Source organism: Brevibacillus sp. MER 51, from assembly GCF_023714195.1.
GTDB lineage: Bacteria > Bacillota > Bacilli > Brevibacillales > Brevibacillaceae > Brevibacillus.
In genome coordinates, this window is the sequence record NZ_JAMAUS010000003.1 from 230,687 (window position 1) to 287,124 (window position 56,438).

At 47.3% G+C, this 56,438-nt stretch carries 66 protein-coding genes (2 of these 66 running past the window's edge); 55 read left to right on the top strand and 11 right to left on the bottom strand.

Annotated features, from left to right (window positions below; translation table 11 throughout):
* The 3 genes in view from M3630_RS08185 to M3630_RS08195 are tightly spaced (at most 13 nt apart) and all read left to right on the top strand, a layout consistent with a single transcriptional unit that may run on beyond the window.
* Positions 1-549 carry the 3' end of a molecular chaperone HscC gene (locus M3630_RS08185; RefSeq protein ID WP_251251798.1) on the top strand. 1,149 nt of this gene lie to the left of the window's left edge, so the window shows 549 of its 1,698 coding nt (coding positions 1,150-1,698); its start codon lies off the left edge, out of view; its stop codon occupies positions 547-549.
* On the top strand, positions 549-2,405 hold the full coding sequence (locus tag M3630_RS08190; protein ID WP_251251799.1) for a J domain-containing protein: 1,857 nt from the start codon (positions 549-551) through the stop codon (positions 2,403-2,405). The genes M3630_RS08185 and M3630_RS08190 overlap by 1 nt, the downstream gene beginning before the upstream one ends.
* Before the next feature lie 13 nt (positions 2,406-2,418).
* On the top strand, positions 2,419-3,084 hold the full coding sequence (locus tag M3630_RS08195) for a DUF1266 domain-containing protein (RefSeq protein WP_251251800.1): 666 nt from the start codon (positions 2,419-2,421) through the stop codon (positions 3,082-3,084).
* A gap of 306 nt (positions 3,085-3,390) precedes the next feature.
* Here M3630_RS08195 and dat read toward each other — a convergent pair whose 3' ends face one another.
* Positions 3,391-4,242: a D-amino-acid transaminase gene (dat, locus tag M3630_RS08200; protein WP_251251801.1), complete on the bottom strand. Its 852-nt coding sequence runs from the start codon at positions 4,240-4,242 to the stop codon at positions 3,391-3,393.
* A gap of 318 nt (positions 4,243-4,560) precedes the next feature.
* Here dat and M3630_RS08205 point away from each other — a divergent pair, with 318 nt between their 5' ends.
* Positions 4,561-5,898, top strand: a complete 1,338-nt coding sequence (locus tag M3630_RS08205; RefSeq protein WP_251251802.1) for a M28 family peptidase — start codon at positions 4,561-4,563, stop codon at positions 5,896-5,898.
* A gap of 222 nt (positions 5,899-6,120) precedes the next feature.
* Here M3630_RS08205 and M3630_RS08210 read toward each other — a convergent pair whose 3' ends face one another.
* The gene (locus M3630_RS08210; RefSeq protein WP_251251803.1) at positions 6,121-7,128 is read right to left on the bottom strand and encodes a hypothetical protein; all 1,008 of its coding nucleotides are present in this window, start codon (positions 7,126-7,128) and stop codon (positions 6,121-6,123) included.
* A 156-nt stretch (positions 7,129-7,284) separates the two neighbouring features.
* Here M3630_RS08210 and M3630_RS08215 point away from each other — a divergent pair, with 156 nt between their 5' ends.
* The 3 genes from M3630_RS08215 (at position 7,285) to M3630_RS08225 (ending at position 9,428) form a co-directional block, all read left to right on the top strand.
* Positions 7,285-7,848, top strand: coding sequence for an NADPH-dependent FMN reductase (locus tag M3630_RS08215; RefSeq protein ID WP_017247978.1), 564 nt, complete (start codon positions 7,285-7,287; stop codon positions 7,846-7,848).
* A gap of 99 nt (positions 7,849-7,947) precedes the next feature.
* Positions 7,948-8,379 (top strand): transcriptional regulator MntR, encoded by a 432-nt coding sequence (mntR, locus tag M3630_RS08220; RefSeq protein WP_173609623.1) that lies wholly within the window; start codon positions 7,948-7,950, stop codon positions 8,377-8,379.
* A 119-nt stretch (positions 8,380-8,498) separates the two neighbouring features.
* A complete protein-coding gene (locus M3630_RS08225; RefSeq protein ID WP_251251804.1) occupies positions 8,499-9,428 on the top strand; it encodes a patatin-like phospholipase family protein in 930 nt (309 codons plus the stop codon).
* 41 nt (positions 9,429-9,469) lie between these two features.
* On the opposite strand, the gene M3630_RS08230 is transcribed toward M3630_RS08225, so the two are convergent.
* Complete coding sequence (locus tag M3630_RS08230) at positions 9,470-9,829, bottom strand: ABC transporter C family protein (RefSeq protein ID WP_173609621.1); 360 nt, start codon at positions 9,827-9,829, stop codon at positions 9,470-9,472.
* Positions 9,830-9,865: 36 nt separating this feature from the next.
* The gene (locus M3630_RS08235; RefSeq protein ID WP_173609620.1) at positions 9,866-10,813 is read right to left on the bottom strand and encodes a DUF1385 domain-containing protein; all 948 of its coding nucleotides are present in this window, start codon (positions 10,811-10,813) and stop codon (positions 9,866-9,868) included.
* Between the two features lie 124 nt (positions 10,814-10,937).
* On the opposite strand from M3630_RS08235, the gene M3630_RS08240 reads away from it, so the two are divergent.
* The 7 genes from M3630_RS08240 to M3630_RS08270 all read left to right on the top strand — a co-directional run bounded on the left by M3630_RS08240 (position 10,938) and on the right by M3630_RS08270 (position 17,252).
* Positions 10,938-11,450 (top strand): YqhR family membrane protein, encoded by a 513-nt coding sequence (locus M3630_RS08240; protein ID WP_251251805.1) that lies wholly within the window; start codon positions 10,938-10,940, stop codon positions 11,448-11,450.
* Between the two features lie 140 nt (positions 11,451-11,590).
* The gene (gene aroQ / locus M3630_RS08245) at positions 11,591-12,031 is read left to right on the top strand and encodes a type II 3-dehydroquinate dehydratase (RefSeq protein ID WP_251251806.1); all 441 of its coding nucleotides are present in this window, start codon (positions 11,591-11,593) and stop codon (positions 12,029-12,031) included.
* Positions 12,032-12,060: 29 nt separating this feature from the next.
* Positions 12,061-13,131: a M24 family metallopeptidase gene (locus M3630_RS08250; RefSeq protein ID WP_251251807.1), complete on the top strand. Its 1,071-nt coding sequence runs from the start codon at positions 12,061-12,063 to the stop codon at positions 13,129-13,131.
* Between the two features lie 41 nt (positions 13,132-13,172).
* Complete coding sequence (gene efp / locus M3630_RS08255; protein WP_047068830.1) at positions 13,173-13,730, top strand: elongation factor P; 558 nt, start codon at positions 13,173-13,175, stop codon at positions 13,728-13,730.
* Between the two features lie 141 nt (positions 13,731-13,871).
* The gene (gene ant(6), locus M3630_RS08260; protein ID WP_251251808.1) at positions 13,872-14,726 is read left to right on the top strand and encodes an aminoglycoside 6-adenylyltransferase; all 855 of its coding nucleotides are present in this window, start codon (positions 13,872-13,874) and stop codon (positions 14,724-14,726) included.
* Positions 14,727-15,010: 284 nt separating this feature from the next.
* On the top strand, positions 15,011-15,580 hold the full coding sequence (locus tag M3630_RS08265; protein WP_251251809.1) for an RNA polymerase sigma factor: 570 nt from the start codon (positions 15,011-15,013) through the stop codon (positions 15,578-15,580).
* Positions 15,561-17,252 (top strand): DUF4179 domain-containing protein, encoded by a 1,692-nt coding sequence (locus tag M3630_RS08270; protein ID WP_251251810.1) that lies wholly within the window; start codon positions 15,561-15,563, stop codon positions 17,250-17,252. Before M3630_RS08265 ends, M3630_RS08270 begins: the two co-directional genes overlap by 20 nt.
* Before the next feature lie 50 nt (positions 17,253-17,302).
* On the opposite strand, the gene M3630_RS08275 is transcribed toward M3630_RS08270, so the two are convergent.
* Genes M3630_RS08275 through comA form a run of 3 tightly spaced genes read right to left on the bottom strand, consistent with a single transcriptional unit; the run spans position 17,303 to position 19,329 of the window.
* Positions 17,303-17,764 (bottom strand): DUF441 domain-containing protein, encoded by a 462-nt coding sequence (locus tag M3630_RS08275; protein WP_047068835.1) that lies wholly within the window; start codon positions 17,762-17,764, stop codon positions 17,303-17,305.
* Between the two features lie 36 nt (positions 17,765-17,800).
* Positions 17,801-18,517, bottom strand: a complete 717-nt coding sequence (locus M3630_RS08280; protein WP_251251811.1) for a 2-phosphosulfolactate phosphatase — start codon at positions 18,515-18,517, stop codon at positions 17,801-17,803.
* Positions 18,508-19,329, bottom strand: coding sequence for a phosphosulfolactate synthase (comA, locus tag M3630_RS08285; protein ID WP_221867154.1), 822 nt, complete (start codon positions 19,327-19,329; stop codon positions 18,508-18,510). Before comA ends, M3630_RS08280 begins: the two co-directional genes overlap by 10 nt.
* A 150-nt stretch (positions 19,330-19,479) precedes the next feature.
* Between comA and M3630_RS08290 the strand changes: the two genes are divergently transcribed.
* The 21 genes from M3630_RS08290 (at position 19,480) to M3630_RS08390 (ending at position 34,341) form a co-directional block, all read left to right on the top strand.
* Entirely contained in the window at positions 19,480-19,743 is a 264-nt protein-coding gene (locus tag M3630_RS08290) for a YqhV family protein (protein WP_007725730.1), read from the top strand.
* A gap of 78 nt (positions 19,744-19,821) precedes the next feature.
* The gene (locus tag M3630_RS08295; RefSeq protein WP_251251812.1) at positions 19,822-20,301 is read left to right on the top strand and encodes a CD1247 N-terminal domain-containing protein; all 480 of its coding nucleotides are present in this window, start codon (positions 19,822-19,824) and stop codon (positions 20,299-20,301) included.
* 138 nt (positions 20,302-20,439) lie between these two features.
* Entirely contained in the window at positions 20,440-21,402 is a 963-nt protein-coding gene (gene spoIIIAA / locus M3630_RS08300) for a stage III sporulation protein AA (RefSeq protein ID WP_251251813.1), read from the top strand.
* Complete coding sequence (gene spoIIIAB, locus M3630_RS08305) at positions 21,390-21,908, top strand: stage III sporulation protein SpoIIIAB (protein WP_012686020.1); 519 nt, start codon at positions 21,390-21,392, stop codon at positions 21,906-21,908. Before spoIIIAA ends, spoIIIAB begins: the two co-directional genes overlap by 13 nt.
* A 16-nt stretch (positions 21,909-21,924) precedes the next feature.
* The gene (spoIIIAC, locus tag M3630_RS08310) at positions 21,925-22,128 is read left to right on the top strand and encodes a stage III sporulation protein AC (RefSeq protein WP_007725726.1); all 204 of its coding nucleotides are present in this window, start codon (positions 21,925-21,927) and stop codon (positions 22,126-22,128) included.
* A 13-nt stretch (positions 22,129-22,141) separates the two neighbouring features.
* The gene (gene spoIIIAD / locus M3630_RS08315) at positions 22,142-22,531 is read left to right on the top strand and encodes a stage III sporulation protein AD (protein ID WP_005827266.1); all 390 of its coding nucleotides are present in this window, start codon (positions 22,142-22,144) and stop codon (positions 22,529-22,531) included.
* A 16-nt stretch (positions 22,532-22,547) separates the two neighbouring features.
* Complete coding sequence (gene spoIIIAE / locus M3630_RS08320) at positions 22,548-23,744, top strand: stage III sporulation protein AE (protein WP_221867147.1); 1,197 nt, start codon at positions 22,548-22,550, stop codon at positions 23,742-23,744.
* Between the two features lie 8 nt (positions 23,745-23,752).
* Positions 23,753-24,430 (top strand): stage III sporulation protein AF, encoded by a 678-nt coding sequence (gene spoIIIAF, locus M3630_RS08325; RefSeq protein ID WP_251251814.1) that lies wholly within the window; start codon positions 23,753-23,755, stop codon positions 24,428-24,430.
* 30 nt (positions 24,431-24,460) lie between these two features.
* Positions 24,461-25,156, top strand: a complete 696-nt coding sequence (gene spoIIIAG, locus M3630_RS08330) for a stage III sporulation protein AG (protein ID WP_173609608.1) — start codon at positions 24,461-24,463, stop codon at positions 25,154-25,156.
* Positions 25,157-25,169: 13 nt separating this feature from the next.
* Positions 25,170-25,844 (top strand): SpoIIIAH-like family protein, encoded by a 675-nt coding sequence (locus M3630_RS08335; protein ID WP_251251815.1) that lies wholly within the window; start codon positions 25,170-25,172, stop codon positions 25,842-25,844.
* 207 nt (positions 25,845-26,051) lie between these two features.
* Positions 26,052-26,552, top strand: coding sequence for an acetyl-CoA carboxylase biotin carboxyl carrier protein (gene accB / locus M3630_RS08340; RefSeq protein WP_173609839.1), 501 nt, complete (start codon positions 26,052-26,054; stop codon positions 26,550-26,552).
* 16 nt (positions 26,553-26,568) lie between these two features.
* Positions 26,569-27,924, top strand: a complete 1,356-nt coding sequence (accC, locus tag M3630_RS08345; protein ID WP_173609606.1) for an acetyl-CoA carboxylase biotin carboxylase subunit — start codon at positions 26,569-26,571, stop codon at positions 27,922-27,924.
* A gap of 69 nt (positions 27,925-27,993) precedes the next feature.
* Entirely contained in the window at positions 27,994-28,410 is a 417-nt protein-coding gene (locus tag M3630_RS08350; RefSeq protein WP_012686027.1) for an Asp23/Gls24 family envelope stress response protein, read from the top strand.
* A gap of 153 nt (positions 28,411-28,563) precedes the next feature.
* Positions 28,564-29,121: an alkaline shock response membrane anchor protein AmaP gene (gene amaP, locus M3630_RS08355; protein ID WP_173609605.1), complete on the top strand. Its 558-nt coding sequence runs from the start codon at positions 28,564-28,566 to the stop codon at positions 29,119-29,121.
* Between the two features lie 12 nt (positions 29,122-29,133).
* Positions 29,134-29,346, top strand: a complete 213-nt coding sequence (locus M3630_RS08360; RefSeq protein ID WP_012686029.1) for a DUF2273 domain-containing protein — start codon at positions 29,134-29,136, stop codon at positions 29,344-29,346.
* A gap of 47 nt (positions 29,347-29,393) precedes the next feature.
* On the top strand, positions 29,394-29,798 hold the full coding sequence (nusB, locus tag M3630_RS08365; RefSeq protein WP_088907127.1) for a transcription antitermination factor NusB: 405 nt from the start codon (positions 29,394-29,396) through the stop codon (positions 29,796-29,798).
* Positions 29,799-29,816: 18 nt separating this feature from the next.
* Entirely contained in the window at positions 29,817-30,779 is a 963-nt protein-coding gene (locus M3630_RS08370; RefSeq protein ID WP_173609604.1) for a tRNA (adenosine(37)-N6)-threonylcarbamoyltransferase complex transferase subunit TsaD, read from the top strand.
* An 88-nt stretch (positions 30,780-30,867) separates the two neighbouring features.
* The gene (gene folD, locus M3630_RS08375; RefSeq protein WP_173609603.1) at positions 30,868-31,722 is read left to right on the top strand and encodes a bifunctional methylenetetrahydrofolate dehydrogenase/methenyltetrahydrofolate cyclohydrolase FolD; all 855 of its coding nucleotides are present in this window, start codon (positions 30,868-30,870) and stop codon (positions 31,720-31,722) included.
* A gap of 114 nt (positions 31,723-31,836) precedes the next feature.
* On the top strand, positions 31,837-33,219 hold the full coding sequence (xseA, locus tag M3630_RS08380; RefSeq protein WP_251251816.1) for an exodeoxyribonuclease VII large subunit: 1,383 nt from the start codon (positions 31,837-31,839) through the stop codon (positions 33,217-33,219).
* The gene (xseB, locus tag M3630_RS08385) at positions 33,188-33,442 is read left to right on the top strand and encodes an exodeoxyribonuclease VII small subunit (protein ID WP_048032540.1); all 255 of its coding nucleotides are present in this window, start codon (positions 33,188-33,190) and stop codon (positions 33,440-33,442) included. Before xseA ends, xseB begins: the two co-directional genes overlap by 32 nt.
* Positions 33,439-34,341 carry a polyprenyl synthetase family protein gene (locus tag M3630_RS08390; protein ID WP_251251817.1) on the top strand — a complete coding sequence of 301 codons (903 nt, stop codon included), beginning with the start codon at positions 33,439-33,441 and terminating at the stop codon, positions 34,339-34,341. Before xseB ends, M3630_RS08390 begins: the two co-directional genes overlap by 4 nt.
* A gap of 52 nt (positions 34,342-34,393) precedes the next feature.
* Here the strand turns inward: M3630_RS08390 and M3630_RS08395 are convergent, their stop codons facing one another.
* The gene (locus M3630_RS08395; protein ID WP_173609600.1) at positions 34,394-36,088 is read right to left on the bottom strand and encodes a M3 family oligoendopeptidase; all 1,695 of its coding nucleotides are present in this window, start codon (positions 36,086-36,088) and stop codon (positions 34,394-34,396) included.
* A gap of 248 nt (positions 36,089-36,336) precedes the next feature.
* On the opposite strand from M3630_RS08395, the gene dxs reads away from it, so the two are divergent.
* The 8 genes from dxs to M3630_RS08435 all read left to right on the top strand — a co-directional run bounded on the left by dxs (position 36,337) and on the right by M3630_RS08435 (position 45,419).
* Positions 36,337-38,223, top strand: coding sequence for a 1-deoxy-D-xylulose-5-phosphate synthase (dxs, locus tag M3630_RS08400; RefSeq protein ID WP_173609599.1), 1,887 nt, complete (start codon positions 36,337-36,339; stop codon positions 38,221-38,223).
* Positions 38,220-39,038: a TlyA family RNA methyltransferase gene (locus M3630_RS08405; RefSeq protein ID WP_173609598.1), complete on the top strand. Its 819-nt coding sequence runs from the start codon at positions 38,220-38,222 to the stop codon at positions 39,036-39,038. Before dxs ends, M3630_RS08405 begins: the two co-directional genes overlap by 4 nt.
* Before the next feature lie 128 nt (positions 39,039-39,166).
* On the top strand, positions 39,167-40,024 hold the full coding sequence (locus tag M3630_RS08410; protein ID WP_173609597.1) for an NAD(+)/NADH kinase: 858 nt from the start codon (positions 39,167-39,169) through the stop codon (positions 40,022-40,024).
* A gap of 5 nt (positions 40,025-40,029) precedes the next feature.
* The gene (ahrC, locus tag M3630_RS08415) at positions 40,030-40,479 is read left to right on the top strand and encodes a transcriptional regulator AhrC/ArgR (protein WP_007720787.1); all 450 of its coding nucleotides are present in this window, start codon (positions 40,030-40,032) and stop codon (positions 40,477-40,479) included.
* A gap of 16 nt (positions 40,480-40,495) precedes the next feature.
* On the top strand, positions 40,496-42,220 hold the full coding sequence (gene recN, locus M3630_RS08420; protein ID WP_173609596.1) for a DNA repair protein RecN: 1,725 nt from the start codon (positions 40,496-40,498) through the stop codon (positions 42,218-42,220).
* Between the two features lie 241 nt (positions 42,221-42,461).
* A complete protein-coding gene (gene spoIVB, locus M3630_RS08425) occupies positions 42,462-43,796 on the top strand; it encodes a SpoIVB peptidase (protein WP_251251818.1) in 1,335 nt (444 codons plus the stop codon).
* A 260-nt stretch (positions 43,797-44,056) separates the two neighbouring features.
* Positions 44,057-44,845 carry a sporulation transcription factor Spo0A gene (gene spo0A, locus M3630_RS08430; RefSeq protein ID WP_007720793.1) on the top strand — a complete coding sequence of 263 codons (789 nt, stop codon included), beginning with the start codon at positions 44,057-44,059 and terminating at the stop codon, positions 44,843-44,845.
* A gap of 313 nt (positions 44,846-45,158) precedes the next feature.
* On the top strand, positions 45,159-45,419 hold the full coding sequence (locus M3630_RS08435; RefSeq protein WP_251251819.1) for a hypothetical protein: 261 nt from the start codon (positions 45,159-45,161) through the stop codon (positions 45,417-45,419).
* 65 nt (positions 45,420-45,484) lie between these two features.
* Here M3630_RS08435 and M3630_RS08440 read toward each other — a convergent pair whose 3' ends face one another.
* On the bottom strand, positions 45,485-45,922 hold the full coding sequence (locus M3630_RS08440; protein WP_251251820.1) for a hypothetical protein: 438 nt from the start codon (positions 45,920-45,922) through the stop codon (positions 45,485-45,487).
* A 95-nt stretch (positions 45,923-46,017) separates the two neighbouring features.
* Here M3630_RS08440 and M3630_RS08445 point away from each other — a divergent pair, with 95 nt between their 5' ends.
* The 3 genes from M3630_RS08445 (at position 46,018) to M3630_RS08455 (ending at position 48,031) form a co-directional block, all read left to right on the top strand.
* A complete protein-coding gene (locus M3630_RS08445; RefSeq protein WP_251251821.1) occupies positions 46,018-46,488 on the top strand; it encodes a hypothetical protein in 471 nt (156 codons plus the stop codon).
* A 114-nt stretch (positions 46,489-46,602) separates the two neighbouring features.
* Complete coding sequence (locus tag M3630_RS08450; protein ID WP_173609838.1) at positions 46,603-47,181, top strand: beta-class carbonic anhydrase; 579 nt, start codon at positions 46,603-46,605, stop codon at positions 47,179-47,181.
* Positions 47,156-48,031: a metallophosphoesterase gene (locus M3630_RS08455; RefSeq protein ID WP_251251822.1), complete on the top strand. Its 876-nt coding sequence runs from the start codon at positions 47,156-47,158 to the stop codon at positions 48,029-48,031. The genes M3630_RS08450 and M3630_RS08455 overlap by 26 nt, the downstream gene beginning before the upstream one ends.
* Positions 48,032-48,037: 6 nt before the next feature.
* Here M3630_RS08455 and M3630_RS08460 read toward each other — a convergent pair whose 3' ends face one another.
* Complete coding sequence (locus M3630_RS08460) at positions 48,038-48,904, bottom strand: LysR family transcriptional regulator (RefSeq protein ID WP_251251823.1); 867 nt, start codon at positions 48,902-48,904, stop codon at positions 48,038-48,040.
* A 100-nt stretch (positions 48,905-49,004) separates the two neighbouring features.
* Here M3630_RS08460 and M3630_RS08465 point away from each other — a divergent pair, with 100 nt between their 5' ends.
* The 8 genes from M3630_RS08465 to M3630_RS08500 all read left to right on the top strand — a co-directional run bounded on the left by M3630_RS08465 (position 49,005) and on the right by M3630_RS08500 (position 54,712).
* Positions 49,005-49,781 carry a class I SAM-dependent methyltransferase gene (locus M3630_RS08465; protein WP_173609590.1) on the top strand — a complete coding sequence of 259 codons (777 nt, stop codon included), beginning with the start codon at positions 49,005-49,007 and terminating at the stop codon, positions 49,779-49,781.
* A gap of 16 nt (positions 49,782-49,797) precedes the next feature.
* Positions 49,798-50,181 carry a VOC family protein gene (locus M3630_RS08470; protein ID WP_173609589.1) on the top strand — a complete coding sequence of 128 codons (384 nt, stop codon included), beginning with the start codon at positions 49,798-49,800 and terminating at the stop codon, positions 50,179-50,181.
* Positions 50,178-50,987, top strand: coding sequence for a class I SAM-dependent methyltransferase (locus M3630_RS08475; protein ID WP_251251824.1), 810 nt, complete (start codon positions 50,178-50,180; stop codon positions 50,985-50,987). Before M3630_RS08470 ends, M3630_RS08475 begins: the two co-directional genes overlap by 4 nt.
* 109 nt (positions 50,988-51,096) lie before the next feature.
* Entirely contained in the window at positions 51,097-51,273 is a 177-nt protein-coding gene (locus tag M3630_RS08480) for a DUF2759 family protein (protein ID WP_173609587.1), read from the top strand.
* Positions 51,274-51,383: 110 nt separating this feature from the next.
* Entirely contained in the window at positions 51,384-52,550 is a 1,167-nt protein-coding gene (steA, locus tag M3630_RS08485; RefSeq protein ID WP_251251825.1) for a putative cytokinetic ring protein SteA, read from the top strand.
* Positions 52,551-52,576: 26 nt separating this feature from the next.
* A complete protein-coding gene (locus tag M3630_RS08490; RefSeq protein WP_251251826.1) occupies positions 52,577-53,131 on the top strand; it encodes a copper transporter in 555 nt (184 codons plus the stop codon).
* Positions 53,118-53,810 (top strand): glycosyltransferase family 2 protein, encoded by a 693-nt coding sequence (locus tag M3630_RS08495; RefSeq protein ID WP_251251827.1) that lies wholly within the window; start codon positions 53,118-53,120, stop codon positions 53,808-53,810. The genes M3630_RS08490 and M3630_RS08495 overlap by 14 nt, the downstream gene beginning before the upstream one ends.
* Positions 53,792-54,712 (top strand): MraY family glycosyltransferase, encoded by a 921-nt coding sequence (locus M3630_RS08500; RefSeq protein ID WP_251251828.1) that lies wholly within the window; start codon positions 53,792-53,794, stop codon positions 54,710-54,712. The genes M3630_RS08495 and M3630_RS08500 overlap by 19 nt, the downstream gene beginning before the upstream one ends.
* Here M3630_RS08500 and M3630_RS08505 read toward each other — a convergent pair.
* Positions 54,709-54,969: a DUF2627 domain-containing protein gene (locus tag M3630_RS08505; RefSeq protein WP_007720834.1), complete on the bottom strand. Its 261-nt coding sequence runs from the start codon at positions 54,967-54,969 to the stop codon at positions 54,709-54,711. The two genes, M3630_RS08500 and M3630_RS08505, sit on opposite strands and share 4 nt — an antisense overlap.
* Before the next feature lie 215 nt (positions 54,970-55,184).
* Between M3630_RS08505 and M3630_RS08510 the strand changes: the two genes are divergently transcribed.
* Positions 55,185-56,438, top strand: partial view of a sigma 54-interacting transcriptional regulator gene (locus M3630_RS08510; protein ID WP_173609582.1) — the 5' portion only. Its footprint extends 816 nt past the window's final position; the window shows 1,254 of its 2,070 coding nt (coding positions 1-1,254); the start codon lies at positions 55,185-55,187; its stop codon lies off the right edge, out of view.

Below are 56,438 nucleotides of genomic sequence, written 5' to 3' on the forward strand. Positions count from 1 at the left end.
ATTGAACGTAACACGCCCATACCAGTGAGCAAAGTAAAGCGTCTGTATACAGTCAATGATGATCAGACTGCGATTCTCACCGAAATATACCAGGGGGAGAGCCGCCGTGTCGAGAACAACATCAAACTGGGGGAACTCAAAGTAGAGGTGCCAAAAGGTCCCGCAGGCCAGCAGTCTATAGATATACGCTATACCTATGATATTAATGGGATTTTGGAGGTTGAAGTTACTATAGTCAGTACTGGCTTGAAAAAGAACATGATTATTGAGAAAAACCCAGGAAGCCTGTCACCTGAGGAGATCGAAGCTCGTCTTAACGAATTGAGAGATATCAAAATCCATCCGCGTGACAGGGCCGAAAATAGACTGTTGCTTGCTCGGGGTGAACGGATGTATGAAGAATCCCTTGGGGACAAACGCACAGAAATTGCATATTTACTGGAAAAGTTCGAAGCTGTGTTAGCCACACAAGATCAGCAACTGATAAAAAAGGCAACTTTAGCGTTTAAAAAACAACTGGATCATTTAGAAGGGGGGTTCGACTACTAATGGGTGTGTGGGAGGTACTGGGGATTGAACCCACAGAAGATATTCAATCGATTAAAAAAGCCTACTCCCAAAAACTGAAGGTTCACCACCCAGAGGATGATCCGGAAGGCTATCAAAGGCTAAGAGAAGCATATGACTATGCAGTGAAGGCTGCGAAAAAGGGTGCCATCAAAGAAACTGGCCCATCGTTCACCGATGAAAACAACATCCATATCTGGCCCAATCCTCCCAACACGGTCGAGCTAACAGTTGAAACTATAGACCGACCAGAAGAGATTGACCCAGTAGATGAATTCATGGAACAAGTTGAAGAGGTGTATTCTGATTTCCCTTCTCGTATCAGCCATGAACAATGGTCAAAGCTATTAAATAACGATATTGTCTGGAATGTAAGGCTCACAGAAATAGTAGAAGTAACCTTATTGGATTTCTTGCATGAACATCGGTTTCTCCCTAAAAGAGTTTGGGAATCCATCGAATACTGTTTTCGTTGGCGTGAACTAGCAACAGAAGATCCGGATGATCGAATGGAGCATTTCACCGAAGAGTTTTACCATTTTTATTGTAGACAATTGGATGAACCTGCTCTTCGTTATACCTTTATACAGCATGCAGCCGATTTAGACTACGATGTGTTTCTGAACAAGCGGGAGACGGCATATCAGGCACTTAAGGAAAACAATCTGGAACTGGCAGGTCAATCGCTTGATGAAGCATATGCGATGTATTCAGATGATCCTGACTTGCTTCGGCTACGGGGTGAATACTTCCTTCGAATGGGTGAAAAGGAGTCTGCTCTTGCTGCAATGGAACACGGAATCCTTATTGATCCAGATGACATCGATTGGTATCTGATTCGATCTCGGATATGGTATGAAACCCATCAATTCGTAGAAGCAAAAGACGAATGTCTGTACATCCTCTCACGTATGCCTGCCAATATGGGTAACCTGCGTCTGTTGGGGAAATGCCTCATTCAGCTTGGTGAGTTAGAGAAGGCAGAGGAGAACTACTTGAAGATATTGGAGAGTTTTCCGAATGATATCGATGCCATAACCAGCCTTGCACAAATCCGTTCTGAGATGGTGGAGCGGGCCAAGCGGATGCCCATTTTCACCAGAAGATCAGTCATAAAGAGATTGTATAAAAAGCTTGGGAAGCCAAATTTTTTTGGCAGTGTGAAACTGTTTTGGATGCAGTTGCCCAAAGCAGGTGTCGTATTCATTCTATCCTTCATTCTTTTTCTACATGTTTTGTTATCTGATTCTTTCATCAATGATACCGGATTAACACCTATCTCCTATCTAAAAAATAGGATTCATCCTGTAGAACTATCTTCCACTGAGGTGCTGAATCAACTGGATTATTCTGATGTCGCCCAAATAAAGCTTCCCAGTGTTCAGTTTCTAGGAATAACAGAGTATCAATTAAAAGCCCAAACGGGTGCTATCAGTACTCGATATAATTCTTCCTACAGTAAGAAACGTAATTGGGCTCGAAGCATTCTCCCCACAGGATGGTTTTATGTTGCTAAGCTTGATAACTCATCAATCGTTTTATTGGTCTCAGATGCCAATCAAGCAGTGCAGTTACAAAAAAGTAATTTCATTGATTCGCCAGGAACAATCGTGAAAATGCCGCAAGAGTTACCTGACTATGTATGGGAAGTTTTGCAGATTACAGACTTTGGATCCAAATACAAAGATTCCAAATTTGTTGTCGATAAACTAATTGTTGTACATAATGTCACGAATGAAGTTCCCGTCAAAGCAGTGATTTATTCCGTATTGTTACTAGTTCTCTATGCATTTTTGCTTCGACTGTTTGTCAGAACCTACAAAACGGTCCGATTCTAATAAGGAGGAACCGATGGCACCCACCGTTCTTACCTATAATCAGAAGGGTCACAGATTATTTCTGCGAGCTCTTTCGTCTGTTTGCTTTAGCAAAAGTGGAGCCTACTATTATGCGTTATATCATGAAAATTTAAGTAGACGAACGTGCCTATTTCTTCTTAAGGAAAAACAGATTACAGATAAGACCGCACTAATTGATACAATAAAATGGCTCATATCGGAAGGGAAGAGGGAAGAATTCAATCGTCTCCGTCATTTCTTATTTACTTTTTCCGAATCAGAACGAACGGCATACATTCAAGCGTTGCCCGAGGACCATCAATCGAAATCTCAGTTGATTCTTGTCGATTACTATTCGAGATTTCTGCCTTCAGAGGGGATTGCTGCTCATGACTATGCTTGGTGTGTCCTTTTATCCAGAGCTGGTTTGAAACTGGGTTACTTGCAAAAGGATCAGGCAATCGAATATATGTTGTGTGCTGCAAGACAGGCACAACAAGCGTATTCCGGATGGAGTGAATATATTGCCGGTTTTGTGGCAGGAATTGATTTTTTAATTCCGGATACGTCTTTCCAAACTGCTAAAGAAAATCGAGGTTTCTACACCAAGCTGCTCGCCTCTAGGCACAGTCCCATGCGTCAAGTTGATTGGAATGTAGCTCTCAACAGTAATAAATGATCTGACCTTCGTGAAATATCAGTCCTCAATCGTACCAAAAAGATGTAGGGCTGGCTTGATTTTGAGTAAACCAAACGAACTTAAAGGCTAAGAGATGGCCTTTGCCAAAAAAAGAAGAACTAACGAAGACGTTAGTTCATTCATAGGCCGAAACAGCAGCGGTAGTCTAAGACTTTATTTTTCACATCTTAGTCCGCCGCTGTTTCTTTTATTGAACCGGTTTTAAACTTATTTTGCGAAGGCTGCCGAATATATATTTGAAAAACCGCGTTAGATCAATAACTCCAGACTAAAACGTTATTTTCATTACACGAGTACACTTGTGTTGATATGCTGTTCAAACAAGTCTTGTAGCGTAAGTGCGACGGGTCCTGGCTGTCCGTTTCCGACAGCGACGCTATCTACCGAGATGAGCGGCATGATTTCCGCTGTCGTGCTGGTGAGGAATATTTCATCGGCTTGCTTCAAGAAAGCAATGTCGAATGCTTCTTCATGGACAGTGATGCCATTGTCTCGAGCCAAATCAATGACCACTTGCCGAGTAATTCCGTGCAGGATCAGATTGTCAGCCGGATGTGTATACAGCTCGCCATTTTTCACGACGAACAAATTGGAAGAGCTGCACTCTGTGATGATGCCGTTGCGGTGCAAAATCGATTCTTGGGCACCTGCATCCTTTGCGTATTGTTTGACCAGAACAGCTCCCAGCAAATTGAGCGTTTTGATATCGCAACGCAGCCAGCGAATATCTTCGACGAGCTGAGCTGTCCAGCCTTTCTTCATTTCGGCAACAGGGCGGTCCTTGCGACGGACAAAGCCCATAATCACAGGCTGGATTCCAGACGGAATATCGTGTACACGCGGAGCGGTGCCACGGGATACTTGCAAGTAAAGACTGGCGTCGCCATTCTCCGTGATGTTGTTCTTGGCAATTAGCTGATTCGCTAAGTCTGTCAGCTCTTCTGCGTTCCATGGGAGCTCCATTTTTATTTCTTTGGCACTCCGAAATAATCGGGTAAGATGTCCATCCCATTGGTACATGCGCCCCTTATAAATGCGTACTACTTCATAGATGCCATCCCCAAAGTTATAACCGCGGTCTTCTGGATGAACTGCGACTTGGCCTTCTTCTACCCATTTTCCATCTACATATAGCATGGTGCTTCCCCCTCAATGGATTCCAATCCGTTTCTTTCAAACGGTTTTTTGTTGATTCAACCTTAGCAAAAGGCAAGGACATCGGTCAATTTGAAAGTCGCCTTTTCTTTATCAATAATTTTACGAAGTAAAGCCTCTTTCTATTAAGAATTCATATGGAAGGAAGTCATGCGAAAAATCGACGTTTTGGGCAGAAGAAAGCGAAAGCTGTCCAGGGATGGCGCAGGATGAAGTTATTTGACTAACTATTCTGACTAGACTCGGTTTGTCGTAAACACCCATAATAAATAGTAAAGAGCGAAGGAAAGGGAGAATGCCATGCGATCTGTCCGTCATTATGCGCTATGTGCCCTGCTTGTCTGTGGAACAATATTGCCGATACCTTTCCTTTCCCATCGTGTTCATGCAGAAGAAGCTCAAGAGTGGATTGATCGTGAACGCTTGTACACCCATGTCGAGCAATTGGCGAGAACAGCCCGTCCACCTGCTACTGAAACGGAATTTGCGGCAGCTGTCTATGTGGAAAATACACTTCGATCTTACGGCTACAAGACCAAGCTCGATCCATTTTCTTATTATACGTACCGAAAGCCTACTACTCTATCACTGACAATGGAAGAATGGCCGGATCAAAAATGGACAGTAAGTGTATTTACTTTTGGGATCAATGGAACCGTAACAGCACAAGTGGTGGATGCAGGATTGGGAAGGGCGGTTGATTTTGCGAATGATGCCTCCCGGGGAAAAATTGCCTTGGTCAAGCGAGGCGAGATTTCGTTTGGAGAAAAAGTACGCCAAGCAGCGGCTGCGGGAGCCGTTGGTCTGATTATCTGGAATGATCGGGAGGAAGTCTGGAATGCTTCACTGGGCGACCCCTTGGATATTGCTGTTCCTGTAATCGCTTTGTCCAAAGCGGATGGTACGAAGCTCCAAAAACGCATCTTGGACAAGCAGCCCGTGAAGGGAACCGTCAAGGTAGAAGGAGCCGTAACGACCAAGCAAACCTCGTATAATATCGTGGCAAGCCGAAAGCCTAATCAAAATGACACCGGGCAGGTCGTTATGGTATCCGCTCACCATGATTCCGCCGGGTTATCAGCCGGGGCAAATCACAATGGCTCTGGTGTAGCTGCCTTACTTGAGATAGCGCGTAATATGGCTGACAAGCCGATCGATACGGAAGTGAGGTTCGTCAGTTTTGGCGCGGCTACTTCGGGAAGCAGAGGTCCGATTGCTTATGCAAATGCCTTATCAGCCAAAGACCGACAAGCGATGATTGCAGCCTTCTATATCGAAGGGGTGGGCAGTCAAAAGGCGGAACTCGTTGCAACCAATTCGCAGGGAAACGAAAATCTGCCAACCCAACTCCTGAGAGCAGCAGGGGTGTCTCCAACAGATAAGGACGGGAAACGTGAACGAAACGGTGCAGCGGACTCTTTAGCCGCCGCGGGTATTCCTACGGCACTTGTGACGAGTGCAGGGATGGGACAAACAACAGATGACTCCATCGCGCAGATTGATTGGGCACAAATCGCAACGGCGACAAAGGCGGTTCTTTCAGCGATTGACAAAATTACAGAGCAAACAACGCCAGCTTATCCGATCGGTTCTCCAAATGGGGGACAACTGAGAGCGGAAAGTGAGTCTTTGCTGTAAACAGTAAACGTCTCCTTCGGGGGACGTTTTTCGTTTGTGGTAAAATGAGGGAGAGTAACCTTGTATAGAGGAGGCCTACATGACGATGAGTCCTTTAAATATTTTGGTGTTTATCTTTTTTTTCTTGGTAGTGGTCGGAATATTGAATTGGCTCCTATAATGGCGAAAAAAAGTGGCCAAGATTCTGTCTTGACCACAGGAGCTACGAGTAAACAATCCATGTCAATTCTGGTGCTTCCAAACGTACCAGCCCATTAAGAACATGCCGCAATAGGTCGCTGCACTGGCAATTGCAGACATACTCCACGGAACAACGAGTGTGAGGACAGAGAATACAAAGACGGTAAGCAGCATGACGACAATGAGTGGCAGCATTTGTAGATGTTGACGTGTCGCAATTGGATGTGTCAACGAATAGAGGAGGGCTGCGACAATGACTCCACCATGCACGAGTGAGAGGATAGCGAGAAGCCAATCGCCACCCGGTATCATTTGCACCAATATTTGTTTGATAGGCAATACAGAGGCGTGGGCATCATGCCAGTGGGCAAGAAGGATAGCTTGACCTGACATCGTGAACAAAAGAAAGATTCCAGCTCCGATCATTGCGCCCATCCGAACAGATTGCTCATGGGACGCATGTACTGCCAATGGTAGGGTCGCGGCCAAGCCGATGAGAAAATGCAAGGCAAGGAAAAATACGGCGTGAATCAGCCAGTTCACGTTCATTTGATAACCCAAGCTCGGTAGAGGCACATGGGATTGTGCACTGAAAATCAATCCGAATAATACTAAACTGATGGATAGAGATACGGCTGTTGCAGTGACAATCCATCTCCGACGATTTATGATAAAGAAGATGGCTGCAATGGTGAGAAGGATGAACCAAAGAGGAGAGACCCCATCCAAGAGGAAATCTGCCTGTTGGCCAAGCATGACTCCTGTATACCCCAATAGCAGAATGTGGGTGATGACAGATAGGCTAGAAGCGAACGCTTCGCCACACAATACGTAGTACAGCTCGTACAGGGAGCGAATTTGCTTGCGATGGCAAAAGGTCAACAGCTGGACGCCGAACCAGCCGAGGCCAAGAGCCGCAAGTGCAATGCCTATTGTCCCCCAGGAACCGAAATAAGTAAAAAAGCGTAACCATTCATATCCACCCAAGTAGAATCCGCCTAACGCAGACCCTCCAAAAAGCACGGCGATACGCCAAGCGACTTTGTCCATAGGCATCATCCTCACTTGCAACTTGGTACAAGTGTATGAGACAAACAGGTCCGTTCAGAACAGATGATATTAAATAAACATAAATGTTTACAAATTATACTTAATGGAATATAATGAGGAACATACCAGTATTTAGATTATCGATGGGGTGAAACCATGAAAATTGTAGGAATAGCCGGAAGCATGAATGCCAATTCTACGACAAAACAAGCGATTCATATTGTACTTGAAGCCGCGAAGGCTGCAGGTGCCGATGTTGAAATGATTCATCTGGCGGACTGGAAGCTGCCACTGTATGATGACCGTGATGATACCAGTACGTATCCTGAAATTGTCCATCAATTTGTCAAAGCGGTTTCTGAAGCAGATGGATTGGTAATCGGTTCGCCTGAATACCATGGCACGATGACAGGTGCTTTGAAAAATGCCATTGACTTCCTGGAAGGGCGCATTTTGCGTGATAAGCAAGTTGCCATCATTGGTGTCGCTGGCGGAAGTATGGGTGCTACGAACACGGTCAACACCTTGCAATTAATCATGCGCAACCTGCATGCATGGCCGTTGCCATCTAGCCCTTCCATCCCAAGTGCTTACAATGCCTTTACACCAGAAGGCAAGCTGAAGGATGAGCGATTGCAGGCGCGCATGGAGCAATTGGGTCAACAACTCGTACAATATGTCCAAATGATGAACCCAACACCAGAAAAACAGCTACGATAGGTACTTTTCTCTTGCAAATGCTTCTCATTACACGGTATCATATTTCTACGTGCCTTTTTTGGCTAGATGAAATAACGGTTTGGAAATGAGGGGTTCACAATGCCGCCGACGCCGAGTATGGAAGACTATTTGGAACGCATTTACAACTTAATTGAAGAAAAGGGCTATGCTCGTGTCTCCGATATTGCTGAAGCGTTGGAAGTACATCCCTCTTCGGTCACGAAAATGGTTCAAAAACTAGACAAAGACAAGTATCTCGTTTATGAAAAATACCGTGGGCTTGTCTTGACGGCAAAAGGGAAGAAAATCGGAAAACGCCTAGTGGACCGTCACAGTCTTCTGGAAGAATTTATGCGGATCATTGGCTTGGATGAAGAGCACATTTATCAGGATGTGGAAGGAATCGAGCACCACCTGAGCTGGGAATCGATTACATGTCTGGAGTATCTGGTTCAGTACTTCGAGGCAGATCCAAAGCGTATAGAAGAGCTTCGTAACATTCGTTTGTTAGATGAGCAAAAAGAGGAATAGTCCATATCGTTATCGTATTATAGCGCAAGCCGACCAGGCTTGCGTTTTTCTTTGTGGTAAAGGAAAAGCTGTCGTCTTATACATGGAAAAGGGGAGGAATTTTAGGGAGGGGAAACAACGTGAAAGCGGATGCAGTCTTTGAAGGTGGCGGTGTAAAAGGAATCGCTTTTATCGGTGCCTTGCGAGTCATGGAGGAGAATGGATACACATGGGAAAGGCTCGCTGGTACCTCGGCAGGGTCCATTGTTGCGGCTTTGCTCGCCGCAGGCTATTCCAGCCATGAGTTGAAACCGATCTTTGAAGAGCTGGATTACCTTCACTTTCTCAAGCGCTCAGGGCTAGGCAAGCTCCCTCTCATCGGACCAATCTATGAACTCGTCGTGCGAGAAGGGATTTATCGAGCAGATCGAATTGAGTTGTTCATAGAGGAGTTGTTATTACGAAAAGGAGTACGAACATTCGGAGATCTTCCACCTGGTAAGCTGAAGATTGTCGCATCTGATGTCACTGACGGAAAAATGCTTATCTTTCCCGACGATTTGGTACGGTATGGTGTAGAGCCCGATCAATTCCCTGTGGCACGAGCCGTTCGTATGTCTTCCTCCATTCCGTTCTTTTTTCAGCCAGCAAAGCTGACAAATGCTGGACATGTACATTACATCGTCGATGGCGCATTATTGAGCAACTACCCCGTTTGGTTGTTTGATGTACCGGGGACTCCGCGGTGGCCTACGATTGGTTTTCGTCTAAGTGATGATCAAGACAAGAGAGAAGCGACCAGCATCAAAGGTCTTTTTTCCTTCTCCCGGGGATTGCTGGCGACTATGCTTGATGCTCATGACCGTCTCTATGTGGAAAAGGCAAAAGCCGTCCGGACGATTTTTATCCATACATTAGGGGTGAGAACCACTCAATTTCAGCTGTCAAATGAAATCAGGCAACAATTGTTTGAATCAGGGGAGGGAGCGGCTCACAAATTTTTGGCACAATGGGATTTTGAAGATTACGTCAAAGTGTTTCGCAATCGTTCTCCGAAAATGCTGGTCTAATAAAAAAACAGGTCGCCGATTCAGGCAACCTGTTCTTCTTTTTAGTGGGAGATATTATTTTGGGATTTTTCGTCTTGCTTCTCTTTTTGCTTCCCTTTGCTGCCTTCGATCACACGAAACGGATGATCTTTTCTAGGGGTAGTCGACTGCTTTTTCACTGCTTGCCGAGCGATGGAGGGCTTTTGCTTCACCTTGACCTTTGGCTGTCTAGGTTTGCCTGCTCCTGCGCCTTGTGAAAAGAAAGAGCCGGTTTGTAAATAATTGCGCACGACCAAGAAAAGTACAACGGATAATCCCAAGATGACAATCGTACTGACAGGATCATTGATGAGAGTGATCAAAAATCCGTAAATCGCCAATACGATCACTATCAGAATCACTGGTGGAATGCGGCGTAACATAGGGCTTCACCTCTATGGGAATAAAAATGCCTCACGTTATCCGGTCGTAATCATTCTTTCCTGCACGTGCTTCTGATCAAGCTCCCGCATCTTCTGGAAGGAAGCGATGGCTACCTCGACTTGGCTGTCATCTGGTTCACGAGTTGTGATCTTTTGCAGCCACAATCCTGGATAACCAAGATAACGTAGGACGGGTACATCACGGAGCTTGTTTGTCCACTGCAAAACCTCATAAGAGACGCCGATTACCAGTGGCAAAAGAACAATGCGTTGTACGACCCTCTCCGTCAGGGAGTCATAACTGAACAGTGAGTAAATCACTACACCGACGAACACTGAGAAAATGAGAAAACTGCTCCCGCAACGATAATGCAGAGCGGAAAATTTTTGTACATTGGCTACTGTTAATTCTACCCCGGATTCGAATGCGTTAATCACTTTATGCTCGGCTCCGTGGTATTGAAAAAGCCTTTTAATCAACGGAGTTTGTGCAATCGCTGTAATGTAGCCGAGGAGGAGCAAAATTTTAAATCCGCCTTCAGCCAACGTTTGAGGAACGCCATCCGGTACCCATTTTCCGAGTAAAAAGTCTGCCAGGAAAACGGGAACGAGTGTGAATACGAATTTCCCGAACAAGAAGGAAAGTACCCCGACGACAGCAACACCCAGAATCATGGTGAGCTTCGATGGACTTTCAGAAACTTCTTCTCCAGACTCCATACTGTATTGTTCAGAGGCGAAGTTGAGATGTTTGGCCCCATTGGCGCTGGCTTCGACCAAACCAACAATCCCACGCAAAAACGGAATCTTTTTCAGCGTAGTAATCCATTTATATTCGGACCTTGGGGATTCAAAATACTCAATTTCATGATTTTTTTTGCGAACAGCCGTAACAGTCGTGGTTTTGCCACCGAACATAACTCCTTCGATGACGGCCTGACCGCCGTAGCTAGGTACGTTTTGTTGCGCCAACACAATCACCATCCTTACCACTATATTAACGGAAATGGCGACTTGAAGCTACAAGGAGTTCGCACTTTTCCAACAAATGTAAAGTAAAAGTGAAAAGCTTGGAGGAAGAGCATACTAGAGAACAGAGGTGATGGAAATGGAAATAAGCAAAACAGGACGGAGGCACAAGCAAGCACGTGTATCCCATACAGAGGAAGGCAGGAAAGGGAGTAAAAGAATCTCCGCTTCGAAGATTTTGGAGGTCGCATTCTGGGGAACGATCATTTGGGGGCTCGTTCGATTGATGGCTCACTTTTTGAACATGACCCCGTACGGAGTGGGGGCGTTTGCACGTCCTTTTATCAGCATCGAGGACGAAAATACGTTTGCGAGCGTGTGCCTTGGTGGTATTGTGCTGTTTGTTGAAACAGTCGTTGCTTCCTTTGTGTTTAGCCTGCTATTTAGCCGGATACGTGCGTGGTGGTTGGGACTCGTATACGGGGCGGTCATGTTAGTGATAGCGGGTTTCTTCTTTCATATCGGAAATTGGGAAATAGCCACCTTAAGTACGGAAGGCGCTTGGTACTTGACATTTGGTTTATTCATTGGGATGACAATTATCCTTGAACAATCAGACGAGAATCATGCATGGAATGAGTCCACAAGGTAGGAGGATTTCTCCCTTCCTTGTCAAAATGGATGTAACAATGTTCGAAATGTTGCTTTGGCGATTGTCTGCTTTGGATTCGGAACGGCTTGTGGTAAAATGTTTCATTAATAAAAAAACTTTTATGGGAAGAGGGATGGTCGATGACTTCCGTCTTGTTACTGAACGGGCCCAACCTGAATTTATTGGGGACAAGGGAACCGGATGTTTACGGAAGGGAAACGCTGGAGGATGTGGTGACAAACTTGACGGGTGTCATGGATGGGTTGGGCGGAAAGCTTGAGCATCTCCAATCGAATCACGAAGGTGTCCTCATCGACGCGATTCATCAGGCGAGAGGTGTCCATGACGGCATCTTGATCAATCCAGGGGCATTCACCCATTACAGCTATGCGATTCGAGACGCATTGGCTAGCGTGGCTCTGCCGACGATTGAAGTACATATTTCCAATATTCATGCACGGGAACCATTTCGACATCACTCAGTCATCGCACCAATCGCGATTGGACAAGTTGTCGGGTTGGGGATCGATGGATATGAATGGGCGTTACGAGCGCTCGTCCGTAAAATTGAAAAAAAATAAAAGCTTTCAAAAAGGGGAAAAAGGCTGCCATGAAACAACGTCTGGATAAATTGCGCGAAGCACTTGCACAAGTGGGAGCAGAGGCGTTTATTACCGAAAAAGCAGAGAATCGCTTCTACTTGAGTGGTTTCACAGGATCAACGGGATGGGTAATTGTCACTGAAACAGAGGCGTTTCTCGTCACTGACTTCCGCTATGTGGAACAAGCGCAAGAACAAGCACCTGATTTTACGGTGGTAAATAACGAGAGAAAAGCTGTTGAAGCGATGGCAAAGCTCCTGCAAGAAAAAGGGATCAAGCGTTTGGCATTCGAGAGCAGCGTGTCCTTTGGCACCTATCAGGAATGGAACCAAGGATTTGACGGAGTAGAGCTGGTGTCAACAAGCGGTCTGCTTGAAAAAATCCGCATGTTTAAAGACGAATCCGAGATGGTTATCATTCGTGAAGCAGTTCGTATCGCGGAAGCAGCATTTACGCATATTCAAGGGTACATCAAGCCAGGTGTGCGTGAATCCGATGTTGCCTTGGAATTGGAATACTTCATGCGCAAGCAAGGAGCGTCAGGCTCTGCATTTGATATGATCGTAGCCTCAGGTGTGCGCGGTGCTCTGCCACATGGACGTGCGTCCGAGAAAGTGATTCAGGCAGGGGAAATGGTTACGCTCGACTTTGGTGCTGCATATCAGGGCTATCATTCTGATATCACACGCACGTTGTCTGTGGGAGAGCCAGACCCGAAAATGCGTGAAATCTACGAAATCGTTTTGCGAGCCCAGCTCGCAGGTTTAGAAGCACTGAAGCCAGGTGTCTTTGCAAAAGACGCTGACGCAGCAACAAGAAATATCATCACAGCAGCAGGCTATGGTGACGCATATGGACATAGCGCGGGTCATGGTCTCGGACTGGAAGTTCACGAGCTGCCAGGGCTGTCGACTGTAAGTACGTTCGTATTGGAGCCAGGTATGCTCGTAACGATGGAGCCAGGCATTTACGTCACAGGACTAGGTGGCGTTCGGATCGAAGACGATGTGTGGATTACAGCTGACGGTCATGAGAACCTGAACAAGTCCACGAAAGAGTTGCTCATTTTGCCTGTGTAATTTATACTTATTCTGTTATTGATTGATTTGGGAGGACTACCATGATCTCTGTAAACGATTTTCGTACCGGTTTGACAATCGAAGTGGATGGCAATATTTATACCGTGCTAGAATTCCAACACGTAAAACCAGGTAAAGGTGCGGCTTTCGTTCGCTCCAAACTGCGCAACCTGCGTAACGGCAACACGACGGAAATGACTTTCCGTGGCGGTGAAAAAGTTAACCCTGCCCGCATCGAATCCAGCACCATGCAATACCTGTATGCGAGCGGAGACGAGTACACTTTCATGAATACCGAGACTTATGAGCAAATGACGTTCACCCGCAACCAAATCGAGCGTGAACTGCGTTTCCTCAAGGAAAACATGAACGTGCAAATCATGCAGTACAACGGCGAAACAATCGGTATTCAATTGCCAAATACGGTTGAACTCGTTGTAACGGAATGTGAGCCAGGTGTAAAAGGTGACACTGCTTCCAACGTAACAAAGAAAGCAACCTTGGAAACTGGTTTCGTAGTAAACGTTCCTCTCTTCGTAGAAGAAGGAGAGCGTCTGATTATCGATACTCGTACGGAAGCATACGTTTCCCGCGCGTAAAAGTACAGATTACAAGAAAAAGCTGTGCCCATATGGGTGCAGCTTTTTTTATTTCCTTCTCCGATTGAAGTGGTATTGTAAAAATTATGCAATTGCACTACATTAATTGTAAGAAGAAATAGAAAGTGGAGGGGGATGGCCTTGAGAACGGAACAAGAAATGATGAGCATGCTGATTGATTTCGCTAAAAAGGATGATCGAATCCGCTTGGTAACATTGGAAGGGTCACGCACGAACAGAAATATACCCGCTGATCCATTCCAAGATTATGATATTTCATATTTTGTAACAGAAATGGATTCATTCAAGGAAAATGATGAATGGCTCGATGCTTTTGGGAATCGGATTATGATGCAAAAACCAGAGGATATGGAGCTTTTTCCGTCCGAGCTAGGGAATTGGTTTTCCTATCTGATGCTATTTGAGGATGGGAATAAAGTAGATCTCACACTGATTCCGATAGATGAGACGGAGCAGTATTTCGCAGATAGCGACGGCCTGATTGAGGTTTTGCTGGATAAGGACGAGCATATCCAACACGATGTGCTCCCTTCCGATCACCAATATTGGATCAAGAAACCAACTGCTAGAGAGTTTGACGACTGCTGCAACGAATTTTGGATGGTCTCTACTTACGTTGTCAAAGGTTTGGCGAGAAAAGAAATCCTGTTTGCGATTGACCATCTCAACGAAATCGCCCGACCGAATTTGCTCCGCATGATGGCTTGGCAAATCGGATGTGAGAAAGGGTTTACCTTTAGTGTCGGGAAAAACTACAAATTTATCGATCGCTATCTTCCAAAAGAAGATTGGGAAGCGCTACTATCCAGCTATAACGAAAGCGGCTACCCGCAGATGTGGGCATCGTTGTTCACTTGCTACGCGCTATTTCGAAAGTACTCCAAAGCCGTGGCAGATAGTCTCGGATATCCGTATCCAGATTACGATGAAGCCATTACCAAGTATGCGGATAATATCTACCATTCGTGGAAGTGATGGATGGAACTCAACCGCCTTTTATCAAGGGCGGTTTTCTTATGTTGTGTAGATCGCTCGACGGTCCCCTTTTTGAGGTGTAGCCGGCCAGTGAATCCCCCAGGTATGGCGTGTCAGAGTCGAAGAGAACTGTGCTTTTTCTTCTCCTCCACTATGTTGACTCAAACTTTTTTAAAAAATGTAATCATTTTTGGAAAGAAAATACAAAATGATCCGTTAATCCATATGAAGCCTGCCAAAACGAACGCTGCGCAGCGAACTTTTTTGAAATGGGAGGATTTCCTTTGCAGGATGATTGGTTGCTCATACAACAGGTACAAAAAGGGAATCGGGATGCCTACGCGCACCTGGTCGACAAGTACAAAGAACGATTATACAGCTATCTTTATCGAATGACAGGACAGAAGCAGGATGCTCAAGACCTGACGCAAGAGGCTTTCATCAAAGCGTACTGTCAGCTGGATAAGTATAAGCCGACAGATGCTTTTTTGGCCTGGCTGTATCGGATTGCGTCCAACTTGTGTATAGACGCGTGGCGCAAGAACAAGCACTACGCCAAAACACCTTTGGAAGAGACAAGACTGATTGAATCTGATACACCCGAAAAAGCGTATTTGGAAAAAGAAAAGCAAGATACTTTGCAGCAGCAAATCATGGCGTTGGGGGAAGAATACCGCGTTGTGTTTATGCTGAAATACTTGGAACAGATGAGCTACAAAGAGATTAGCGAAATTTTGCATGTTCCGGTTACAACTGTACAAATGCGTATCCATCACGCCAAGAAAAAGCTCCGGGCTAGTATCGCGCAAGAAATGTCAGGAGGTGCTGCTATCTATGAATTGCTCCAAAACTGAAGAGTTGCGCAAGTATTTGACTGGTGAGCTATCTGCAGGTGAAGCTAGACTGCTGGAAGGACATGTCGAAGAGTGCCTGCTCTGTCAGCGGCAGATGATGGAGGAAGAAGATAGCAGCGAGGAATTTCCCAGCCTGCACGTTCCAAGCGCGTTACCCGCAGATTTTACTGCCCAGGTGATGTCGGCGTTGGAGCACGTCAAGTTGCCGAAACCAAAACCAAATTGGAAAAAAAGGAGTGTAAACATTTTGAAGAAAACCGCGTTAGCAGTAGCGAGTGTCACGGCAATCATTACGTTTGGGTCCATGGTGTCTCCGACTTTTGCGAGCTACGTAAACAGTGTCATCCAATCCATACAAGGCATCGACCAAGGAATGAAGCAGGCAGCAGAGAAGGGTTATGTCCAGGAGATCAATAAAAAGGTGACGGATCAAGGAATTACACTGGTTGTAAAAGAAGTGGTTGCGGATCCGGCTCGGATGGCGATCATTGCAAATATCGTGGATCAAAATGGCAAGCGTATCCCGTTTGATATGGAAAAAAACGCATTGTCCCTTACTTACAAAACCAAGTCAGGTGAAGACCTGAATCCTGGTGGAGGGGGTTATTCCTACGGTGAAGAAGGAGAGTATCTTGTCGTCAACCATGATATTTTCCGATTCCTGAAAGATAGCAAGTCATTACCGGATGAGATGGTCGTCGGTGTCGAAGCAACCATGTTAGGTGGGAAAGAAGGTAGCTGGAAGGTAGAGTTTCCAGTTGATATGAAAAAGGCAAGGGCAGTGGCAAGCTACACCGAGATAGGTCAAAAATATATGACTCCGCATGGAATCGAGATCATGTTGCAAAACATTATGACGGTACCGAGCACAAGTATGATCGAGTTGGAAATAGACTGGACAAAAGAAAGAGAAGAACAAATCCAAAAATGGAAAGAGCAAAACGGCTGGGTTGTAAAAGAGCCAAAAACAGGTGCATTCACAGAAGCCGAGAGGATGGAGAGGTATTTCATCGACCTGGGAGTAGCATTCCAAATAATTGATGAAAAAGGGAATGTGGTAGCAGGATGGGACGATGCGTTGCATGAAGAGCTTAACCAAATTCGAAAGAACAACGTAGAGCACTCGTACCGTGGAAAAGTGCATGATGACGGCAAAGGAGTTACGAAATGGAATGGGATAACTCCACTGGAAAAGAATCAAACGTACAAATTAAAAATGCACTCTCTGTACCTGTATGAGCCAGCGAAGTTTCAGGCAACCATCCCGGTGGATACCCTGTTAAAGGATAAGGTGACAGTGACGAACAGTGACAGTACCTATACCTTTACGGGCTTTACCTTAAAAACGACGGAGGGAGAAGAAAAAATCGGGAATGAGACCTATTTTGGAAAAGGTGCACTGATCTCGTTCTCGGCCATCCTTCCAGAAGGGATTGTTGACACGAGCGAATGGTCAGCGAAGGATGAATCTAAACAAAATTACAAGGTATCCCGCAGCGCAATCTATAAGCGAGATAAGGATGGGCGCGTGCACGTAGAAGGAACATTCTTCATCCGCGACCTTGAAAAACAACCGAAAGAATTAAAGCTGTCCCACGCTATTCAGCAGCGGCAATACCAAGACCTCAACTGGGAAGTTCCGTTTGAGACGTCCGATAACGCCAAACACTAAAAAAATAGACAAATCCCCCTCCTGGATGTATAAGAGGGGGATTTCGTTTTTTATTTGCTTCCAAACCACTCCCACAGCTTCAACACAAACGCTGTAATACCAGCAGCCATCAAAGGCCCGACGGGAATGCCCCGAAAAAACACAATGCCAATAATCGAGCCAATGACGAGTCCGACAATCATATGTGGCTCTGAGCGCAGTAAATCGAGTCCTTTTCCATTCATCCAGGTAGCAATGGCCCCACCAGCCAGTGCGGTTAAGCCGACGACCGTAGTGAAAAGAGGCGTGACGTCTTTCCATGATATTTTTTCGCTGGCGAATGGAACCAGTACGGAAATGGTCAAAAAGAGCAGTCCGAGCTCCAATCCGCGCCGTTCTACTGTTGGGAAAAAACGCTCCAGTGCCGTTAGCTTCAACACCAACAATATACTTGCGGCAGTCGCAATAATCGGTGAGCGCCCAATAAGACCGATAACGATTAGGATGACCAGCATCACTTCTCCAGACATCATTGGCATCAAAACCCCTGTCCCTGTTCTCCTTTCACATTATGAGACAAGGTGTGGGAGTATGCGTTTCTCCTTGATATAAGGAACGATTTGATACTGATCCACTTGAGCGCAGTACCGTATATCGCTTGCGAGATGGTGCTGAATGAGCCTTTTTCCTGTTGTTGTGTGGGGTAACAGCTCGCTCAGTTTTCCAGCGTAATAAAGATAGCTTGCTTTGAGTACTTCACCCAGATCACAAATTTGGATGCTCGGCAACGATTGTTGTGCCTGTGCAATCATCAAGCCGGCAGCTAGACCGTCTTCCAGAGCGAATTCCGACCGGGTGCCGGCACAGTACAGCGTAATATCGAGATGATACGAAAGAGCGTGCCGCATGCATGCAGTGGCATTCAAGAAGCAGCCAATCAAGAGAGCAGAGGCGCGTTCTGCTTTTTGGATCGCGCGAGTCCCGTTCGTCGTGGTGAGAATAAGCTGGCTCCCCGTTTTCCCTAGTGCTGCGATTTCAGTTGGCGAGTTGTTGCAATCGAATTCGGGGATTTTTTTACAGTGACGTTCACCGGCCAAAATACAGTCGCTAGTGCGGAGGGAGTTCGCTTGCCCAATGGTTTCGACCGGGACGACGCTGCGAAATCCATTACCTAATGCGGTGACAATCGTACTGGAGGCACGAAGCACATCAATGACGATGACTACATGATTGCTGATCTGTTCAAAACGTATTTCTTCCACGGTCGGCACCACTTCTATTCGCACGGATAACACCTCCCTCTGTCCATGATTAGGGCTGTATCGCCGCGCAATCCTCGCCGTAGCGTCTCCAAAGAGAATACATCTGTATAGGCAATGTTTCCGAGATTCACGTCGCTGCCAATGGCCTTGATGAAGCTGACCTGTTGATCTTTTTGTGGTGCTTCCCAGATCAGGCGAGTTGCCTTTTCTTTGGCCGCGGTGACAATGTCCAAAACGAAGGAATCGTCAATCTTGCCATCTCCGTCACACACACCGACAGTCCCGCTTTCTCTCGCTTCCACAATAACGTGACTGGCACCATTGTGCAGGTCAAAGCTCAGGGTCTCCAGCAACTCTTCTCGACATGCGCGATACTCGGCCGTTTTTTTTCCGACCTCTGTATAGACCACCAGATCATTGTCTAAGGCGTAATTGATGGCTTCCTGACGCTGTGCAAAGGATAGAGGGAATGTTCCATCGGATATTTCTACCGCAGAAAAACCGAGTGAGCGAATCAGCTTCATATAATCTGCAATTGTATTGTGGCGAATGGCGATTTCAAAAAAAGTTCCTCCTGGCATGATGTGTACGCCATATTGTTTTGCAAGCATCAATTTTTGGCTGAGTATTTCGAGGGGGTACAGAGCGATGGTGCCAAAACCGAGTTTGTATAGATCGATATAGGGAGCAGCCAGCGCTAACAAGTCGGAATAAGCGGTAAGTCCAAGGCCTTTGTCAATGACCATGGTTAAGCCCTTCACACGAGGCTTCTCTCGTATTTGCCCGGACGGGTTTGCCCAGCTATCAGGTAAAAAAGATTGATCACACTCTACCATCGGCAAGTTCCTCATTTCTTCTAGGCGTATGGTTCAGTGTATGCCCAGTGAAGGGGAGGAGTGAGGGCAAAAGCCTATAGAGATGATTCGAAAAGTGCTGAAATGATGTGGTACAGGCATAGAGTGAAACGGAGGGGAGGACGAGACGGTATGTTGGAAAAAGCAATTATGGGTATGGCGGCACTTCGGGTCTTTTCAGGCAGTATCGAGATCATTGCAGCTTTGCTCATTTTGAAAGTGAACCAGGTCGAAAAAGCTCTGCTTATTAATTCAGGTCTGGCGATTGTCGGACCAATTATCTTGATCACCACCACGACTATCGGTTTATTAGGGATGTCGGACCGGGTTAGCTTTGCCAAAATAGCTTGGATTCTGGTGGGAATCTCCTGCATTTTGATTGGCGTCCGCAAATAGCTACCATTTCCTTCCACTGGTAAATGCCATCACCATGGGGAATTATATGTGGGAGAGATTGGATGGGAGGGAATGTGGATGCCAGAATCATTGGCGAATCGAATCGCATACTTGCAAGGGTTGGCAGATGGGCTGGATGTAGGTGAGAAAAGCTCCGAAGGAAAAATTATGGTAGAGATGATTGAGATTCTAAATGAGGTGGAAGGCCAACTGCGAGAGCTTCACGCGCGAGTGGAAGAGGCAGAGGATTATGTGGAGGCCTTGGATGAAGACTTGGAGGACATTGAGCTCTACCTATTTGAAGATGATGATGACCTCTACGAAACCGTTGTCGATTGTGAGGATGATGACGACGAGTATGCGACCTTCTACGATTTGGATGATGATGAAGACGCACAACTGTACGAAGGACAAGTAGATCCCCATCTCGATACGACTTATGAGTTCGCATGCCCTAGTTGCCAAAAAGAAATCTACCTGCACGAGGGCAAAGATGAGGAAGGTTTCAGACACTATGTAATAGAGCCGGTGGATAACAAGAACACGGATAATCGATGATTCCAATAGGAAAAGCTTGCACTCGCGTTCTAGCACGAGAGCAAGCTATTTTTTTTGCATAAATCTCGTCCACCTCTGCATAGGATGGAGGTAAGTCAAAGTGGACAAAGGCAGAATGCTGCAAAAGGAGGGTACCTGATGAATGAGATCTTGGCGATTTTGCCAGCAACTTTACGCACGATTTTGACGGCCCTTCCTATCGCTGTAAGAGAGAATCTGGAAGAGATTCGGCTTCGGCAAAACCAGCCGCTGGAAGTCCGGTTTGGCCAGCAATCCAGCTATGTGACATCGTCGGGACAAATCACCTCGATACCCGCACAAGGATGGCTGTTTTCGGCAGAAGAGGCAGGAAAGCTCTTAAACCAGGTCAGCCAGCATTCTCTCTATGCCTTGGAAGAAGAGTTGAAAAGGGGTTACATCACGGTGGTTGGCGGTCATCGCATTGGCATTGCGGGGAAAGTGGTGCTGGACAAAGGTGAAGTGAAGGGAATCAGAGATGTGACCAGCTTCAACATCCGGATTGCCCGCGAGAAAAAAGGCGCGGCCAAGAAGGTCATGCCGTATTTGTTTGAGGATGGCAAATTGCAAAACACGCTGCTCATCTCCCCACCCCAATGCGGGAAGACAACCTTGTTGCGTGATATCGCACGAACCATCAGCTACGGGAGTGAGTGGTCTTCAAGTCGCAAGGTAGGAATTGTGGACGAGCGTTCCGAGTTGGCGGGATGCTTGCAAGGAGTTCCTCAGAGGGACGTCGGTCCACGAACGGATGTGCTGGACGCTTGCCCAAAGGCAGTAGGGATGATGATGCTGATTCGCTCCATGTCTCCTGATGTTCTGATTGTGGACGAGGTGGGAAGAGCGGAGGATGGTGATGCAGTCTGGGAAGCGATTCATGCAGGTGTAGCCGTCATTTGCTCGGCGCATGGAGCGAGCGTAAAGGAAGTGGCTGAACGTCCCATGCTGGGCAAGCTGATTCGATATGGAGCCTTTTCCCGCTACATCGTACTCAGCCGGGCAAAAGGTGTCGGAACGATCCAGGCCATCTACGATCAAAGCATGAACCTGGTTGAAAGGGAGAAGGTTGTATGGTCAAGCTGATGGGAGCCGTACTCATCCTGTTCTCGGCGTCGATGGTTGGTTGGCAGATCGGCAAGTATTACGCGAATCGTCCCGTTCAGCTTCGGGCTCTGCTCGTTGCTCTGCAAATGCTTGAAACGGAAATCGTGTTCGGGATGACTCCATTACAGCGAGCGTTTGTGAAGGTCGGTCATCGCGTTTCCGAAGAGGTGGGGAAAGTATTTCTTCTAGCAGCTGAATTCCTGCAGACAGAAAAGGCGCATTCGGCTGAGGAAGCGTTGCAACAAGCCATGAACAGACTCTGGACCCAAACCGCCTTGCGTAGACAAGAGCGAGAGGTGCTTGAGAGTCTAGGTCAGGTACTCGGATCATCCGATCGGGAAGACCAGCAAAAGCATTTGCGCCTGGCTGTCACCCACCTGCGAGGGTTGGAAGAGGAGGCTCGTGCAGAACAGGAAAAGTACGAAAAAATGTACAAGAGTTTGGGCTTTTTAGGTGGACTCTTGGTCGTCATCCTGATGTTCTAAAGGCGAGGTGTTCACAGTGGATTTTGATTTGACACCTGTTTTCCAGATAGGAGCAGTAGGGTTCATTACAGCCATCCTGCATACGGTCCTGAAGCAGGCGGGCAAGGAAGATATTGCGCATTGGGCAACTCTGGTTGGATTCATCATTGTCCTTTACATGGTGTCCCATTACATCGGCGATTTGTTCTCCGAAGTAAAACGCGTCTTCCTGTTCAACTGAGGAGGGGCTCCAGATGGAGATTGTACAAATTGTCGGACTAGGACTGGTGGCTACGATTCTCGCGCTAGTCATTAAGGAGCAGAAGCCGATGTTCGCCTTTTTGCTGGCGATCGCGAGCGGAGTCATCATCTTTTACTTTCTCGTCGGAAAAATAGCAGAGGTCATTCGGATTTTGGAAAGATTGGCGGTTCAAGCAGATTTGAACCTTGTGTTTCTGGAAACGATTCTAAAAATCATCGGAATTGCCTACATTGCTGAATTCGGTGCGCAGATGACCCGAGATGCTGGACAAGGTGCGATTGCTTCGAAAATCGAGCTCGCTGGAAAAGTTCTCATACTGGTTATGGCTGTACCGATCATCCAAATCATTATCGAAACAGTGATCGACTTGTTGCCGGCATAAGGGAGGTGGGATGTCCATGGCACATACTTGCAAGCTGATCCTGTTCTGGTTCCTGCTATTTGCCTTGTTTCCAGTAGCGGTGTCAGCTACAACGACACCCGCTGTGGCACCCGGAGCCGGTCCGATCAATCAAATCGTGCAGCAACAGGTCGATCACTTGCAGCTAGACCGAGTCGAACAGTATTGGAAACAGTTGCAGCGCGACTATAAAGGGTACTTGCCTGATTTGAAATCGGAAGGCTTTATCCAAATCCTCATGCAGCAAGGTGACTTTAGTATTTCAGGAGTCCTGCAAGGAATGGGCAAGTTCATCTTTCATGAGATTTTGATGAATGGCAAGCTGCTCAGCTCCATCATTATCATTACAGTCTTCGCGATGATTCTCGAAACGATGCAGAACGCCTTTGAACGCAATGCGGTATCGACAGTGGCGTACTCGATTACGTATCTCGTCTTGATGGTACTTGCGATCAACAGCTTTCATGTCGCCATTACCTATGCAAAAGACGCAATCGCGAACATGTCTGATTTCATGCTGGCCATGATCCCGCTCGTCATCGCGCTGCTCGCTTCGGTAGGCAATCTGGCATCCGCCACAATGTTTCACCCGTTGATTATCTTCATGATCAACACCAGCGGCATGATGATCTCTTATGTCGTATTCCCGCTTCTGTTTCTCTCGGCGATGCTCTCTATCGTCAGCCTGTTTTCAGAGAGGTACAAAGTCACGCAGTTAGCGACCTTGCTGCGCAATATTGCAATGGGTGTCCTTGGCTCGTTTCTGACGATCTTTCTCGCCATCATTTCCATACAAGGAGCCACTTCAGCCGTTGCGGACGGGGTCACGCTCCGAACAGCGAAATACATCACGGGCAATTTCATCCCGATAGTAGGTCGTGTGTTCTCCGATGCGGCAGATACTGTACTCAATGCCTCGCTACTGGTGAAAAATGCCGTGGGCTTGGCGGGAGTTTTGATCCTGATCATGCTATGCGCGTTTCCGGCTTTGAAGATACTGGTACTGGCTCTGATCTACAATCTGTCATCTGCCGTACTCCAACCGCTTGGAAACAGCCCAATCATCAGTGCGTTAGGTACGATTGGGAAAAGTCTTTTGTTCGTCTTCGCTGCTTTGGCAACGGTCGGCCTGATGTTCTTTCTGGCGATTACGATCATTATTGCGGCGGGCAACATCTCCATGATGGTTCGGTAGGTGATGAGATGACGTGGTTAACCCTGTGGTTGAAAAAAATTATCCTGCTCGTCCTTTTGGCTGCCTTCCTCGATCTGATCTTGCCCAATACGACACTGCAACGCTACGTAAAAATGGTGATGGGCTTGATTCTCTTGCTGACAATCATTTCTCCTGTGTTCAGTCTGTTCAGCCTCTCGCAGGAAGATTTGGCCTTTCGTCTGGATCGATACCAGCAAGAGCTGAACAAGCCTGCTTCGGCAGAGTGGAAACGCATCACTGACAAGCTGCTCGGTCAACAAAACCAACAGATGACCGCTTACGTCCAGTCACAGGTAGCGTCCTCAGTAAAAGCGAGTGTCAAAGAGCAGTACGGCGTAACTGTCGAAGATGTCACGATTACCGTCAATCAGCAAAATCCAGAACAGCCAACCCTTGAGCGAATCGAGCTGGTAGTCGGTGACGCAAACAAGGAAGAGCAAAAAGGGCAGAGCACGATTGAGCCGATTAAACCTGTCCAACCTGTTGAGATTACGATTGGCAAACCCATTGAAATACAACCGGATCCCAAACCAGATATTGCAGCAACAGCTCATCATGACAACCCACTTTATGCGCAAATCACAAACGACGTCGCCAAAGAGTGGGGGCTCTCGAGAAGTCAGGTCGTCATCAAAGACGAATCGAGAGAAAGAGAGAAACGGTAGCGGATACAGTCAGGAAGCGAGGTGAAAACAATGAACCAATTGTGGGAAAAGCTGAAAAGTCTGTTTATGAAGCAGCAAGGCGAGACGATGCAGGAAGAAAAGAAAATCGTAGTAGGAAGCAAGGGGAAAAACCAAAAACTAAAGCCGCTGCACTATTTCATCGTCATATTGGGAATTGGCGTAGCCATCATGATTCTGACGGATTTCCTCAGAGTGGAAAAAGACCAGCCACTCGGATTTGGAGATATAGGGAGTGAGGCGCCAGGTCCTTCTGGAGGCGATACAACTTCCCAGGTGTTGGGGGGATCACCGACTACCGATGTCATTGCCGAATATGAAAACATTTACGAGACACAGCTTCGCGATATCCTAGCTTCTGTTGTCGGCGTCGGTGAAGTAGAGGTCATGGTCAATCTGGAATCAACACCAGAGCTGGTTGTGGAAAAAAACCGCAACATTCGTTCCTCAACCAATCAGGAAATGGACAAAGAAAAGGCAACCCGCAATCAAAATGATCAGTCACGAGATGAGCAGGTCGTCATTGTGCAAGGCGGCAAGCAAGATGCCCCCGTTATTGTGAAGACGCTGAAGCCGAAAGTCCGCGGGGTCCTGGTAGTTGCAAAAGGGGCCGATAACATCCAGGTTAAAGCGTGGATCACTGAAGCCGTTCAAAAGGTTTTGGATGTTCCCGCTTATAAAATATCCATTTTGCCCAAAAAAGGGTAGGAGGTAATGGCGAATGATTCTGCGAAAGCAAACGGTTTGGTTGTTGACAATGCTTGCTGTCATGGTTGTGCTCTCTGGATATTACTTGGTAAAGGGACCGCAAGAACAGGTCCCAACATCAGGACAAGAGCAAGCCGTTCAGAAGCAAGAGCAAATTTCCGGAGTGGTTGTTGAATCCAAGCAAGTAGATCACGCCCCACAAGCAACCCCTGTCGATCAAGCTCCAAAGACAACTCCGGCAGACGAAAAAACTGGCACGAAGGAAGCGAAAACGCCTGCTTCGCCAGATGCAAAACCAGCAGCATCGAACACAGTCGTCCCGGTAGCAGAAACGGCAAGTGAAATTTTCCAAGGCTACAAGATGAAACGCGAAGCCATGCTGGCGCAACAAAAAGACGAACAGCTAGCGATCGTAAACAGCACGGATTCCTCTCCACAGGCAGTAGCTGAAGCGATGGCCAAGTTTGAAGAACTATCCAATATGGAAAGTGCTACCATGACTGCAGAAGAAATGCTCAAGGCGAGTGGTTATCAGGATGCGGTCGTTACTGTCCAAAATGAAAAGGCGACAGTCATAGTACAAAAAGATAAATTGAGCGCAACCGAGGTTGTGGAAATCATTGCAAACGTGAAGCAGCACTTGAACATTCCGGCAACAAACATTAACGTACAATACAAGTCTTCCTAATCAAACTACGGTACTTTCCCGTTATAAGGGACAGGAGAAACGGGCATGATGGTAAGGATTTTCTCGCTTCTGTTGGAAAAGAAGCGGGGAAATCCTTTCTTGACGTGGTTTAGGCAACAGGCTACCATGGATTTATGGTTTGCCAAAAGGATACATAATGGACTCCACGAACCTCTATTGAAAGAAAAGAAGGAGTGCTTGTTCGTAATGAAAATGCATGAGATCCGTGAAATTATTAAGTTAATTGATCAATCATCCATTCAAGAATTTAACTTGGAAACAGAAGGTGCCAAGGTGTCTCTGAAAAAATCCAATGGTACGGAAACGATTGTCGTCACGCAACCAGCGGTTCAAGCTCCTGTTGCAGCACCAGTAGCACATATCCCGGCTCAGCCAGTTGTCGCAGCAGCACCAGTCGCAGCAGAAGCTCCGAAAGCAGCAGCTGTACAAGCATCGGATGACGCAAATCTCCACAAGATTGTATCTCCAATGGTAGGGACTTTCTATAGCGCACCAGAACCAGGCAAGCCGCCTTACGTACAAGCTGGTGACAAAGTGACAGCGAGCAAAGTCGTTTGCATCGTGGAAGCAATGAAACTCTTTAACGAAATCGAAGCAGAAGTAAGCGGAGAAATCGTGAAAGTGCTCGTAGAAGACGGCCAATTGGTTGAGTATGGCCAAGCATTGTTTTTGGTGAAGCCAGAATAAGGTGGGGGAGAGCGGAATGTTTCAAAAAGTATTGATTGCCAATCGCGGGGAGATTGCCGTGCGTATTATCCGGGCATGCCGCGAGCTGGGCATTCGTACGGTCGCCGTCTACTCCGAAGCGGATCGTGAAGCGCTTCATGTGAAGCTGGCCGACGAAGCCTACTGTATTGGTCCCAAGGCATCCAAGGAAAGCTATTTGAATATAGCAAACATCATGAGTGTAGCGACCAAGGTAGGGGCAGACGCCATCCATCCTGGTTATGGCTTCTTGGCAGAAAACGCCGATTTTGCCGAGATTTGTGCCGCATGCAACATTACCTTTATCGGTCCAGACCCAGAAGCAATTGTGAAGATGGGGGACAAGTCCACAGCGAAGGATACGATGAAAACCGCAGGTGTGCCTACTGTACCAGGTACGGAAGGGCTGATCGAAGATGTGGCTGACGCTGTCGTCACCGCAAACGAGATTGGCTATCCTGTCATGGTCAAAGCGACAGCGGGTGGCGGCGGACGCGGAATGCGCGTAGCTGTAGACGACGAGGATTTGGAAAAAGCCATCCGTCAGGCGCAAAATGAAGCAAAAACGGCTTTTGGCAATCCAGGTGTTTACTTGGAGAAGTTCGTGGAAGGCCCACGCCATGTGGAAATTCAAATCATGGCAGACAAGCATGGCAATGCCGTATACCTGGGTGAGCGCGACTGCTCTATCCAACGTCGTCACCAAAAGCTGATCGAGGAAGCGCCATCGCCAGCACTGAGCGAAGAGCTGCGCCGTCAAATGGGTGAAGCTGCTGTTGCGGCGGCAAAAGCCGTTTCCTATCACGGCGCGGGCACTGTCGAGTTTTTGCTGGACAAACACGGAAAGTTCTACTTCATGGAAATGAATACACGTATTCAGGTAGAACATCCGGTAACCGAGCTGGTGACTGGCTTTGACCTGATCAAAGAGCAGCTGACCGTAGCGGCAGGCCAACCATTGTCCTTTACGCAAGAGGATATCAAAATGGATGGTTGGGCTATTGAATGCCGTATTAATGCCGAGAATCCTGCGAAAAACTTCATGCCTTCGCCAGGTCGTATCACGGAATATTTGGCGCCAGGCGGATTTGGTGTGCGCGTAGACAGTGCAGCGTATGCGGGATATTCCATTCCGCCATACTACGACTCTATGATCGCCAAGCTGATTGTGTGGGGCAAGGATCGTAACGAAGCCATTGACCGTATGAAGCGCGCTTTGGACGAATTCGTCGTAGAGGGTATTACGACAACGATTCCGTTCCATTTGAAGGTATTGGATCATGAGGTATTTGTCAGCGGGCATTTCGATACGAAGTTCTTGGAAACCTACGACTTGAAACTGGATGAAGAGTAAGTAGGGCTGATTTGTAAAAATACGGTGTGCTTGGTATAATGAATTACAAATTAGAGGGAGGTGCGAAGCATGGAAGAGTTTACTCCAGACTTAGATAGAACAGAACTTGGTAAGGTCCAGATCGCTCCCGAAGTGTTGGAAGTGATCGCCGGCATGGCTGCGTCCGAAGTAGAAGGTGTGGCACAAATGAGCGGCGGTTTCGTAGGAGAAATAGCTGAACGTTTAGGCCGTAAAAATATAGCACGTGGTGTGCGTGTAGAGGTTGGCTCCCGCGAAGCGGCGGTGGATGTTTCGATTATTGTCAAATACGGACATCGCATCCCGGAAGTCGCTCGAAATATTCAAGATAGTGTACGCAATGCGATTGAGAGCATGACAGGTCTTTCTGTAGTGGAAGTAAACGTACATATCGTTGATGTTGAGTTGAAAGCAGAAGAAAAAGTACCGGCACCAGTACCGGTTGAAGAACACCAGCGCGTGCGCTAACAAGCAGCGGATGGATGCCCCCTACGAACAGGGGGCATTTTCCTCATTTGAAAACATTGATTTTGTTTAGGTTTTGAGCGTAAATTCATGGAGTTTTCCGGAGCGTGCCGTGTTTGTCTCCTTTTTCAAACATGGCTGAAAGGAGAGGTGCTTGTGAACTTGTTTGACCGCTTTATCTTGACGATTTACAGCTTTGCGCTCATTGTTTTGTCCTGCATCGCGATAGCAGCTACCAGCGGGTTGATCCCGCAAGATTTTTTCCGTCCATATGTGGATCAGATGCTGGCGGGTACGAACATCACCTATCTCATTGTCGCGATCATTTTCCTCGTAGTCAGCCTTCGCTTCTTTTTCAGTTCTTTCCGCTCTAACAAGCCTAAAGTAGAACGGGGAATCCGTCAGCGCAGTGATTTGGGTGAGGTCAACATTACGATTCAGACGATCCAGACCATTGCGGAGCGTGCAGCCCGCCGAGTGAAAGGCGTGCGCGATATGAAAACGACAGTAAAAGCACTCGAGAGCGGCAATATTATCACCCTGCGTGTTTCGGTAGATGGAGAAACGCCATTGCCCGAACTGACACAGAAGCTACAGGCGGACGTGAAGGAGCAAGTCGAGGGGATTGCTGGTGTTGTCATTTCTGAGGTGGCCATTGTCGTGACGGAAGTAGCTCAGCAGGAAAACTACGCGGCTCGTAAACGTGTGGAATAGAAGGTGAAGTAAATGATGCGGGAGTTAATGTGGGAACACAAGGGGAAGCTAATGGGGGTTTTTGCCGGACTTTTTTTAGGCATCATCTACCTTCTCGTGGGATTTTGGGATACACTGGTTTTTGTTGTGTTTGTCGGGACGGGTTATTATATTGGACGCAAGCTCGATCATAAAGAAGACTTGCGCGAAATACTCGACAAGATTTTGCCAGGCAAGTTTCGGTGACATAAAGAAAGTCCGAGCTCATTTTAATTAGTAGGTGAATGAATGGTATGAAACGAAGAACAGCACGAGAAAAAGTAGTCCAATGTCTTTTCCAAATCGATATGGCGGAGGTTCCGTTAACTGATGCGGTTGCCCTCGTCATGGAAGAATCCGAGGAAAATGCACAGTATTTGCGTTATCTCCTCGATGGTGTATTGAAAAACTTGACCGAGATTGATTCAGAAATCAAGAAGTATCTGCGTGGATGGCAATTGGAACGCATCGCCAATGTAGATCGCGCTATTCTTCGTCTGGCTTTTTACGAGATCATGTTTGAGCAAGACACACCAGACAAAGTCGTGATGAACGAAGCGATTGAGATCGCGAAGCTCTTTAGCGACGAGCAGTCCCACCGGTACATAAACGGTGTGTTGTCGAGCTTCTTGCAATCACGTGAAACCAAGCAGGCGTAATAGGTAGGAGATACAAGCATGAGTAAGGTAATGTTGGGAATCGACACGAGCAATTACCGGACATCACTGTGCTTGGCTGAGGAAGACGGCCGAATTGTCGCAGAAGCAAAACGCCTTCTGAAAGTAAAGGAGGGCAAGCGCGGACTGCAACAATCCGAAGCCGTCTTTCAGCATGTGATGAACCTGCCGGAATTAAGTGAAGAGATGAAGTGGAAGGACTACGAGATCGCAGCGATTTGTGTGAGCGAGAAGCCGCGTCCGCAAGACGGATCGTATATGCCTGTTTTTAAGGTAGGAGAGGGCTTGGCGAAATCGTTGGCGACTTATTTGCGCGTTCCTCTGCACTTGACGACTCATCAAGAGGGACATATCGCGGCAGGGGAATACTCCGCTGAGGTACGCCCGACAGAAGACCGCTTTTTGGCTGTACATTTGTCTGGAGGTACCAGCGAGTTGCTGCTGTGTGAGCGTCATGCAGCCGGTTATGCCATTGAGAAAATCGGTGGGACGATTGATCTGCACGCAGGTCAACTGGTCGATCGGATTGGTGTGGCACTCGGTCTGTCCTTTCCTGCAGGTCCCGCGTTGGAGCAGTTAGCAAAGGGAGCAACAGGAGCGTTTCGGATTTCTTCGGCAGTTGACGGTCTTTCCTTTAGTTTCTCTGGTCCAGAAGCATCGCTTTTGCGGGAAGTGGAGAAGGGGAGTACAAGTCCTGCTGAGATTGCGCGAGCGACAGAACAATGTATTGCCAATACGCTAGAGAAGTCATTGCGCCATGCAGTAGAGCAAGGCTACCCGAAGGACATCTTGATTGTCGGCGGAGTAGCTGCTAATTATTACATACGTGAGCGACTGATCAAACGACTTGAACACCCTGCCGTTAAGGCGAAGCTGTACTTCTGTGACCCCGTTTACTCCGGTGATAATGCCTATGGAGTCGCTATGTTGGGGTGGATGAAGCAAAAGGCGAACGTTAAATAAATGAGAACTTTTTATAATTCGGCTTTACAGTTGAGGGGGAAATCGGTACACTTAACGTATCGACGTTAATAAAGGAGGCATTTTCTCCATGGCTGCAACCATTCTCCAGGGAAAAGAAGTAGCACAGAGTATTCGGACCGAATTGGCGAACGAAGTAGCTGAATTGAAAAAGCAAGGGATCGTACCGGGTTTGACCGTTGTTATTGTTGGAGACGACCCAGCTTCACACTCATATGTACGGGGGAAGGCAAAAGGCTGCGAGGAAGTCGGTATTTCATCCGAGATCATTATGAAGGACGCTGACATCACAGAGGAAGAATTGTTGGTGATCATTCAACAGTTAAACGAAAACCCGAACGTTCATGGGATTTTGGTTCAGCTTCCTCTTCCCGCTCATATTTCAGAGCATGCGGTCATTGAAGCCATTGCTCCAGAAAAAGATGTGGACGGTTTCCATCCGATTAGCATAGGAAACATGGTATTGGGAAATGAGACGATGCTTCCTTGCACACCGCACGGGATTATTGAATTGATCAAGCGCACAGGCACTCCGATGGCAGGCAAACATGCGGTGGTGATTGGACGCAGCAACATCGTTGGTAAGCCGGTCTCATTGCTGTTGCAACAGGAAAATGCTACGGTAACCATGTGTCATTCTCGCACGCAAAATCTCGAGGAATACGCTCAAAAGGCAGACATCCTCGTCGTAGCAACCGGAAGGGCTCATATGATCGGTAAAGAGCATGTTAAACCGGGCGCTGTCGTCATTGATGTTGGTGTGAATCGCATCGAATCAGGTAAGCTGGTTGGAGATGTCAAGTTCGACGAGGTCAAAGAAGTGGCTAGCTTTATCACCCCGGTTCCTGGCGGCGTTGGTCCGATGACGATTACGATGCTGTTGAAAAATACCGTTGCGGCTGCGAAAAAACAAGCAAAACAATAGAAGAAAATCGGCAACTTATTATAGAATGGATAAGGCATAAGCTTTATCCATTCTTTTGCATAGTCCTTGTTGCATGCACGGCAAAGCCAAGTTTTTTTGTAAAGGAGGGGCCGCATGGCATTACAAGATATCTTATCCGTCAGTGATCTCAATCGCTATATTAAGTTGGTGCTGGAAAAGGAACCCCACCTTCAAGATATATGGGTGAGAGGGGAAATCTCCAATTTTACCCATCATTCCAGCGGCCATATGTATTTCACGCTAAAGGACAAGCAGTCACGCATCAAAGTCGTCATGTTTGCGAGTTATAACCGCTTCCTGCGTTTCTTGCCCAAAGAAGGAGCCAAAGCGATTGTACGAGGATCTATTTCTGCATACGAACGGGATGGCGCGTATCAGTTTTACGCTAAAGAGATGCAGCCAGACGGTATTGGCTCGCTTTACTTAGCATTTGAGCAGTTAAAAGAAAAATTGGCTCAAGAAGGGTTGTTTGCAGCGGAGAGGAAGCGGATGCTGCCGCGTTTTCCCAAACGTGTCGGTGTCGTCACTTCTCCGACAGGAGCTGCTATTCGAGATATTTGCACGACGATTCGCAGACGGTATCCGCAAGCAGAGATCGTACTATCACCAGCCGTTGTCCAAGGTGCGGATGCACCTGCATCGATTGTTTCCGCTATTCGGATCATGAACGATCAGCCTGACATTGATGTTCTCATTGTAGGGCGCGGTGGTGGTTCCATCGAGGAGTTGTGGGCGTTTAATGATGAAAACGTCGCGAGAGCAATTGCTGCATCACTCATCCCCGTCATCTCCGCTGTAGGACACGAGACGGATGTGACGATCGCCGATTTCGTAGCAGATGTTCGGGCAGCAACACCGACAGCCGCAGCCGAATTGGCTGTGCCGCATTATTTGGAGTGGGTGGAAAGAGTACGGCAGCTAGAAATACGGATGCATCGAGCAGTGCGTGGTACCATGACAGAGCAGAGAAGCCGCTTGACACGCTTGAGCAATTCGTATGCGATGCGCCAACCGGAGCGGAGGCTGGAGGAAGCCGCAGAACGATTGGATCGGGCACATTTGCGGATGCGTCAATCGATGAAGCACTTGCTGGACAGAAGACGCGAACGCTATACGCGATTAGACGAACAGATCAAGCGCTATCGCCTCGCTGATCAAATCGGGGATAAAAGAAAAAATCTGTCTAAACTCCGCTCCACTTTGGACGAACGGATGCTGGGCCGTCTCAATCATAAAAGAATGGCATTTGCAGCTCGCATAGCGACACTGGAAGCACTGAGCCCGCTGAAGGTCATGCAGCGTGGATTCTCACTCGTATACACCAACGACAGACTCGTGAAATCGGTGGAACAGTTTGCCCCTGGCGACGAGATCATGGTACGATTAAGTGATGGCAGTGCGACTGCGCGAGTGGAAAAAGTGAATCGGGAGGAGGAGAAGCAGAGTGGCTCGCAAGAAAACAGAACAAGAGACTGATATGCAGTTCGAGGACGCGATGAAACGCCTGGAAGAAGTCGTCAATCGACTTGAGGAAGGAGATATACCTCTCGAAGAAGCGATTACTCTATATCAAGAAGGAGTAACTCTTTCCAGAATTTGTGGCCAAAAGCTGGATGCAATCGAAGCGAAGATTACCCAGTTGGTGGAAGAAGACGGACAAGTAAAGCAGAAGGCTTTTCGTGTGGAAGGAGAATCATGATCGGCGTGCAAACATTCGAGAGTTATTTAGTGGAGAAGACCGCCTATATAGAACAAAGACTCCTGCCAGCTCTTGAGAAGCAAGGAGTTCCGGAAAACTTGTACGAATCCATGAAGTATTCGCTCATGGCAGGCGGAAAAAGGTTGCGTCCCATGCTGGTTTTGGCGGTCCTCGAAGCACTGGACAAGCCGATTGAACGGGGTGTGGCATTTGCGGCTGCCTTGGAAATGATACATACGTACTCTTTGATTCATGATGATCTCCCTGCGATGGACGACGATGATCTTCGTCGCGGAAAACCGACCAATCACAAAGTATTCGGTGAAGCAACAGCCATTCTCGCTGGAGATGCCTTACTGACGAGGGCGTTCGCTTACATTGCAGAAGCTTACATGGATCGGGCTGATGTTTCAGCGGCTACTACCGTAAAACTGATTGCGGAGCTGGGAAAACGTGCAGGAGCAACTGGCATGGTCGGCGGACAGATGGCTGATATCGAAGGAGAGAGCAAGCGCCTTAACCTGGATCAGCTCGAATTTATCCATCGTCACAAAACGGGTGATCTCTTAATCGCAGCCTTGCGCGGGGGAGGCTATCTCGCAGAAGCATCCGAAGGCCAAATGGAAGCATTGACGCGCTATGGAGTTTGCATTGGGCTTGCTTTTCAAATTCAGGATGACATCTTGAATGTGGAAGGGGATGCCCAAGAGCTGGGGAAAGCAGTTGGCAGCGATGCAGATCGGGAAAAGGCGACGTATCCATCGCTTCTTGGTCTAGCCGAATCGAAGGTGCGTCTTGACGAATTGATTGCGGAGGCAAAAGCAGCGCTTTCAGATGCGGGAATCGAAAATTCTGCACTCAGTCCTTTGGCGGACTACGTGCGTGATCGCAATAAATAAGGGAAAGCTGGCAACCCATGCGGGAAATGCCAGCTTTTTTCGTACCTATCTATTACAAGCTTTTATCGTCAATGCTATTTAAAAATTGTTCAATCTCGCCAATCACCGATGGAAGGCAGTCGTCCTCAAATGGAGAATAAAGCTTCGCCACCTGTACCAGCTCGAGGAACGATTTGCTTCCGCCTTCGCGGCAAAGCGTCAAATAATCCTCCCAAGCTTGTTTTGGCTCTGATTGTGACCGTTTCCAAAATTGGAACGCACAAATCTGGGCCAGTGTGTAGTCGATGTAATAGAAGGGACTTTGAAAAATATGCGATTGCTGCTGCCAGAACCCACCCTCCTCGAGATACTCGTTCTGCGCGTAATTGCGATGCGGGAGGTACTTGCGCTCAATTTCACGCCAAGCCTTTTTACGCTCCGACGGAGTCATATCTGGATTCTCATAAACAACATGCTGGAACTCATCAACAGACACGCCATACGGAATGAACTGGAGTCCGCTACTGAGATGAGAGAATTTGTATTTGTCGGTATCTTCCTTGAAAAAATGCTCCATCCATGGCCACGTCAAAAACTCCATGCTCATTGAATGTATTTCACATGCCTCATAGGTTGGGAAATGATATTCAGGGACGTCAAAATCTCGGCTTACATACACCTGAAACGCATGTCCTGCCTCGTGCGTGAGTACGTCGATATCACCGGATGTACCATTAAAGTTGGCGAAAATAAAGGGGAGCCTGTATTGGCTGATGTATTCACAGTAGCCGCCAGTAGCCTTTCCTTTTTTGCTCAATAGATCTAAACAGTCATTATCCAGCATGAAGTTGTAAAACTCATCCGTTTCAGGTGACAACTCGGCATACATCTTTTTCCCGTTTTCCACAATCCATTCCGGCGGGCCTTTCGGGCTTGGATTCCCTGTAGCAAAATCAAAGGAAAGATCGTAATACTCAAGTGTATCGACACCAATGCGTTGTCGCTGACGTTCGACGAGCTTTGACGCTACGGGAACGATGTGATCGAGCACTTGCCGGCGGAAACTGGCTACCATTTCTGCATTGTAATCGGTACGGTTCATGCGTGCATAGCCTAGCTCCACAAAGCTATTGAAACCGAGTTTTTTGGCAATGCGTGTGCGTACCTTGACGAGCTGATCGTAGATGCGATCAAATTCATCCGTATGTTGCTGCATAAAATCATACTTCGCTTCATTAGCGCGCTTGCGCATGTCTCTATCCTTCGCAATTGTAAAAGGAATCATCTCGGAAAGGTTTCGCTCTTCTCCATCAAACATGATTTTGGCAGAAGCTTTCAGTGCGACATATTGACTCGCCAAACGGTTTTCTTCCTGCAAATCAGAGATGACTTCTGGTGAAAATGTACGGAGTGTGCTCTCCGCGATGCGAAAAAGCTGTGCACCCCATTTTTCTTCCAATTCAGCGCGGAAGGAAGAATCGACAATCGCCTGATAGTAGCGGGAAACGATTCCCGTATACAGAGGAGTTGCTTCATCCCAATAGTCCTGTTCCGCTTTGTAGAAAGGATCTTCTGTATTGATCGTGTGGCGGATTTGTGCGACATGCCGCGCAGATTCCACTTCTTGTCGCAGTTTGTTCAATTGAGCCATGATCGCATCCTGCTCAGAGAAGCTTGCAGCATGTTGAAACGCTTCCAATAATTGCGTGAATTGTCCTTCAACTTTGTCCATATCCATGCGCTCATACTGAATTTGTGAGAACTTCACGGACGTCCACCTCTTTTGTTCGGAGTATGTATTCAAAATCATCTTACCAGAAAATGCAAGATATCGCTTTCATATTCGTATATATTGATGAAAAGTGGTGTTTTTATTAAGAAACCGTTATAATGAATCAAGCTGAAAATAAGCGGAATCGGCTATAGCAATAAGGAAAGCCGGGTTTTCTAGTGGCTTGATTGATATGCAGCATGCACAATCGCCGGAGAACGAACAGTGGAAAGTGAGGAATACCAATGCTGCTTACTACTATAAATGATCCTCAAGACTTGAAAAAGTGCACGCAACCGCAGCTACATACATTGGCATCCGAGATCCGTCAGTTTCTAATCGAAACGCTCTCGAAAACAGGTGGTCATCTTGCGCCGAATTTGGGAGTCGTCGAGCTGACGCTAGCGCTGCACTATGTTTTTGACAGTCCCAAGGACAAGCTGATCTGGGATGTCGGACATCAAGCATACGTACATAAAATGCTGACCGGACGCCGGGAGATGTTTCCGACCTTACGTCAGTACAAAGGTCTGTGCGGGTTCCCAAAAATGGTAGAAAGCCCGCATGACGTCTGGGAAACCGGGCATAGCAGTACGTCGTTGTCTGCCGCTATGGGGATGGCGACTGCGCGGGATTTGAAAAAGGAAAAGAATCATGTCGTTGCTGTGATCGGTGACGGTGCGCTGACAGGCGGCATGGCTTTAGAGGCATTGAACCACATTGGTCATGAGCGCAAGAATGTCATCGTTGTGCTAAATGATAACGAGATGTCCATTGCGCCAAACGTTGGTGCCCTGCACAACTACTTGGGCAAAATTCGCTCAACGGAAAACTATCAGTGGGCGAAGGATGAAGTCGAAGGCTTGTTGAAATCGATACCGGCTGTAGGGGGCAAATTAGCTCATATGGCTGAACGCTTTAAGGACAGCATGAAATATCTGCTCGTATCTGGCGTTCTTTTCGAGGAGCTAGGCTTTACGTATATTGGCCCAATCGACGGACATAACATGGAACTGTTGCTCGATACATTGAAGACAGCCAAGCATACAAAAGGACCTGTATTGATCCATGCCATCACGAAAAAAGGACTGGGCTATGCGCCAGCAGAAGCCGATTCGGTCAAGTGGCACGGCATCGGAACGTATAAAATCGAGTCAGGCGATACACCGAAATCTGCACCAACGTATACATCCGTTTTTGCGGATACAATGATGAAGCTCGCAGATGAAGACAATTCAATTGTGGCTGTGACCCCTGCAATGCCAGCGGGCTCCGGCTTGATCCCATTCGGTCAGAAGTACCCGGACAGACTATTTGACGTAGGGATCGCAGAGCAGCACGCATGTACATTTGCGGCAGGATTGGCTACCCAAGGCTTGAAGCCGGTCTTTGCGATTTATTCGACCTTTTTGCAAAGAGCCTATGATCAGTTGATCCACGATGTCGCCCGCCAAAAGCTCCATGTGATTTTTGCCGTTGACCGTGCTGGGCTCGTCGGAGCAGACGGGGAGACACACCAAGGCATGTATGATGTGGCATTCATGCGCATCATTCCGAATATGGTCATTATGGCACCAAAAGATGAAAATGAACTGCGTCACATGATGAAGACAGCAGTGGAATATAAAGAAGGCCCGATTTCTTATCGTTATCCGCGATTGCCGATTCGTGGCGTCAAAATGGATGAAGAGCTGCAAGTGCTGCCAATCGGAAAAGCGGAGATTGTACGCGAAGGCAAACACGTGGCGATTCTCTCGTTCGGTCACGTATTCGAAATAGCTGAGGCGGCTGTTAATCAGCTTCAAGAAGAAGGAATCAAACCGATGCTGGTCAATGCACGTTTTTGCAAGCCGTTGGACGAAGAGCTTCTATTCCGACTGGCGAAGGAAGGCTACGATATTATTACAGTTGAAGAAGGCTGCGAAATGGGCGGCTTCGGCAGCGCTGTCATTGAATGCTACAGTCGTGCAGGCTATCACGGCATGAATGTACAGGTTGTCGCGGTACCTGATTATTTTGTTGAGCATGGAAGTGTGAAAGAACAGCGGCAAGAGGTAGGGCTCACAGCTGATCATATCGCTGCTCGTGTCCGGTCCTTGATGCCAATTTCGAAGGGCGTAGTGGAAGCATGAGTGTAAGAAAAGAACGGATTGATGTTCTTCTGGTCGAAAGAGGTCATTATGAGACCAGAGAAAAAGCAAAAGCAGCCGTAATGGCAGGCCTTGTGCAAGTAGCTGGCGAGCGCTGTGACAAGCCGGGAACCAAATTTGCCGAGGATGTTGCAATTACGGTGAAGGGCGAGGTACACCCGTATGTGAGTCGGGGTGGCCTCAAGCTGGAAAAGGCATTGCGTGTCTTTGAGATCGACATGAAGGATCGTGTCATGATGGACATCGGGGCCTCCACTGGCGGATTTACGGACTGTGCACTGCAAAACGGTGCGCGCCTTGTATACGCGATTGACGTCGGGTACGGACAACTCGCGTGGAGCTTGCGCCAGGATGAACGAGTGGTCGTCATGGAACGGACGAATTTTCGGCATATGGACCCGGAAGCTTTCGAACATGAACGTCCAAACGCGGCATCGATTGACGTATCGTTTATTTCGTTACGATTGATCTTGCCAGTGTTGTACCGTTTTCTGACGGATGGCGGTGACGTCGTTGCGCTGATCAAACCTCAATTTGAAGCAGGCAAGGATAGAGTCGGAAAGAACGGAATCGTCCGAGATCCTGAGGTACACGAGAGCGTGCTGACTGACATTGGCCAATTTGCCAGTGGATTGGGTTTCGCGCTGAAAGGCTTGGACTACTCTCCAATTACTGGGGGAGAAGGAAACATTGAATTTGTTATGCACGTCCAGAAAAATGAGGGCGGCATGGATTCGGAAGCTTGGCTTCAATGCGTAACAGAGGTAGTTGCGTCTGCTCATGCGAATTTGAAATAGGATAAAAAACCAAAGCCTCGGGAGTTTTGTCACAATCGAGGCTTTTTATTTATGCATGTGAAGTTGTATACTTGTATATGAGGTTGTTCAAGAAGGATTTCCAACCAACCAGTTTTGGGGTGGACCACGTGAAGAAAATTGGAATCATAGCGAACAAAGGAAAACCCGAAGCACGTATCGTTGCACGGGAACTGCTGTATTTACTTGAGGACAGAGGGGCGCAAGTATTCCTAGATGAACATATTGCTTCAGATGTTGGGCATCTGGAACTGGGCGCATCTGTAGAAGAGATGGGGAAGCAGGCGGATTTGGTTTGTGTATTGGGAGGCGATGGCACGCTACTCAGAATTGCTCGCCAGCTTGCCGGTCACTCTATCCCAATCTTTGGAATTAATTTAGGCACGTTGGGCTTTTTGTCGGAAGCGGAACCGGAGCATCTGCCTCAGGCTGTAGACAATCTCCTTTCTGGAAAGTACGACATTGAAAAGAGAGCCATGCTGGAAGCTTGTTTGGTTCGAAAAGGAATCACGCTGGGGACATACACGGCCATGAATGATATAGGGATTGCAAAAGGGTCATTTTGCCGAATCATTCAATGTGCAGTCTTTCTGGATGATGAGTACGTTGCGACGTTCAGCGGAGACGGTGTCATTGTCTCTACGCCGACCGGATCAACGGCATACTCACTTTCTGCAGGCGGTCCAATAGTGGCCCCTAATGTGGACATGCTATTACTGACACCAGTGGCTCCTCATTCCTTGACGGCTCGGCCAATGGTATTGTCTGGCAATCAAACGATCCGGGTCGAAGTGGATGCCATTCATCAAGAGATGGGATTGTCCATTGACGGGCAGTTTGGTTATCGACTCGAGGGCGGCGATCATATTTACATTAAAAAGTCACCGTGTGTTACCCCGCTGATTAAGTGGAAAAAAGGTGGCTTTTTCGAAGCAATACGAACGAAATTACAAGGGGAATGGGAGTAATCCATATGAACAAAGGGCAACGACATATTCGTATTCGGGATATCATCAGCAATCAAGAGGTGGAAACACAGGATGAGCTGGTGGACCGCTTGCGGACTGCTGGCTTTAACGTAACGCAAGCAACTGTATCCCGAGACATCAAGGAGCTACACTTGGTAAAAGTGCCCCTTCCTGATGGACGATATAAGTATTCAATGCCTGCTGAACAAAAATTCAATCCACTGCAAAAGCTGAAACGTATGCTTGTGGATTCCTTTATTAGCATTGACCAAGCCGATCATTTTATTGTATTGAAGACGCTTTCGGGACATGCGAATGCGGTAGCAGAACTGATTGACAACCTTCCTTGGGAAGAAATCATGGGGACGATCAGTGGAGACAACACCATCCTGATTATTTGCCGTTCGAAAGAAAATACCAATGAAGTGACGAAACGCTTAATGGAAATGTTGTAGAAGGTGGTCGCTTGCGATGCTAGTGGAACTCTCGATCCGAAATTTTGCCATCATCAAATCAGTGACGGTCTCTTTCCAAAAAGGGTTAAACATCCTGACAGGGGAGACTGGTGCTGGTAAATCCATCATTATCGATGCGCTAGGACTGTTGTTAGGAGGCCGGGCTTCGGCTGATTTTGTCCGTTACGGTGAGCCTCGTGCAGAAGTGGAAGGGCTGTTTGAATTGCCGCCTGGTCACCCGGGACTTGACGTTTGTAAGAATGTCGGCGTCCAGATTGAGCAAGACGGTATGCTTGTGGTACGCCGAGATATATCGAATCAAGGGAAAAGTATCATTCGAATCAATGGCCAGCTCGTAACTCTCGCTATGCTGCGTGAGTTAGGGCCTTGGTTGGTTACGGTGCATGGGCAACACGATACGCATATGCTGATGCAGTCAGACAAGCATATCAATTGGCTGGATGCATATGGGGAAAGTGCGTTGGGAGCTGCGAAGCAAGAATATGGAACCCTGTATACTGCGTACCGCAAGACAAAGCAAGATCTGGAGCGCATGGCACGCAATGATCGGGAGCTGGTGCAGCGCATCGATCTTTTGCAATATCAGCTCGATGAAATTGAGTCGGCAACCCTCACGCCTGGTGAAGACGAGAAGCTCATGCAGCAGCGGAAAAAGTGGATGAACATTGAAAAAGTTTATTCAACGATCCAAGATGCATACCGGGCTTTGCATGGTGACCAGAAGGGCATGGATTGGTTGGGTCATGCGATGGGTGAGCTTGAGCGTGGTGTGAACTACGAAGAACAGCTCGTTCCGATTTTGGAAATGGTCCAATCGGCATACTATCAGATAGAAGATGTGGTGCATAACCTTCGTCAATTGTCGTACCAAATGGATTTTGAACCGGAGCAGCTGGCAGAAGTAGAACGCCGTCTTGATCAAATCCAGTCGTTAAAACGCAAGTATGGCAAAAGTGTAGACGATATTTTGGAGTACGCGGCAACGATTCAGGATGAATTGGATGACATGCATCACTACGAAGATCGCCTCCAGCAAGTGGAAAAGCAATTGCAGGAGCTTGCAGCCGATTTGGCAGTGGAAGCATTGGAGTTGTCGGTTATTCGCTCCGAATGTGCTGGAAAGCTCGCACAAGAAATCGAGCAGCAATTAAAAGAACTGCACATGGAGCGAGCTCGTTTTGCCATCGACGTCAGACAGACACCGGATGAAGACGGGGTAGAAATCGACGGAATCAAGCGCTTTGTAGATGCGAACGGAATGGATCAGATCGAGTTTTTAATCTCACCTAACCCGGGTGAGCCATTGCGTCCCTTGGCGAAGATTGCTTCCGGCGGAGAGCTGTCGCGTGTCATGCTGGCCATTAAAACGATTTTGGCGGGCACTGATCAAGTGGAGACCCTCATTTTTGATGAAGTCGACACAGGAGTAAGTGGAAGGGCAGCTCAAGCGATAGCAGAAAAGCTCGCCCGGGTCGCTGGACAGCGCCAAGTCCTGTGCATTACGCACTTGCCACAGGTCGCATCCATGGCAGACGCTCATTTTCTGATCAAAAAGGAAATGAGCGAGAATGAAACGGAGACGCGGGTGAATCGTCTGTCTGATGATGAACGGGTATCAGAGCTGGCTCGTATGCTAAGCGGGGCAGAGGTAACAGCAAAAACAGAAGAACATGCACGCGAGATGATCCTTCTCGGCCGTGAACGAAAGACTGTCAGCTAATTTGGTTGGCAGTCTTTTTTCGTTGATAAAAAGTGCAGAAATGGACTCGCTAAGGACTTGATGAAGCGTGGCTTTCTAATGTTCAGAGTGGGTTATTTTCCTGACATAATCCGCTTGGCTGGTGGCAACATTAAAGGTACACAAGGTGGAGGTGTCCCTCATGACCGCTTGCGGTCAATCAAAACGGACCTGACCGTTTTGTTTTGTAGGTGTAGGTAGGGAACGGTAGGAGTGATTACTGGTGATCCGACAAAACAAAAGAAAATGGATGGGAAGTCTCCTTCTCCTCATCACGGCGCTTGTCGTGAGTTCCACCCCGTTCCGCGATCTGTCCTCCTTTCCCCGTGAATTGCGTTTGATGGAAGGGTCCCTCGAGCAACTACGGGTCTCAGTGCCGGTAATGGGCACGCTAATCAATAGCAATCCTGATATTTTGCACGTTAACGGGACAGAGGCGCGTGAGGTTTCCGTTGATTTGAGCAGGCCTATGTCTGTAGAGCCGCGTAGGGCTGGGGAAGCCCAATTGCAGGTGAAGTGGCATAACATTCCGCTGACTGCTGTAAAAGTAAATGTATTGCCAGATCTGCGGTTGTACCCTGGTGGACAGTCAATCGGGGTGAAGCTGCAAACAGCGGGTGTTTTGGTTGTCGGTCATCATTTAGTAGACGATGGTAAAAACAAGTTTTCTCCAGGTGAACAGGCAGGTATACACGTTGGTGACATGATTATCAAAATGAATGACATGTACATCAACGACATGAATGATGTAAAGAAATTGATCAACGAAAATGGGAAAAAGAATCATTCCGTCCAATTGCTTGTCGTTCGTGGCAAGGAAAAGCTTTCGCTCACTTTGCACCCAGCAAAAGATAAAAAAGACAGTGAATACCGCATGGGTCTCTATATTCGGGATTCAGCGGCAGGAGTAGGGACACTGACCTTTTATGATCCAAATTCCAAAGCGTACGGGGCATTAGGGCACGTCATTTCCGACGTTGATACTGGTCAAGCTATTGTCGTAGGAGATGGCCAGATCGTGCAAGCAAGTGTCACATCGATTGAAAAAGGACAAAGTGGCAACCCAGGGGAGAAATTTGCACGTTTCTACAATGAAAGTGAAGTTCTTGGAAATATAACGAAAAACACCCCTTTTGGCATCTTCGGCAAAATGAAGGACGAGCCCAAACGCAGCTATTATCAGGAGCCGTTACCAATCGCTCTTGCCGAGCAGGTAGAGGAAGGGCCAGCCAAAATTCTTACTGTCGTGGAAGGTCAGAAAGTAGAAGAGTTCGATATTGAGATCGCGAACGTGGTCAAGCAGCATTTTCCCGCAACCAAAGGGATGATTATTAAAGTCACGGACAAACGCCTTTTGGAAAAGACAGGTGGCATCGTACAAGGGATGAGCGGTAGTCCGATCATTCAAAAGGGCAAGATCGTCGGTGCTGTCACGCATGTGTTTGTCAATGATCCTACTTCGGGATACGGTTGCTACATTGAATGGATGCTTCAGGATGCTGGCGTGAATGTCCGAGATACTGCCGAATCCCGAACCCCTACAACCAAGGCTGCCTGAATAAAGTGCCGTCACGCGAACGAAGCGAGACGGCTTTTCCGATTTTTGCAGTCCTTTGACGAATCGGTTAGAAATGAAAGAATTCTTTGTCGAAATATCAGTTAAATCATTCAATCTTTCGTCATTGGCAGGAATGGAATTTGCTTTGTCGAATAATTTTTGTAGAGAAAAAGATGGTATGGACTAAACCTTTTAGATTTGTTAACTTCTAAAACGCCACCTTCTTTCCAAAAGACCGTCCATTGTTAGGAGGAACGACCTTGAGCAAGATTGAAGTGTTGTTGGCAGATGATAACCGAGAATTTGTGAATCTGTTAGAAGAGTACATCAGTAGCCAGTATGACATGAATGTTGTGGGTGTTGCTTACAACGGCAATGAGGTAGTTCGACTGCTGCAGGAACGTGTACCCGATGTATTAATTTTGGATATCATTATGCCACATCTGGATGGCTTGGCTGTTTTGGAGCAAATTCAGGCCATGCGCTTAAGTCCTCAACCTAAAATTATCATGTTGACTGCTTTCGGGCAGGAAGAAATTACGAAGAAAGCAGTAGAGCTGGGAGCAGCATACTACATTTTGAAACCGTTTGATATGGAGGTGCTGGCTCAGCGCATCCGTCAAATCATTACAACCAAGCCTGCCTCTTCTTTTGTTTCTTCTGTGAAACCGCAAGCTACCTTGCAAATCCGCGGTCGCAATTTGGACGCGAGCATCACCAGCATTATTCATGAGATTGGAGTTCCAGCGCACATCAAAGGCTATTTGTATTTGCGGGAAGCGATTACAATGGTATACAACGATGTCGAGCTGCTCGGCTCGATTACCAAAGTCCTGTACCCGGACATTGCAAAGAAATTCAATACAACGGCTAGTCGTGTAGAACGTGCCATCCGTCATGCGATTGAAGTAGCATGGTCCCGTGGTAATCTGGACTCGATCTCCAGCTTGTTTGGTTATACGATTTCGAACACCAAGGCGAAGCCGACCAACAGTGAGTTTATTGCCATGGTGGCAGATAAGCTGCGGATTGAGGCGAAGATTAGCTAGGATGTAGAGAATCGTTTACACGATCCTTAAAAAGACATTAGCATTTGCTTGCTAGTGTCTTTTTGTATGGGTAGGACGTAGTAAAAGCGAGGTGCAAAATGGAAAATCCTAAAGTGCAGTGTCAAAAATGTGGGTGTAATGAGATTGGAAAAGGGAGGCAAGCTGGGGATGCGGGAGTGTTTCCCTTCGGCAAGTTTGTTCCGCTTAGTTCCGCGATCATTCATAAAATCTGTACAAATTGTGGCTATGTGATCGAAAGTTATGTTGAAAACCCATCAAAATTTAAAGGTTAATACTTCGGAGATTAAATGAAATGAGCAAACTACTATCCTATAAAGAAATTAGAATTAGCTCTTCTACATCACCAATTGCGTATAAGCAGGCTGGTTATCGTCAAAGGTTTCTAACCATTGAGGGAAAAGAAATAGCCAATACAGGCATAGATTGTGAAACCTGTCTTTTTTATGCCGACGTTTCAGGAATGGATATGAAAAGCGCAACAAAAATATCCAACAGAAAAGCTTTTCCAAGTTTTAACCTGATGAATTGGCTGTTGTGTCGGTACAAGAAATAAGCCAAGGTATTTTAACCCTGGCTTTGATCATCAATATACCATTTTACTAAAGAGAATTACAGAGGTCACTTAGCTGTTTCTTTAGCTGGTGTAGTAGGTGGTTGTTCGGGGCTTGCAGGGGGAGCGTTTTTATATTCAAAGACCATTTCGGAAATACTACTCAATCCGGTTTGTTCCATGCCTTTACTCGTCAAGGCAATTCTGCCAAATGCAGTAACAGTGGAAGGAATCCTTCCATCTGGTTTGATAATGGTCACAGAAACGGAGTTAACTTCTTCTTTCTTGTCTTTCGCTAAGGTCCGAGTATTTTCCACTAAAGCGCGCAATTCCTTTTCATCATCTGATTCTGTGGCTAAAGCAACCATCCACATTCCGGTGCTTTCGTCAAATCGGTCAATGGCTAATACATATGCAGGTAGCGGCACTTCTGGTGTGCTTGCCGTTTCACTACAGGCTGGAAGGATTAGTGCTAGTGCAAGTATTAAGGCTAGTCTAAATTTCAATCTGCAACTCTCCTAATTATTTTTTGGTTATTTTACCAAAGTTGAGGTAATTTTACTATAACTAAAAATGTACTCTTTCCGGAGGAACTGAATCCATGTGCCTAGAATTATTCGTCATGATAAGAGAAACACCAGGAATTGACCCTAATCCGATAGTCTCTCCTTATGTTTTGACAGGCAAGCTATCACATGAAAAAAGTCCTCATTTCTTCAAGCGTTTTCCGAAAAAACAGGCATGGTGGATGACAACCGAAGAGGGTTGTGCTTGTAGATTTAGCATTTCCAAGCATCCTGATAAAGTGAAATTCGGGATGTATCCAGAAGAGGAGAGACCTCGTCATTATCAAAGATACCTAGAGGATTATCAAAAAAGCATGAACAGAATGATGCATCTACGTGCTTGGTGTGAGGAGCTGCTAGATCACGACAAGACGCAGGTTGAACTGTATGGTCTGGGGATAGGTGAGAAATTCACGAAAAGAGAACCCATTTATTCAACGATCGAGGACCTCTTTACACCAAAAAAGTTTCGTTTGGACGAGCAGCATTACATCCTGACAAAATGAACCATTTGATAAGAAACTGCCAGAGTCCCTTGCGAGATTTTGATCCTCCTATGTAAAATAGAAAAGCATACAATACAAATACATACTACTAAGAGCGAGGCAGGTGCTGTGAAAGTGCGCAATTTGGATGAAATTCTCGCATTTAACCGCGAATTTGTGGCCAACCAAGAATATGAAAAGTACCAAACCACCAAGTTTCCTGATAAACGATTGGTCGTGCTGTCTTGTATGGATACCCGTTTGGTTGAACTTCTGCCGAAAGCCATGAACATGCGCAATGGGGATATCAAGCACGTAAAAAGCGCCGGGGCAATCGTGTCCCACCCTTTTGGAAGTATCATGCGTAGTATTCTAATTGCGATCTACGAATTGAATGCTGAAGAAGTGATGGTCGTCGGGCATTATGACTGCGGGATGAGTGCGATCGATAGCAAACGCACAATGGAGAAGATGCTGGAGCGAGGAGTCACGGCTCAAACGTTTTCCACGCTCCAACATGCGGGGATTAACTTACATAAATGGCTGCACGGGTTCGATCGTGTAGAGGAAAGTGTGAAAAATAGCGTAGAAACGATTAAAAATCACCCGCTCCTCCCACCGAATGTGGAGGTACATGGCTTACTCATTGACCCGGTGACGGGGAGATTGGACGTTGTCGTGAATGGGTATGAGCGAACGAAGGACAGTGAATGATCCTAACCTTGCTCCCATTTCGAGGAAAACATTTCTCCACAGAGTCACGAAATGGGTAGGGGGATTGATTGGTCTCGGAATAGCGACTGGCGTGTACGGTCATGTATGGGAACGTAAAGCACTTGATATCGTGCGATTGTCCATTACGATACCGGGATTGCCAGAAAGCTTTAAGGGAACAAAGCTCATTCATTTCAGCGATGTCCACCTCGGTCATTATTTTGAAACGAAAGAGTTGGAGTCGGTTATTGCTGTGATCCAGGGCGAAAAACCGGATTTGATTTGCTTCACAGGGGATATCGTTGATGAAGTGACACGACCTGTATTCGCCGCCGTTCCCCTTTTCAATCAGCTCCTAGCCCCATTAGGCAAATTCGCCGTTTTGGGCAACCACGATTATCGAGCTGGTGAACAGCAAAAAGTCCGGGATGGCTTGGTCGCGTCAGGATTCGAAGTGTTGGATAATCGGCATGTTGTCGTGCACAAAGATGGCCAGCAGTTATACATGGCGGGAGTGGATGACCTTTTCTATGGCGTACCAGATCTTTCAAAAGCGTTAGAAAATATTCCGCCAGAGGGCAGCGTTATCTTATTGGCTCATGAGCCTGATTTTGCTGATATGGCGTCACAATATCCCGTGCATCTTCAACTGTCTGGCCACAGTCATGGAGGACAGGTACGCTTGCCCTTCATTGGTCATCTATTGGCGCCGCAATACGGGCGTAAATATGTACAAGGAATGTATCAGGTAGGTGGTATGGCTGTGTACACCAACAGAGGATTGGGTACGACGATCTTGCCTGTTCGTTTGTTTTGCCGCCCGGAGCTTACGGTACTAACCCTACAGTGAATTTTGTTAATAATGTTCCTTGATCCATTGGACGAATTGCTGGAAAGCATCGTCCTCTTTTTTTGGATGAAGGTAGGCGATAAGGGTTGGGCGAACTAATTCGCCGTTTGCGATATCGTAGGCAACCAATCTTCCGGTCGCAAGCTCTTGTTGTATGGTTCTTTCCGGAAGGATGGTGATCCCTAGCTGCCGTTCGACCATTTTTTTAACAGCATTGAAGCTGTCCAATTCCATAATAATATTCGGAAAAACTCCCTTCTGTGCCAGATAGCGGTCAATCCGTTGGCGATAAGGAGCGGTGTGATTCCCGAACACAATCATTTCCTCGGTACCCCATGCTTGAAAACCTGGAAACCCAATTGCCCAAGGGTGGCTCGGGGCCATGACGAGCAGGAGTCGATCGCTGGGAAGAAATTCTTGATGGATGTGCGGGTGATACATTTCACTCCCGAGAAAGGCAATATCGGCTGTGCCGGTTAGCAGAGCGCTGAGGGACTCCTCGTACAACGTAGAGCGGACGTAGCAGGTAAAGCCCGGATGAGCAATCCGGTACTCACCAATCAGTCTCGGCAGTTCATAGGCGACAAAAGCTTTTCCTGCGACGATGTTCATCGATTGGCGCTGTTCTTTCTCTTGGATAAAGGAGCGCATTTGCTCCACGATATTTGTAGCCACCGGTAGTAACCGACGTCCTTCGCCAGTTAGACTCACTCCTGAAGCAGTGCGAACAAAAAGCGCACTCCCAACCTGGCGCTCTAGCTGCTTCAATCGGTGTGTAAGTGTTGATTGCGCCAAAAATAACGCCTGTGCAGCACGATTAATCGATCCATGACGAGCAATCGTCAAAAAAACCTCAAGACTTTCTCGATCCACTTTTAGTTGCCTCCTATTCAAATTCTCGATAACTAGTTATCTGTATTCTATAACAAGGATGACAAACATTGGAATATGATGTAGTCAGGAGGTGTTCCTGATGAAGAATGAGGAGATCAAACAGGCTGTACAAGCGCAATTTGGAAAAAATGCAGAGCAATACGTGCAAAGCAAGACGCATGCAAAAGGCAGCGACCTGGAACTGATGGTGGAGTGGATGCAGCCAAGAGAGAACTGGCGGGCACTGGATATCGCCACGGGAGGTGGGCACGTAGCGAGGACATTGGCTCCACATGTGAGCTTGGTCGTCGCCACGGATTTGACTCGTCCGATGCTCATGGCGGCATCTGCGGCCAATGATACAGCACTTGTCCATAATGTGATGTATGTTCAGGCTGACGCAGAATCTCTCCCGTTTCTCGATGGATCATTTGAGATCGTCACATGCCGAATTGCGGCTCATCATTTTCCCGATCCGGCGGCTTTTGTTCGTGAGGTGAGTCGCGTGCTTTCCCCTGGTGGGTTGTTTCTCTTCATCGACAATGTCTCTCCTGAGGAATCGTCACTCTCGGCATTCATAAATGAAATAGAGAAAACACGCGATCCCAGTCATGTTCGCTGTCTTTCCGTAAGTGAATGGCGAGGTTTGTTTGAAGCGAACGGCATGACTTTGCAAAAGCAGCAGGGACGCAAAAAAAGATTTGAATTTTTACCATGGGTCCAACGTACCTCCGAATCATCCGAGCAGGAAGCGAGCGTGGAAAAACTGCTGCTGAACGCTACAGATGAACAAAAAGAATATCTAGGGCTTACCACAAAGGATGGTAGAGTAATGACCCATCAGATTGACGAATGGATGGTTCTTTGCCAAAAATGAGGAGGAAATGAAGACGATGACAACAACAACGCATAAATGGATTGGGCTTGATCATGTACAATTAGCAGCACCAGCAGGAACAGAGGACGTAGCGCGCAAGTTTTTCGGTGAGCTCTTGGGAATGCCGGAGGTTCCAAAGCCAGCGAAGCTTCTTGTTCGAGGGGGTGTATGGTTTCAATGTGGTGCCCAAATGATTCATATTGGCGTAGAAGAAGGATTCATTCCCGCGAAAAAAGCGCATCCGGCGTTTCTCGTGCAAAACATTGGTTCACTGATGGAGCACCTGCAAGCAAATGGGGTATCGTTTCGGATTGATGAAGAAATCCCGCACCTTATCCGCTTTTTCACAGAGGACCCATTTGGGAACCGATTGGAGTTCATGGAGGCGAAACAGGAATGACAATTGATTTTCACGCGGAGAAAAACCAGTTGAGCTATACAGGGAGAACCGCCGACAATTCGTGGAGTCAGGCGATCCAGTCGCTCGTCAATCCCGTGGGAAAAAACGTCGTGGACATCGGTTGTGGTGGTGGAATTTATACCAAGGCTTGGTCTGGGTTAGGAGCTGCTTCTGTCACGGGGGTTGATTTTTCCCAGGTGATGGTTGATGCGGCGAGAGAGCAATGCGCTGACGATCCGAAGATTTCGTTTGCACAGGGGGATGCACGGGCAACCGGCTTGCCGAGTCAATGTGCGGATATTGTATTCGCTCGCGCCTTGATCCATCATTTCCCGGAGCAAGACTTGCAGAAATTTTTTAAAGAAGTCATTAGGCTATTGGCACCGGAGGGAATTTGCTTAATCCAAGACCGGACGATGGATGATGTCAAAATGCCGGCCTCGCCGACTCATTTTCGCGGTTATTTCTTTACGCGATACCCGCGCTTGCTAGCGATAGAGCAGACACGAAGACCGGATGATACAACGGTGCAGGACACCATGAAGCTCGCGGGGCTTGAGCAGGTGAACAAGACAACACTATGGGAGACTAGACGAGAATACAATAGCTGGTCTGATTTGGAAGCTGACTTGCTTTCAAGAAAAGGCCGATCCATTCTGTATGAATTAACTGATGACGAACTGAAAGACCTCGTACATACCATCCATGGTCACGTAGCCGGGCAAGAAAAATGGATCGAGCAGGATTGCTGGAGTATCTGGATAGGCAGCGCAACTTGTGGCACAATAAAAGGAAAACAATTGTGAAACTTTTTGTTCACAAATTTGGATATGCTTGTCTCATAATACCCGAAGCTATATAATGGAATTGCCATTGTATTCCTGTTGCGTCATCATGGTGAAGGAGTTGTCGTTAATGAAAATCGTTTTATTTGACATCCTGATGTTTATCTTCACATTCTTTATCGCTTGGGGCTGTTTGAATTCCATCAGAGCGAAAAACACATTTGCAATCTTATTTGGCTTTGTATCTTTGGTGGTTTTCCTGTTCGCAGACGGTTTGATCATTTACTACCTGGCCAAAGGTGCGTAGGTGAAACTGAAAACGCTTCGCTTAAAAGAGGCTGTGCATTTCGTGCACAGTCTCTTTTTTTTTGCATGTGAGAAGGAAATATTTAGCATACTAAAGGCGGAGGTGGAAAAGTGGGCAAACGAAAAGGTTCTGCAGCACATTCATACACGGCTGTCGTAGCGGCTGATCTGAAGACGAAGCAGTTGTGCAAACGTCTCCACTCCCATCATATCGCCATCATTGATCATCCGGACGTTGATGAGATAGCAGCACAGTCCTTGCTGGAAAGAGGGGTAAAAGTCGTCCTCAACCTATCGGCATTCATGACGGGGCAATACCCGGCTGAAGGGGCTCGCCAACTTTTAACAAACGGGATCACACTCTATGAGGTACTGGATGTAGATGTGTCGGATTCGTTCATGGAGTGGATCGAGGGCAAGTATGCAACAATCCGTGAAGAAAATCTGTACATCCTATTGGAAGAAAAGTGGGTCCATGTATGCAGGCTGCAGCAGGTGACGGTTCCCTCCATTTTAAAACGATGGCATGAAGCGCACGATAAGTTGGATGACACACTCTCTTCGTTTATCGACAATACACTTTTGTACGCCAGCAAGGAAAAAGACCTATTTTTAAAACCGCTTTGCCATGTGCGATTACATACAAAAATGGAGCAGCGACATGTCGTTGTCGTCGTTCGCGGGAAACATTACAGAGAGGACTTGCTGACGCTATCTTCCTACATTCGGGAATATCGACCTGTTTTGATCGGGGTCGATGGTGGTGCAGATGCCCTCATGGAAGCAGGATATCGTCCAGATCTGATTGTGGGAGATATGGACAGCATCTCGGACAGAGCGCTCCAATGCGGAGCGGAGATTGTCGTACATGCTTTTGTGAATGGGACAGCACCTGGAACGACTCGCGTAAAAGCTCTCGGTTTGCCTTATCATGTCTTGCCAGCGCCTGGTACGAGCGAAGATGTGGCGATGCTGTTAGCGTACGAAAAGGAGGCTGAACTGATCGTCACGATCGGTGCTCATACCAATATGATTGATTTTCTGGAAAAAGGCCGTAAAGGTATGGCAAGCACGTTATTGGTCCGCACGAAGATCGGGACAAAGCTAATTGATGCCAAAGGAGTCAGTCATCTCTATAGGCCGAGCGAGTCATGGAAGCTGTGGGGTTGGTGCCTAGTCGCTATGCTTCTCCCTGTTTCAGCCGCGCTCGTTATTAATCCAATCGCCCGCAGTGCTGTACAGATGATTTGGACACAATGGCGGACTTGGACTTTATGAACAACGCACTTTTCATGGAGGTATACATGATACCCTTCCGCTATCATTTGATTTCACTGGCTGCCATATTTGTCGCACTTGGGGTAGGGATCTTGTTAGGAGGGACGGCAGGCCATTCATGGATAACACAAGGAACTAAAAGCATTCTTTCCAATATGGAAGCAAAGTACGATCGCGCTCTCAAAAGCAACCATGAATTAAGGCAGCAAATGAATCGATTGCTAAAGGAAGTTGCGCGCAGCAACCAAGAAGTTGTCCAGCTCATGAGCATACGCTATGTGGACGAACTTGCAGGAAGCAAGGTGTATGTTTGGCAGGAGGATGGCAACGTTTCTGAACAGCTTACGCAACTGATGCATTCAGTAGGCATGGATGTGGTTTCTTATCGCGAGGGTGACAGTTGGGAAGATGGGGTGCTTTTGGTGGTAGCAAGGCAAGCCCCGCTTTGGCTACGGGAAAAACAGATGAATTCCTGGATACAGGTCGTAGAAATGCCCGACTCTCCTGCAAAACAATGGGCACTCTTAGAACAAGTGCAAAAGAGATTGACTGAGAGGAAGGGCTCGCGTGAAAAAAGTTAGTGTCGTCATCCCGGCGTTCAACGAACAGGCTTCCATTGGTGATACTCTCCGTGCCATCCGTGAACGCTTTTTTTGTGATGAACTGATCGTCGTTGATGATGGCAGTAAAGATGAGACGGCAGACATCGCAAGCAAGTGGGCGGATAGGGTCATTCGAGTGCCGCGCAATCAAGGGAAAGGTGCAGCTGTTCAATTGGGCTGGCAGTACGCCAGTGGGGATGTGGTCATGCTTCTGGACGGTGATTTGCGAGACAGCGCAGCAGAAGCCGCACAGTTGCTTACACCGGTGCTACAAGATGTCTGTGATATGGCGGTAGCTGTTCTGCCACCTCCGAAAGTGAAAGCAGGTCTCGGATTAGCAAAAGGCTTGGCCCATCATGGCATTCGGATGTTGACAGGCTTTGAAACAAAAGCCCCTTTATCGGGACAACGCGCAATACGTCGCGAGCTTCTTGAGCAATTAGGGAGCCAGGATAGAGGATTTGGCATAGAGGTGGGGCTCACTGTCGATGCTTTGCGGGCAGGGTATCGTGTAGCAGAGGTCCCTGTCTTTTTTTCGCATCGTGAAACGAAAAACGATTGGGCAGGCTTCTGTCATCGGGGGAAAGAGTTTGTCGCGATTAGCCGAACGCTATGCTGGAAATGGTGGGAGGGGCAAGTGTGGAAACGAAAATCATGATAATGATACTCGTCGCGGTCGTTTTTCCACTGGTGCTTGACCGTCCCCTGTATAAAGTCGGCACACAAAAGCTCAAAGCGCTTGGAATGAATCGATTCAATTACGATGGAGAGCCGGTATTGACAGCAGGGGGGCTCATCCTCGTATGTTCGAGCGTTATAACTGGGATAGTTCTAATCGGATTACTTTGGCTCAGAAGGGTCGATCGCGAGCTTTTCCTGCACGGTATTTTATTTCTGACAGGTATGATTACGATGGCCTTTTGGGGCTGGCGTGATGATTGTGCATCAGATCGGGATGTAAAAGGCTTTCGTGGACATTTCGGTGTGTTATGGCGAGAAAGGCGAATAACCAGCGGCATGTGGAAGTTAATTGGGGGGACAAGCACGGCCTTTTGTCTCACCCTTGCTCTTTCGAACACGTTGTGGGCTGAGTTTGTGGCCTTTGGTTTGCTTGCGCTCACACCCAATATCATTAACTTGTTTGATCTGCGGCCAGGACGAGCGATTAAAGTATTTTGGTGCCTGATAGCACTCGCTGTAGGTTTTGGCCTACTGACAATAGGAGCCAGTGCGGCAATGGTCAACTGGATTTTGTTGATTCCTATCTTTCTTGCGAGCATCCTCCTATTTCCCCACGACGTTGGCGGCAAAATCATGCTCGGAGATACAGGTTCGAATGCCTTAGGTTTTGCAGCAGGCTTTTTCTTTGTCATCGGGACACCGATTTATGTGCAGACGAGTATGCTCATGCTTTTTTTGTGTCTTCAGATTGCGGCAGAATTTTGCTCGTTTTCCCGCGTTATTGAACAGATTGGTTGGCTCCGTCGACTCGACCAATGGGGGAGAGTTACAGAAGCTGAAAATAAAGAAAACCAGACTGGCTCGTCCGGTTTGGTCTAGTCCTCGTCATCAGGTTCAGGAACCATGAAACGGGGCTGTACGCGATTTTTTTTGCGTTCGTGATGAAGAATAAATCCGGCAATAAACCATACAGGGATGGCGAAAGCCAGTATACCTAGAATGAGTTTTCCCCATAAAAATCCAACGTCTGGAGAGGCAGAATAGAAGAATGCGTCACGGATTAATTTGATTCCGTACATGGCGATTGCCGCCGGAATTACCATAATTAAGAGTGCAATGATTTTCTGAAAAACCAAGGGTTTTCACCCCTTTCTCGAATGCGTAAAGGACTACAATAATTACGGGACGGTCTTTTCATCATATCGGATGCGTTCAGCCTTGTCCACCGTACCTGTTGCACACGAACGAGCGCACGTTAGGGAAGAACGCCTGTCCATCAACGATTTGTTGGAGTACAATGGTTACGAGTAAGATCGTAAAGAGGTTGTTCAAAAAGTGAGGGGTCTCTCGCATGCACAAGCTGCTCATCGTTGGTGCGGGACGTGGTGGAACAGCACTCCTGCGGATGCTAAACCAGATGGACCGATTACAAGTTGTTGCTGTCGTCGATCAAAGGCCGGACGCCCCAGGCATACTGCTTGCCCAATCATTGGGGATTCCCGTCGATCAGGATTATCGGCCTTATTTGGATGAGGATCTGGATGTCATTTTAGAAGCTACAGGGGATCTGGGGGAGTATGAGCACCTCAGGCAATTAAAAAAAGACAAGACAGTGCTCATCCCAGGAACGTTTACAAGAATCGTCATGAAATTGATTCGCGAACGCGATAAGCTGATTGCCGTTTTGATGCAAAATCAGCGAGAGCGGGAAACGATGCTAAACTCTACACATGACGCGATCATCGGGGTCAATCGCCAAGGAATTATTACGTTGTTCAACAAAGCTGCAGAGCGATTGATGGGCATCGAGGCGAGTGAAGTGCTGGATACTAAAGTTTCAGAGCGTATACCGAACACTCGGTTACATATTGTATTAACGACAGGCTCTCCCGAATTGAATCAGGAGCAAGTCTTGCCGAATCAGACGCGCATTATTACAAACCGCGTGCCCGTTCGCAATGATCGAGGAGAAGTTGTCGGAGCTGTTGCCATTTTCCGTGATATTACAGAAATCATGGCGTTGGCAGAAGAAGTGACGAACTTGAAAGATTTGCAGAGCATGCTGCAAGCGATTATTCAATCATCGGACGAAGCGATATCAGTCGTTGACCAATACGGGAATGGGCTTTTGATCAACCCGGCCTACACAAGGCTTACGGGTTTTTCGCAAGAAGACATTATCGGGAAACCAGCGACGGTAGATATTTCCGAAGGCGACAGTATGCACATGCAAGTCCTGAAAACGAAGAAGGCAGTGAGAGGCGTCCCTATGAAACTGGGACCAAAGCGCAAGGACGTCGTGGTCAATGTTGCGCCGGTTGTGGTCGATGGGGAGCTGAAAGGCAGCGTTGGCGTCATTCACGATGTCTCCGAATTCAAGCGTCTGTCAGAAGAGCTGGAGAAAGCTCGTCGCATCATCCGCAATCTGGAGGCAAAATATAGCTTTGCAGACATCATCGGCTATAGCGAGTCCATGCAGCAGGCGATCGAGCAAGCCAAAAAAGCGGCGTCAACACCAGCAACTGTCCTTCTCCGCGGGGAATCGGGAACAGGGAAAGAACTGTTTGCGCACGCCATACATAATGCAAGCGAACGAAAATACAAC

Bases quoted from the DNA above. Each gene is read 5' to 3' on its own strand.
- M3630_RS08190 (WP_251251799.1), top strand. From the start codon at position 549: ATGGGTGTGTGGGAGGTACTGGGGATTGAACCCACAGAAGATATTCAA.
- M3630_RS08195 (WP_251251800.1), top strand. From the start codon at position 2,419: ATGGCACCCACCGTTCTTACCTATAATCAGAAGGGTCACAGATTATTT.
- dat (WP_251251801.1), bottom strand. From the start codon at position 4,242: ATGCTATATGTAGATGGAAAATGGGTAGAAGAAGGCCAAGTCGCAGTT.
- M3630_RS08205 (WP_251251802.1), top strand. From the start codon at position 4,561: ATGCGATCTGTCCGTCATTATGCGCTATGTGCCCTGCTTGTCTGTGGA.
- M3630_RS08210 (WP_251251803.1), bottom strand. From the start codon at position 7,128: ATGGACAAAGTCGCTTGGCGTATCGCCGTGCTTTTTGGAGGGTCTGCG.
- M3630_RS08215 (WP_017247978.1), top strand. From the start codon at position 7,285: ATGAAAATTGTAGGAATAGCCGGAAGCATGAATGCCAATTCTACGACA.
- mntR (WP_173609623.1), top strand. From the start codon at position 7,948: ATGCCGCCGACGCCGAGTATGGAAGACTATTTGGAACGCATTTACAAC.
- M3630_RS08230 (WP_173609621.1), bottom strand. From the start codon at position 9,829: ATGTTACGCCGCATTCCACCAGTGATTCTGATAGTGATCGTATTGGCG.
- M3630_RS08235 (WP_173609620.1), bottom strand. From the start codon at position 10,813: ATGGTGATTGTGTTGGCGCAACAAAACGTACCTAGCTACGGCGGTCAG.
- M3630_RS08240 (WP_251251805.1), top strand. From the start codon at position 10,938: ATGGAAATAAGCAAAACAGGACGGAGGCACAAGCAAGCACGTGTATCC.
- aroQ (WP_251251806.1), top strand. From the start codon at position 11,591: ATGACTTCCGTCTTGTTACTGAACGGGCCCAACCTGAATTTATTGGGG.
- M3630_RS08250 (WP_251251807.1), top strand. From the start codon at position 12,061: ATGAAACAACGTCTGGATAAATTGCGCGAAGCACTTGCACAAGTGGGA.
- efp (WP_047068830.1), top strand. From the start codon at position 13,173: ATGATCTCTGTAAACGATTTTCGTACCGGTTTGACAATCGAAGTGGAT.
- M3630_RS08270 (WP_251251810.1), top strand. From the start codon at position 15,561: ATGAATTGCTCCAAAACTGAAGAGTTGCGCAAGTATTTGACTGGTGAG.
- M3630_RS08275 (WP_047068835.1), bottom strand. From the start codon at position 17,764: ATGATGTCTGGAGAAGTGATGCTGGTCATCCTAATCGTTATCGGTCTT.
- comA (WP_221867154.1), bottom strand. From the start codon at position 19,329: ATGGTAGAGTGTGATCAATCTTTTTTACCTGATAGCTGGGCAAACCCG.
- M3630_RS08290 (WP_007725730.1), top strand. From the start codon at position 19,480: ATGTTGGAAAAAGCAATTATGGGTATGGCGGCACTTCGGGTCTTTTCA.
- M3630_RS08295 (WP_251251812.1), top strand. From the start codon at position 19,822: ATGCCAGAATCATTGGCGAATCGAATCGCATACTTGCAAGGGTTGGCA.
- spoIIIAA (WP_251251813.1), top strand. From the start codon at position 20,440: ATGAATGAGATCTTGGCGATTTTGCCAGCAACTTTACGCACGATTTTG.
- spoIIIAB (WP_012686020.1), top strand. From the start codon at position 21,390: ATGGTCAAGCTGATGGGAGCCGTACTCATCCTGTTCTCGGCGTCGATG.
- spoIIIAD (WP_005827266.1), top strand. From the start codon at position 22,142: ATGGAGATTGTACAAATTGTCGGACTAGGACTGGTGGCTACGATTCTC.
- spoIIIAE (WP_221867147.1), top strand. From the start codon at position 22,548: ATGGCACATACTTGCAAGCTGATCCTGTTCTGGTTCCTGCTATTTGCC.
- spoIIIAF (WP_251251814.1), top strand. From the start codon at position 23,753: ATGACGTGGTTAACCCTGTGGTTGAAAAAAATTATCCTGCTCGTCCTT.
- spoIIIAG (WP_173609608.1), top strand. From the start codon at position 24,461: ATGAACCAATTGTGGGAAAAGCTGAAAAGTCTGTTTATGAAGCAGCAA.
- M3630_RS08335 (WP_251251815.1), top strand. From the start codon at position 25,170: ATGATTCTGCGAAAGCAAACGGTTTGGTTGTTGACAATGCTTGCTGTC.
- accB (WP_173609839.1), top strand. From the start codon at position 26,052: ATGAAAATGCATGAGATCCGTGAAATTATTAAGTTAATTGATCAATCA.
- accC (WP_173609606.1), top strand. From the start codon at position 26,569: ATGTTTCAAAAAGTATTGATTGCCAATCGCGGGGAGATTGCCGTGCGT.
- M3630_RS08350 (WP_012686027.1), top strand. From the start codon at position 27,994: ATGGAAGAGTTTACTCCAGACTTAGATAGAACAGAACTTGGTAAGGTC.
- M3630_RS08360 (WP_012686029.1), top strand. From the start codon at position 29,134: ATGATGCGGGAGTTAATGTGGGAACACAAGGGGAAGCTAATGGGGGTT.
- nusB (WP_088907127.1), top strand. From the start codon at position 29,394: ATGAAACGAAGAACAGCACGAGAAAAAGTAGTCCAATGTCTTTTCCAA.
- M3630_RS08370 (WP_173609604.1), top strand. From the start codon at position 29,817: ATGAGTAAGGTAATGTTGGGAATCGACACGAGCAATTACCGGACATCA.
- folD (WP_173609603.1), top strand. From the start codon at position 30,868: ATGGCTGCAACCATTCTCCAGGGAAAAGAAGTAGCACAGAGTATTCGG.
- xseA (WP_251251816.1), top strand. From the start codon at position 31,837: ATGGCATTACAAGATATCTTATCCGTCAGTGATCTCAATCGCTATATT.
- M3630_RS08390 (WP_251251817.1), top strand. From the start codon at position 33,439: ATGATCGGCGTGCAAACATTCGAGAGTTATTTAGTGGAGAAGACCGCC.
- dxs (WP_173609599.1), top strand. From the start codon at position 36,337: ATGCTGCTTACTACTATAAATGATCCTCAAGACTTGAAAAAGTGCACG.
- M3630_RS08405 (WP_173609598.1), top strand. From the start codon at position 38,220: ATGAGTGTAAGAAAAGAACGGATTGATGTTCTTCTGGTCGAAAGAGGT.
- ahrC (WP_007720787.1), top strand. From the start codon at position 40,030: ATGAACAAAGGGCAACGACATATTCGTATTCGGGATATCATCAGCAAT.
- recN (WP_173609596.1), top strand. From the start codon at position 40,496: ATGCTAGTGGAACTCTCGATCCGAAATTTTGCCATCATCAAATCAGTG.
- M3630_RS08435 (WP_251251819.1), top strand. From the start codon at position 45,159: ATGAGCAAACTACTATCCTATAAAGAAATTAGAATTAGCTCTTCTACA.
- M3630_RS08445 (WP_251251821.1), top strand. From the start codon at position 46,018: ATGTGCCTAGAATTATTCGTCATGATAAGAGAAACACCAGGAATTGAC.
- M3630_RS08455 (WP_251251822.1), top strand. From the start codon at position 47,156: ATGAGCGAACGAAGGACAGTGAATGATCCTAACCTTGCTCCCATTTCG.
- M3630_RS08465 (WP_173609590.1), top strand. From the start codon at position 49,005: ATGAAGAATGAGGAGATCAAACAGGCTGTACAAGCGCAATTTGGAAAA.
- M3630_RS08470 (WP_173609589.1), top strand. From the start codon at position 49,798: ATGACAACAACAACGCATAAATGGATTGGGCTTGATCATGTACAATTA.
- M3630_RS08475 (WP_251251824.1), top strand. From the start codon at position 50,178: ATGACAATTGATTTTCACGCGGAGAAAAACCAGTTGAGCTATACAGGG.
- M3630_RS08480 (WP_173609587.1), top strand. From the start codon at position 51,097: ATGAAAATCGTTTTATTTGACATCCTGATGTTTATCTTCACATTCTTT.
- M3630_RS08490 (WP_251251826.1), top strand. From the start codon at position 52,577: ATGATACCCTTCCGCTATCATTTGATTTCACTGGCTGCCATATTTGTC.